This window comes from Bacillus sp. Cr_A10 (assembly GCF_029222665.1).
GTDB lineage: Bacteria > Bacillota > Bacilli > Bacillales_A > Planococcaceae > Psychrobacillus.
In genome coordinates this window covers 230,687-285,442 of the sequence record NZ_JARHXR010000002.1, presented here as the reverse complement: position 1 = coordinate 285,442, position 54,756 = coordinate 230,687, and the positions used below count along the sequence as shown (strand labels likewise).

Sequence of the window (54,756 nt, the reverse complement as noted above, 5' to 3'; positions counted from 1 at the left end):
CGAATACTAATCGATCGAGGACTTAACCAAATATGAATTTACGAGCATCAATGTCTTTTATCCAGTTTTGAAAGAATATAGAAATTTTATCAAAAAACTATTGAAATAATCTCTAGTTATGGTACAATTAATCTTGTCTTTCAAATTAATATGTCTAGTGATGATGGCGAAGAGGCCACACCCGTTCCCATACCGAACACGGAAGTTAAGCTCTTCAGCGCCGATGGTAGTTGGGGGTCTCCCCCTGTGAGAGTAGGACGTCGCTTGGCATAATAATATTCCGAAGTAGCTCAGTGGTAGAGCAATCGGCTGTTAACCGATCGGTCGTAGGTTCGAGTCCTACCTTCGGAGCCATTTCTGGAGAGCTGTCCGAGTGGCCGAAGGAGCACGATTGGAAATCGTGTAGGCGGGTAACCCTGTCTCAAGGGTTCAAATCCCTTGCTCTCCGCCAGATAATTTTCTCTCTACATAATATAATGGCCCCTTGGTCAAGCGGTTAAGACACCGCCCTTTCACGGCGGTAACACGGGTTCGAATCCCGTAGGGGTCACCATTTAAATAATTAACCAGTGTTTTTGGAGGATTAGCTCAGCTGGGAGAGCATCTGCCTTACAAGCAGAGGGTCGGCGGTTCGAGCCCGTCATCCTCCACCATTAAAAAATATAATATTGTCGCGGGGTGGAGCAGTTCGGTAGCTCGTCGGGCTCATAACCCGAAGGTCACAGGTTCAAATCCTGTCCCCGCAACCAAATGGTCCCGTGGTGTAGCGGTTAACATGCCTGCCTGTCACGCAGGAGATCGCCGGTTCGATCCCGGTCGGGACCGCCATTTATCAATTAATAAATTAGAGATTTAGGATAAGCAAGCAAATCGAGGAAGCAATCGAACGAAAGAAGGAGCGTACTAAAGTACGTGACTGAATAAGTGAGTGCAGCTGACAAAGAGTTGCGCAGCTTAGCGTAAATCGATTAGAGATTTGGAATAAGCAAGTAGGTCGAGGAAGCAATTGAGTGAAGAAAGACGCGTACTAAAGTACGTAACTGACTGAACGAATGTAGCTAACGAAGAGATACGTAGCTTAGTGCAAATCGAAGAAGGCTCAGTAGCTCAGTCGGTAGAGCAAAGGACTGAAAATCCTTGTGTCGGCGGTTCGATTCCGTCCTGAGCCACCATTTAAAATGCCGGAATAGCTCAATTGGTAGAGCAACTGACTTGTAATCAGTAGGTTGGGGGTTCAAGTCCTCTTTCCGGCACCACTAATAGTGGAGGGGTAGCGAAGTGGCTAAACGCGGCGGACTGTAAATCCGCTCCTTAGGGTTCGGCGGTTCGAATCCGTCCCCCTCCACCATTTTTTATATAGGGGCATAGTTTAACGGTAGAATAGAGGTCTCCAAAACCTTTGATGTGGGTTCGATTCCTACTGCCCCTGCCAATTTATAAGTTAACTTTGAATAATGGCGGTTGTGGCGAAGTGGTTAACGCATCGGATTGTGATTCCGACATTCGTGGGTTCAATTCCCATCAGTCGCCCCATATTCCTTTTGAGTTAGCTCTTTTTTTATTTAATAATGGCGATTGTGGCGAAGTGGTTAACGCACCGGATTGTGATTCCGGCATTCGTGGGTTCAATTCCCATCAGTCGCCCCATTGGGGTATAGCCAAGCGGTAAGGCAACGGATTTTGATTCCGTCATGCCCTGGTTCGAATCCAGGTACCCCAGTTTTTTGCGGAAGTAGTTCAGTGGTAGAACACCACCTTGCCAAGGTGGGGGTCGCGAGTTCGAACCTCGTCTTCCGCTCCAACTATAATTCGGCGGCATAGCCAAGTGGTAAGGCACAGGTCTGCAACACCTTTATCACCGGTTCAAATCCGGTTGCCGCCTCCAATTTTTAATTTAACATTTGAAACACTTTATTTGCCGGTGTGGCGGAATTGGCAGACGCGCGGGACTCAAAATCCCGTTCTTTCGAGAGTGTCGGTTCGACCCCGACCACCGGTATCATTAATTAAATTTTGATTTGTTTTAATAAAAATAAAATCCTCGTAAATGTTATTAAATTAACATTTACGAGGATTTTTTTGTTTTTGAGAAAAGCATATTTGTATTGTTGCTAGAAAGTATAAGTTCCCATTTACATGTTGTATGTAGATAGCATTATTCCTTCTTTTTTATCGATGTTGATCTACAAGAATTTGATTCCCATCTGGATCTTCAATTGTAAAATGAGCTGGTCCTTCATTTCCTGCTTCAGTCAGCATTTTCATTCCTTTTGCTTTAAGTTGCTTTTGAAGTCATCCCCTACTCACCACGTTGTTCGGAGCATAACCGAAGTATAAATTCTTTCATATCGACAATACGTGGGAATGTTGGACTTGCGGTGGTTCCTGCAATCAATAATGGTACAAGTGTTTCTTGTTTGTGTAATGAACCGTGCGCTGCCCCACTAAGGTGGAATGGTGTGGATTGGGCTTTAAAATCACAACCTGGTTTAGCGTTAACGACAATGAAACGACCCGAATGGGAGTGTAATGCACTATAAATCCTAGCTAACGCATCTGGATAATTCCCGTAAGATACCTCTTTTTCATTTTTTACATGCAAATCCAGAAGTTCGATGTTTCCCTCTATACTCCATGTTTGGTTATATTCATCCTTGTATTTACCAGTTGGACAGAAACGCAATATTCCTTGTCTCATGCCAGATGTAATGTTTATATAGTTATTATCCTTCCAGGCAATTATATCGATTCGTCTATCATTCATTAGACGTTCTGCAATAACAGATAGTGGTAGGTTCTTATCCAATATGTAAATATAAGCCATACGCTGATTTACACATAGGACAAGCTGGTCTTTTTTGCGTACGCTGCTTTCAAGTCTGGATATGCGATATTTTTTTAGTATTTTACGTAAATCAATAATAAATTTCCGGTAGTTGGAACCGGTTGGAGAATGGCCGTTATCTCCCATCACCATCCATACATTCCGATTGAGAGCTTCCTCCCAGCTTGGATACATATTCAACGTTTTTTGGATTTCTCGGTCAATTTTTGTAATTCCTTTTAAATCTTTCGGACCCTTGAAATGAAGGCGGGTGTCCATATCTTGAAATATGCAGAATGTAAATCCTGGGAGTTTGTCCTTACGTATTAAATATCTGAGCTCCCGGGCTGTAAATTTATAATTTCCAGCAGCTATTTGCGTTGTGAATCCCCACGGTCGCAATTTAGAAAAGAGACCTAAAGAGAAAATGGATGTGGCGTTGGTTGTCCATTCACCGTTCTTGAAGCGGGTCAGTGTACTGAGTAATCGAGGTACGTGTAACCGATGTGGGGTATTTCCGCGATAGACAAAAGAATTAATAGAAGCGGAAGGAATTCCCTTGTTGGCCAAATCCTCATAAATTGTAGAAACCTCACTACTTAAATGCTCATTATTCAGTCGGTAAAGCATATTATGGGCGGTACTACGCATTCCTAACCTAAACGTTTCGCGAAAACCAGTCCCGTAGTTAATAATCTCCATTCTGGAATCATCGTACCAAGTTAAGCCAGGAACATGGTGTTCATCAGCATATGTACCTGTCAAGAGAGTGCTATCAATAGTGACAGACATTGTCGGAAATGAACTGACCATATTGGGAATATAACTGCCGTTTTCCATTAGAAATTTTAAGGCAGGAGCTAGTCCGGTTTGGATGGCAATTTCTAGCGGTTCGGGCATCAAAGAATCAATGTTTAGCAAAATTACTGGTTTTAGCGTTTGTGGGTCTTGCTTCATATGGTTTCATCCTCACTACCATTTACTTTTAGAAAGTACACTATTTTATATCTTTTGATTTTTAGAATTTATTATACTACCCATTTTTTTCCTGTAGAGATGAAAAATTGTAAAATGTGCTGGTCCTTCATTTGTTTCATCTGCTTCAGACAGCATTTTGGTTCCTTTTGCTTTAAGCGTAAATGGGAACTTATACTTTCTAGCAACATGACAAATATCCTTTTCTCAAAAACAAAAAATCCTCGTAAATGTTAATTTAACAACATTTACAAGGATTTTATTTTTATTAAAGCAATTTCATAATTTAATTAATGATACCGGTGGACCGAATCCTACTTTATACACACAAACTTTTTGGAAAAGAATTATCTAAGTTAGCTTCGTTATACTAACAGTCACAATTTCATCAATAATAAATTTGATCTAAGTATAAATGAGGACCATGAAATATACCAACATAATGATAGTAGAACTTTTGAATGCCTGTGAATTTTTATAACTAAATTACATTCATTATCAATTTAAGTATAGAGTTTATATTTTCTATTTTATCGATTGAAAAACGCCATTGATAATCGCGTGTATTTAAAACTTTATGGCATCTATGGGTTTAATATTCAGCGGATCAAAAGTGATTTCATATCCTTTGTAAACTTTTTTCAGTCCGTATTTATCGACATAATAATCAATCGATTTTTTTAAGTAATCTGCAGTTATTTCGATATGAACACAAACATCCTCTAAGGTAATTTTCCTCAGCTCATAACATTCTATCAGCTTTTCGAGTGATACAACTTTTTCATATCCCCATCTTCTAGCAACGAGTTCTAATTTTTGATTTTGGACTAGATTTAAATCGGTAATGTCCCCGTATGTCGTTTCGTAATGTCCCAATTCTTCTGCAAGAATACCATGTTTTTCATAACTATTTTTTAGCTTATTTATATATATCCTTTTATCTATATATATTCCACCGAGACCTTTAGGCATTGTTGGATCTTCAATAATCTTTATATGCGGGTATTCAATTATCAATCGTTCATAATCCACACATTACACCTCATTTAATCTCGTTTGAATTTAATATAGTTAATGTAGTTTTTAATTGCTTCCATTTCTTCATCTGTAACATCATCATCGATGTGGGCAGCAAGGGTTTCAATTTTTGAATAAGACTGTTTAGTGTCTAATCCAAGTATTCTATCCATAGAGACATTAAAGGTTTCTGCAATAGCTCGTAACATCCTTGTTTTAGGTTCAGTAGTATCTGATTCCCATTTGGATACCATACCCTTTGTAATTGAAAGACCTGCTTTTCTATTTATTCTTTCTGCAAATTCTTCCTGAGATAACTTTTCTTCATCTCTAATTTTTTTTAACTCTTTGCCTATTGAATACATCGTTACTACCCCCTATTAATTAATGTAAGTATAATCTAAAGTTTCACTTATGACAACTTATTTTAAAATTTTTATTAAAAAGTTGTTGACTATGAAACTTTTACCTGTTAAAGTCATCTTATAAGTTTCACAAGTGAAACTTTAATTCTTAGATTTGAAAGGAGATTAACATTATGAAAATGAAAATAAGTTAATATTGTTATAAATTTATTATTTTTTTGTTTTGAAAGTTTCACAAATGAAACTTATTCTTTTGTTATCTATTCAAAGAAGAAATGGAAGGTGAAATTATGAAAATTAACTGGAAAGTACGTTTTAAAAACAAGCTCTGGGTGTCGAGTTTTGTTGCCCAATTATTTATTTTAATTGAGTTACTTTTAATTGGTGCCCATGCTATTGGTTGGACGAGTTTTCAGTTAACTGAAGAGATTCAAGATTGGGTATTCGCGGTAGTAAATGTCGTATTTGGATTGTTTGCTACAATCGGAAATATTCAAGATCCAACTACAGAGAATTTTGCTGATAGTCAAAGAGCTATGAACTACAACTAACTAAGTAATTCTTTAAGGAGGTGGTGGTAATGTAGGTAATGTGATAAAACAGAGGTAAGAAGTTGTACATCGTAATACAAAACTAAAATGGGGTGATTAATTATGGTAAAAGTATTTATTGATGCAGGTCATGGTGGGACGGATTCAGGCGCAGTGGGGAATGGGTTACAGGAAAAAAATCTAACATTGCAAATTTCAACTAGAATTAAAGATATTCTGCTTGCTGAGTACAACAATGTAAGTGTGTTAATGAGTCGAACAGGAGATCAATCTTTAACTTTGACGCAGCGTACAAATGCAGCTAATTCATGGGCAGCTGACTTTCTCCTTTCTGTTCACATTAATGCCGGTGGTGGAACAGGCTATGAGGATTATGTTTATCCTGGAGTAGGTGCACCTACTACTACTTATCAGAATACTATTCATGAAGAAATATTAAAGCTTGTAAACTATACTGATCGTGGAAAGAAACAGGAAAACTTCCACATGTTACGTGAATCTAATATGCCAGCTCTTTTGACTGAGAATGGATTTATTGATAATACAAATGATGCTGCTAAGTTGAAAACAGCTTCCTTCATTGAATCTTTAGCTCGAGGTCATGTGAACGGCATAGCTAAATGCTTCAATCTTCCAAAGAAAACTACAGCTGTTTATCATACAGTTGTGAGTGGGGATACTGTTTATTCATTAAGTCAAACATATGGTAGCACAGTGCAACAGATTAAAGATTGGAATGGGCTTGATGCCAATTACACTATTTATGTAGGACAAGTGTTAAGAGTGAAATAAAAAATGTCCTTTCTTTAAAAACTATCAAAAATTTGTCGAAACCTATCTAAGCCCTATTCACTTAAATGTGTGGGGCTTTTTTTTATGACTATTTCTAATAGAGCTATCCTATAAAAGTTTATTTAATAATAATGCGGGTAAATAATAATAAACAAATAATTGGATAATCTGAAGGAGGAAATAAAGAATGATAAAAAAATATAATTTTATTATTGAAGGAAAAATTATTGATGTATATGCGAAATCAAAAACAGAAGCACAAGAAAAAGCGAAGAAAATATATGATGAAATAAAAATAGAAGACAGATCCCATCAAAAGTTACATTGGGCATAAAAGGGTTTTCCATAAGTAATATTGATATTCATAATGATAAGCATATAAATGTTGAATTATTAGCATTTATAAGCTTTTTTATTTTGGTTTATATGTCTGATTTAAGAAACGGAAGTATTTTGGTAGTTAGGCATAAAAATTTACATGGAGGTTATTGAAAGTTATCGTAATACATAAGGAACGGTTGAAGTGAAAGGAAGTATTACGATGAGATTAAGCGTACTAGATCAAGCTCCTATAACAAAAGGTAATACAGCAGAGGGAGCCCTAAAAAAAGCAGAAGAGTTAGCTATATTGGCGGATAAGCTAGGATATTATCGAATGTGGATGGCAGAGCATCATGGAACAAAAGCTTTTGCTAGTTCATCACCTGAGATAACAGCCACACATCTTGCTGCCAAAACGAAAAATATACGCATTGGAACCGGTGGAGTAATGATGATGCATTATTCTCCGTTAAAACTTGCAGAAGTATTTAAAACGCTAAGTGCTTTTTCACCTGGCCGAATTGATTTTGGAGTTGGCCGAGCTCCAGGTGGGGATAACTATTCCATTTATGCTTTATCTGAGGGGCGCCAGCCAATGTTGAATAATATGTATGAGAAATTTAAAACAGCTCTAAAGCTAATGAACGATGAAGTGCCGGAAGATAGCCTATATAATAAAACAATCGCGACACCTTATAACATAATGTTACCGGAGGCATGGTTACTTGGGTCCAGTGGTAATAGTGCAATTCAGGCAGGACGTATGGGTGTTGGATATTCGTTTGCACAGTTTTTCAATGGTGGAATGAATAAGGAAATTTTAGAAGCATATAGAAAGAACTTTCAAGCTTCAGCTTTTATGGAGAAACCAGAGATTTCTGTGACTTACCTAGCGACAGTAGCTGAAACAAAAGAAGAAGCAGAGTTTCAAGCACTTCCTCAAGATATTTCTAGACTTTCTTTAATGAGAGGGTCGATAATGCAAACGATGACACCAGAAGAAGCACAAGAGTATCCATTAACTGAAATGGATCGAATGATGATTCAAGAAAATCGTAAGATACATTTAGTTGGAAGTGCAAAAGAAGTTGCAACGATTTTACAAGATGAACAAGAAATGTATGGATTTGACGAAGCAATGATCTGTAGTATCCCACATTCGCAAGAGAAGCGTTTAGATGTGTATCGATTGTTAGCGGCTGAATTGTTTTAAGACTCATTGTATTAATTGCGAGTATTTGGTATATTATTAGTAATACAGTCTAAGATGTGACCAAGTAAATGAGAATTGTGAAACAGAAAATATAGCAATTGCTGAGAGCTATATCACCGCTTCTTGTTGAAACCTACCACGGAGATGTTATGCAAACATAACCGGTTCGTTGTCGTTAACCAACGTTTGAGATAGTTCGCTAAATTTGCGAACTAATTAAAGGTGGTACCGTGTCTATCCAGTGTAAAGACGCCCTTTTATAGGGGAGTTTTTACACTTTTTTTATTTTAAAGGAGGAAAAGTAGATGTCTACACAACAGAATGATTTTACAAAATGGTATATTGAAACGATTCAGAAAGCAGATTTAATGGATTACACGCCTGTTCGCGGATGCATCGCATTCAAACCAGATGGCTTTGAAATTTGGGAGCACATTCAAGAAGAAATGAACAAACGTTTTAAAGAAACTGGACATCGTAATGCTTATTTCCCAATGCTGATTCCAGAATCGTTTTTCCAAAAAGAAAAAGATCACATCGAAGGATTTTCTCCAGAGCTTCCATGGGTAACGGAAGCTGCTGGTGAACAATTAGAAGAACGTTTAGCACTTCGTCCAACTTCAGAAACGATGATCGGACACTTATATTCCGATTGGATCAAAAGTTATCGTGATCTTCCAGTGTTAATAAACCAATGGGCAAACGTATTCCGTTGGGAAAAGAAAACTCTTCCTTTCATCCGTACGTCCGAATTTTTATGGCAAGAAGGGCACACTGCACATGTAGATGAGGAAGAAGCTCGTAAAGAAACGATGCAAATGCTAAACATTTATAAAGAGGTTGTTGAAGAACTTTTGGCTATTCCAGTATATGATGGACAAAAGACACCTTCAGAACGATTTGCAGGAGCTGTGGATACGTATTCTATCGAAGCAATGATGAAGGATGGAAAAGCAGTTCAGGCAGGTACATCTCATTACCTTGGAACAAAGTTTGCTGAAGCATTTGATATTAAATATTTAAATAAAGAAAACAAACATGAACATGTTCATACAACTTCATGGGGAACTTCTACTCGTTTAATCGGTTCTGTAATAATGGTGCATGGGGATGAGCAAGGTTTAGTCTTACCACCACGTGTTGCTCCAACCCAAGTTGTATTGATTCCAGTGGGACCTTGGAAGAAGAATCCTGCAATTATGGAAAAACTGGATGAACTATTTGTAGCATTAAAAACAAAAGGTATTCGTGTGCGCCTAGATGATTCTGATCAATCTCCAGGCTATAAATTCAATGAATGGGAACTAAAAGGTGTTCCAGTTCGTGTTGAATTAGGACCTCGTGATTTAGAAAACAATCAAGCGTTAATGAAAACACGTGATGAGGCAGATAAATTCTCAGTGGACCTTGCTAATTTAGTGGAGCGTATTGAGGAAGAACTAAATACAATGCAAACACGTTTACTAGAAAAAGCTCGTGCATTCCGTGATCAAAATTCACATACACATGTAAATTCACTGGAGGAGTTAAAACACCATCTTTCGAACTCTACTGAAAATGGGGAAATTCCTGGTTGGATTCTTGCTGGTTGGTGTGGAGATGATGCTTGTGAAGAGCATGTAAAAGAAGAAACTAAATTCACAACACGTAACATTCCATTCAATCCACCTGCTGAAAAGTCTACATGTATCAACTGTGGAAAAGAATCAAAACATACTGTATGGTTCGGTCGCGCATATTAATTTAATCTTACAATCTAAACAACCATTGCATAGACAATGGTTGTTTTTTTATTTCATAAAAAATGTGTAAGATTAAAGCAAGAGATTCGTCTAATAATTAGAGGGAGGAGGAATTCTTTGGAGAAGCATCTAATAGAAGAATGGTTTGAGTTATATGAAAAGGATGTTACTAGTTATCTAATATATTATACGGGATCAATAGACGTAGAAGATCTCGTCCAAGAAACCTATCTAAGGGCTATGAAAAAAATGACGGTATATAAGAAAAATGGGCACCCTAAAACGTGGTTAGTATCGATAGCAAGAAATATGGTGATTGACCAATATCGAAAAAGTAATGTTTGGAATAAAATAAGACATCTATTTATAAAAGAACAAGATATTCTTATAAATAATATGGAACAAAACATAATGATAAACCAAGATAATAGCGTTTTATATCATACAATAAACCAACTGCCAGCTCATTATAAAGAAATAATTATTTTAAAAGGGATTATGGAAATGTCATCCAAAGAAGTCGGTTTAGTGATCAGAAGTAACGAGAATAACGTAAATGTTCTGTACCACCGTTCCTTAAAAAAATTGAAAGAATTGCTGGAAAAGGAGGGGTTTGAACATGGAAGAATATAAGAGTCTTGAAGAAAAATTAAAAAACTTCCCCCAATATTCATTAGAAATTGATAAAAGGAATAAAATACTTTATTTATTGAAATCAAAGAGAACTACTCAAAAATATTGGACTTCTTTAAAACCAATCATGTCTTTTTTAAGCCTAGCTATCATTCTATTATTTCTTTTTTTAACTAGTAGCCTCTTTAATAACTATAATGTGCAACATGGAGCGATTTTTACATTACCTGATAGAAATCAGCAGGTTATTGGAGTAGAAGGGAAAATAGGAATACTTGTATCTAAAGAGCAATTTGTTGCGGAAGACAGAAGACGAGGGGCAAAGCTCATGCTTTACTTTTGGGGAGATGTCGAAAAGCTTGTAGGAAAGAATTATCGAGTAGAAGCGGAAGGTATGAATGGTAAAAATATTGAATTGACTAAAGGGATTCTATCTAGTGGTTTAAATAGTGAGGATGCTCATGCATTAACTAGCTTTATTCCATTCCCAACAGAGGGGGGCTGGCAGTTATCCTTTTACGTGGAGGATCGTTTGTATGAATCATTTACTATTAATGTGTTACCACCATTTCCGAAAACAAAGCATTATACATTACTGAATTCACCAAAGGAGATTCCTGTTGGTAAAGAAAGTGAATTGAATATAGAAAGTACCATTGGTGATAAAGAAAAAATAGAAGTAAAGCTAATCGATGAAAAAGGAAACGTAAAGGAAACTTCTATGTTTCAACTTGATAGTTCCGCAATAGATGCTAATACCAATCAGACAATTTATCATTATTCAGGTGAAATTACATGGGGGGAACATGGCTCATGGAGACTACTTATTGATGGGGAGGAGACGGGATTATTTGAGAACTAGACAAAGAAACTTTTTCTTTATAATGTAGTTGTCTCATTATAAATAAATAATGTCGGCCGATAAATAAGAAAATCGTTGAAACGGCTCCCTTTCCTCGGGTGTTGCCTTAGCCTCCTCGCTGCGCTGCTGGACAGAGCGTAGCGAAATTAATTTTTGCGACGAGCTTGCGCAGGAGCATCGTTTTTTTGCGACGAGCTTGCGCAGGAGCATCGTTTTTTTGCGACGAGCTTGCGCAGGAGCAAGGGAAGCGGCTGAAGCCATGCCGGCGGAACGCGTCCGCCTGAAACGGAAATTAACGGGTACAAAATCTAAAACGCTCCTACCACAATAGTGGAAGGAGCGTTTTTCATAGTAGGAAATCCAGAGAAACTAATTGAGTTAACGTTTGCGATAGTTAGTCATTAGTCACTGGTAACATGGTGAAAAGTTACAGGTCATTGGTTTGCCGGTAGGGTTAAATGATTTCCTAACTATGCCTTGGCAAGGAGTCTCACCTTACCAAGGATTATGCATACTTTTCGTCGTCGAAGTTAAGGCTTATTGCATAGTTTTTAGCATTAATGAGTCCTGAAAGTTTATTTGCCTCTTTTTCATATTGTAGAGCATTTAAACGATATTCTTCTGGATTGAATAACGCAATTTGAATATATGTAGCTCCTTCGCCTCCATATCCGTATTGCACTCTTTCTTTTTCAGCAGCCCCTAGCTGTTTATAAATTCGAGCTTGGGCTCTCATTTGTGTTGCTAATTCAATTGCCTCCACAATGGTATATGCTTTGTCTTTAAACATAACCGTGTTGTTAATATTTGCTTCATAGATGAGTCGATCAAGTGTACGGATGTCTTTACGTGTTTCGGTAATTTCATTGTCCACTACTGAAACTGTTCGTGGTCCAACTTCTGGAACAGTGTCTTTTTCTATAATTTTATAAGCAACACGCATAATTTCTTCTTCCAGTTCATGAACTCTTTTCATTAATAAACTCTTTAGTTTAACTGCTTCTGCTAATGATATATTCGGCATATCTATATTCCCCTTTCTATTTGGTCATCGTGTAAAACAGTAGAGTACGCTTCTCCTCCATGGATTTGGGTAAACATATTTCTCATGGACTCAACTAATTGAAGAGCGTCTACTTCACCCATTGATGGCCGGAGAAAAACAATTTGAATAGCATTTTTTGTGTTCTCCGTTACAGCAGTTCTTTTAGAATCAACAAATGGACTTCCGAATGGACCATATGTATCTTGTAAAGTAAGGATGTTATTCAATTTATTTTCACGTCCATTTAGCCCTTCGTAAACCGTTTCTTCATTACCAAGAGATATTGTAATATCTCCTTGAATCTTATCTACATCATAAATTCCCATCGGTATTTCATAACGCATCGAGAAAAAGTTATTTAGATCAACAGCAGAATGCATAGGTGTGATATAATTTTGTTTTGCAATCCGTCTATATAGTGCTTCAACTGATGGTCGGTATCGATTTGGGTCAGCCCCGAATTTTTTCCATAAAATACGCCATTCTTTTATTCCAGCGAATTCAGTTATCGCTTTGTCCTCCATTTCAAAAAACAGCTGTTCTTGAAATAATTGGAGGCGTCCTTTAAGCATTTGAGGGGAAGAAGTTACAACAATTTTGGTATAATGTATAATGCCTATTTTAAAGGTAGGGTCTATTTGTAATAAAGAATTATCCATTTTTACAAGCATAATAACCATCCTTACACATATTTTCTTTAGTTTACCATAAGAAAGGAGAACAATTGTGAATATAAACCAATTTCAACAAGAACTAATTGAATATGCTGCTTCTATTGGGATTGATAAGATAGGATTTACTTCTGCTTCTCCTTTCCATGAATTAAAAAATAGATTGATTCGCCAACAAGAGCTAGAATTTGCTTCTGGTTTTGAAGAGCCTGATATAGAGAAAAGAACTCAGCCAGATCTCTTGCTTCCGGAAGCAGAGAGTATTATATCTATTGCCATTGCGTATCCATCAAAAATGAAAGATGCGCCTTTAAGTGTAAAAGGGGCGAGACGTGGTATTTTTGCAAGAGCTTCATGGGGGATAGATTATCATACTGTGCTACGTGAGAAACTAGCACTTTTAGAGTTATATATATTAACGCATATACCAAATGCAAGGTTGCGTTCCATGGTAGACACAGGAGAACTTTCTGATCGCGCAGTTGCAGAGAGAGCTGGTATTGGTTGGAGCGCAAAAAATTGTTCCATTATTACGCCGGAGTTCGGCTCCTATGTTTACTTAGGTGAGATGATTACATCTATTCCATTCTCTCCGAGCGAACAAATGGAGGAACAATGTGGTGATTGTAGGCTTTGCTTAGATATTTGTCCAACTGGAGCTCTAATAGAAGGAGGACAATTAAATGCTCAGCGATGTATTGCATTTATAACCCAAACAAAAACCATGGTTCCGGATGAATTTCGTGCAAAGATTGGAAACAGAATCTATGGCTGTGACACATGCCAAACTATTTGCCCCAAAAATAAAGGAAAAGCTAATTTGCATCAACCAGCTTTTCAGCCAGATCCCGAGCTCGTGAAGCCACTACTTATGCCAATGTTAGAAATGACTAATCGAACCTTCAAAGAAACATATGGACATATGTCTGGTGCTTGGAGAGGAAAAAATCCAATACAGCGAAATGCAATTATAGCATTAGCGCATTTTAAAGAAGTAGCCGCAGTACCAAAACTGATAGAATTGCTTGAAAATGATGCACGACCTGTTATTCGAGGAACAGCTGCATGGGCAATTGGTAAAATAAACACAGAAGATGGACTAGTAGCACTGAAGAAAGCAGAACAAAAAGAAGAAAACAATGAAGTACTAGAAGAAATTCGTAAAGGGCTTCAATTCTATACTATAGAGAAATAGGAAGTGGAAATGTTGAGCATTAATGTAGTGTTATATCAACCAGAAATTCCAGCTAATACTGGAAATATCGCAAGAACATGCGCAGGAACAGGAGCGAAATTACATTTAATACGTCCTCTAGGATTTTCTACAGACGATAAAATGTTAAAGCGTGCAGGTCTTGATTATTGGGAACATGTAGATATTACGTATTATGATGGTTTAGAAGAATTTTTTGACGCGTATCCTGAAGGGCTATTTTATTTAATTACTAAATTTGGGGCAAAACCTCATACTACCTATGATTTTAGTGATGGAGAAAAGGATCATTTCTTTATTTTTGGGCGTGAAACGAAAGGGTTGCCACGAGAAATTATTGATGCCCATCCCGACCGTTGCTTACGTATTCCAATGAACGACAATATCCGTTCGTTAAATTTATCTAATACTGCAGCTATTCTTATTTATGAAGCATTAAGACAGCAAAATTATCCTGGTCTTCATTAATAGAAGCACTAGTCATAAAAAAACGGACGTAGTCTTTTGAGACTCGTCCGTTTTTAATATTTATTACTTCTCAGATGCACCTGGTTTGTCATCGTAACCTGCTTTAAAAATAGCAGTAAGGAATGATACACAAACGCCAAGAATAAGGATAAGTTTCATATCGAGTGCCTCCTCTATATATTCTGAACTAAGTATACCCTACTTTGTTTGAAAAAGAAATATTGCGAAAAAGTGTAATTATGTCTAAAATGTTTCTTTTGAAAGTTGCAACCTTCAAATTATTCATCTACCATAAAGAAAAGGAGTGATTTTTTAAATGAGTAATTTGAAAAATGGTCCAGAAAACGGTTCGATGGCAACGAATATGGAAGAAGTGAAGTTACTAGGTAAACAGATGGATAGGCTGAGAGACAATAACGAGCTGGAGCAAGATAATCGTGTATCAGACCCAGCCCAGTCGGATGATGTTAGTAAGATGAAGAAAAGAGAAAACGACTGATTCAATCAGTCGTTTTCCTTATAAGAAAGGATGAGGACAATGGAATTACATATAAACTCGACGAAACAACTTGCGAACGGTGTAGAAATGCCACGAATTGGTTTAGGTGTATATAAAATGACGGAACCGGATATCGCACTTCAAGCGATTACAACAGCACTTGATGTAGGTTATCGTCATATTGATACAGCTTCCCTTTACGCGAATGAGAAAGAAGTCGGAGAAGCTGTACGCAATTCATCTGTTTCCCGTGAAGATATTTTCGTAACAACTAAAGTTTGGAACACGGACCAAGGATATGATCAAACCTTAAAAGCATTTGAGAAGTCTTTAGAATTATTAGGACTAGATTACCTAGATTTATATTTAACACATTGGCCAGTAAAAGATACTTTTGAAGACACGTACCGTGCGATTGAACGCTTATATGAAGAAAAGCTGATTCGTGCAACAGGTGTTTCGAACCACCATCAGCACCATTTGGAAGCAATTGCAGCAAAGGCAAATGTTAAGCCAATGGTCAATCAAATCGAATGTCATCCTCGCTTGACACAATTTGATCTTCGTGAATATTGTGCGGAGCAGGGTATTGCGGTAACTTCATGGTCCCCTCTAGCAAGAGGCGGATTACTAAACGAACCTAGTCTACAAAGAATTAGTGAAAAATATGGTAAATCACCAGCTCAAACGATTATACGCTGGCACTTACAGCATGACTTAATTGTAATTCCTAAATCAGTAACACCAACTAGAATAGAAGATAATATAAATGTATTTGATTTTGAATTATCGTTTGAAGACATGAAAAACATAGATTCACTCAATCTGAATGAACGCAGAGGTGCAGACCCAGATAATTTTAATTTTAATTAAACACTAATAACACTTATTCTATTAAATACATAGAGTAAGTGTTTTTCTATTTTTTGGTTATTTTTAACTTTATTGTTGTTAAGTAAAGATTTGAAAAGGTATAGCATACGCGCTGGCAACTGTCAGTATTAAGAATGTGCGCCTTAAAAGTGACAAGTGCGAGAAGAATGAATAACAAGGTTAACATCCTAAACAAGACACAATAAATAACAGAGACTATTTTCTAAATATGAAACTAAATCGTCTATTTAATCGTATGTTGTACTAAACTAAGTGGAGTGTTGAAGCCACAAATTTAAAATGCGGATGATAAATTAAATGAATAAAAATATGATATGGTTGGATATTTTATTTTATATTATTCTCCCTTTTATCATTTGGACTTATGGACGGGAGATTCTAGGCGATTATTGGGCTATGTTATTGTCAACCTCACCTGGCTTCATATACACAGTCTTTCGATTCGTGATAGATCGTCAATTCAATATTACGGGAACTTTTATATTGATAAGTCTATTGATTGGTACGTTGGTAGATTTACTGTCTGGGTCAGCTGAACAAATGTTATGGAATCAAGTTATTGTCGGTTTAGCTTTTAGTTTAATTTATCTTGGCTCGCTTACATTAAAAAAACCACTTGCTTTGTACTTTTTCGTAGATCTAGCCTATCTACAAGGGTATGCACGAGAGAATAGCAAAAAATTATTTTTTAGAAAAGAGCTATTAATATGGTTTCAGTTATTAACCTTGCTATTCGTCGTGAGGGGGTTAGCTTTAGCCGGGGTAAAGTCTTGGCTTATCTATAAGTATGGTGTGGATGCTTATAGTTCTATGCTTCTTTATACGAGAGTTATAGGAGGGTCCTTTTCTGTTCTTATGGCAATCGGGTATGTCTTTATAGGTATTAAGATAAAACAAGTAACAACGTTAGAAGGCAAAGTGGAGGTTAAAGTATAAGAATGGATCCCGTTACCTTTGGCCAGAACAATACCCCTCATCGAAAAAAACGAGGGATATTGCTCTTATATATTCACTTCTCTTTTTCTTTCTCCATTTCTATTTTTTTCATACTTTCTTGATATTCTTCTTCTACATCTGAAGTTGACGGGATAAAGGGCTCATCGTTGTAATCAGTTCGTTTTCCATATCGGCATATCTCATAAATGATCATTCCATTATTAGGCATTCCATTTATTGTTTTCATAGGCACGATATCGAATAGAACAAAGTAAAATGTATAAAAAATAAAACGTTCCAAAAATGTTTGGTATTCCTGTAAGTATCCGTTTGCTAATAGCGCATTAATAATTAGTGCTACTAGTAGATTAATGAGAATCGGGCCAGCGTAAATGCAAATATACGCTGGCTTACTTTTTCTCTTTATTGAATCATAAGAATACCAACTGTATAGATGATAATATTTTCGCACATCAAAAATTCCTATTTTAAAAATCCGAGGACCAGATCCAATGGTAAGCCTAGGATTTTGAACTCCAAAAATTTTACTCACAATTAAGTATCCTGTTTCTCTCAAAAATACTACTACGGGCAAGATAATAAATGCTGAAATGATTAATGAAAGTAAATCTGAAAAACCAAAGATTTTATCACTTCCCTTAAATTGATATTATCAACACTATTATCTTAAATACCCTAATAAACGAAGAAGAATCTTGTAATAAACTCCTAAAAAACAGAAAAAGTATCGGTAAAAGGAACCGATACTTTTTAGAAGAGAATTATTTTATGTTTCCACGTTTGTTTTTAGGATTCTTTATCCAGTATCTAATTCCTTTACCTGCATAAGGCTCATCTTTGAAACGTGGAATAACGTGAAGGTGTGCATGCATTATATGTTGTCCAGCATCCAACCTACGTTGTATCCATCTGGACTTAGGTTTTCATCTAGTAGAGCTTTCACTTCTTTTAACAGTGAAAATGTAGCATTCCATTCATCCTCTGTTAAGTCGAATACATTTTCACGATGGCTAATTGGGACAATAAGACCTGAACCAATTAATACATCGTGGAATTTGAATGAACATACACTTTTCATTTTGTAAAATAACTTCTTGATCTTTAATCATTTCCAAGTGACAAAATGGTCAATTTTTCATTGCTTTTTATCTTCCACGACAATTACTTCGCCTGTAATTGGATGAACGAATTGAACTTTGAATGCATGAAGCTCATAAGTTTTTGTCGGTGTTTTTTTCGCTCCATATAAATCATCACCAACAATCGGATGACCTAAGTGAGCAAAATGTACACGAATTTGGTGTGTGCGTCCTGTTTCTAATATTGCGTGTACCTTGGTGAAATTCGGATGTCTACCAACTACTTCATAATGTGTAATAGCTAGTTGGCCGGAAGGTGAAACTCGTCTTCTTGTAGGATGATGACGATCACTTCCGATTGCAGCTCGAATTGTACCATGATTATTTTTCACTTGCCCCTCGACTACAGCTTCATATGTGCGAACAATTTCTTTGTTTTCAAGCATTCGATCTAGCATGCCTTTAACAATTGGATTTTTCGCTATAACGACTAACCCTTTTGTCCCCTCATCAATTCGATGAACATGTTCACCATACTTTTGGCCCTTGTTTGCTAAATAGTTCTGCACCGTATTCATGAATGTATGGTTTTGTCCTGATTCATTTGGATGAGTAGCCACTCCACGTGGTTTAGATGCAATTAGTAAATATTCGTCTTCATATGCAACATAAAGTGGGATTTGATCAGAAAGAAGATAGTTCGAAGCATCCCCCTCCCATTTGAAAACTAGGATGTCTCCTTTTGAAAGAGTAGATTTCCATTGCAGAAGCTCTCCGTTTACATCACTAACTGCCTTTTGCATGCGCAAATCATGGATAAGTTTTTTCCCAAGCTTCCACTTTTGTTGTAAAATCGTTTCAATTGTTAATCCATCTTCTAATACTGTATAACGGAATGTATGGTTCATGATCGTGTCTCCTTTTAAAAAAAGGTCATGCCTGTTGGGTCATGACCTTTCTGCTTATCAAATATAACGAATGCTTGTCTCTTTGGGAATATTCCACTTTTATTATTTCAATACTACTTGATCGAAAAAGGCTTGTATGTTTTCGTTAGGTACTGCACCTTCTACTCGCTCAACTTCTTTCCCATTATCAAAATAAACTAAAGTTGGTGTTGCTGTGATTTGATAGTCATCCCAGCCTTGCTCATATTCAAGGATATTATATTTTACAATATCTACACCGTTTTCCTCTGCAAGAGGGGTTAATCTAGGCGTCAATTCTTTACAGTGTACACATTCTGGACTAAAGAAGTAGGCAGTTACTGGTTCACCGCTTTCAATTTTTGCTTGTAACTCATCAGGATTGATAATATTTTGGTAGTTTTCATCATCAATTAAATCAATTGTGGATTGGCTTAAATCCTCTTTGTCATAGGGACTGTCAGCTAATTTCGATTTATTTGCTTGGTTTGTTAAGACGATGATTAATACAAATACAACAACGATTATTCCGCCGAAAATGGCTAATTTTTTCATCCTTTTTTTTCCTCCTTAATGCTTCTTAAAATTAATACACTGCTAATTGCGATTAAAATAAATGCAATAAGTGCTAAAAATGGTATTGTAATAAATCCTAAATAGTTTATATACTCTCCAGTACATGGAACTCTACCACACGTTGGAGCAGTTTCTTGCATAAAACTTAGTTTTTGAATGCTATAGTGATATGCTGATATACAACCGCCAATTACTGAAAAAATGAGAGAAGTAAGTGCTATTTTTGCATTTTTTTGCGCGTAAGCGACTCCTAAAATAATGACGAGTGGATACATGAGAATACGTTGATACCAACATAATTCACAGGGCTCGTACCCTCGGATTTCAGAAAAATATAAGGAACCAATTGTAGCAGTTAAAGCCACTGACCACATAAATAACAAGATATTTTCAATTTTTTTTGTCATAGGTTGCTCCTTTAAAATACTTTGAACTCAAATCAAAGTATAAGGGTTATTTTAAGGTATGTAAATTATTTTATCTGTTTAGGAAAGAGAGCTATAATATAAAATAGTTAATAAAAAGAGGAGCGTTCAGAATGTCAGAAGAATTCGATTTATCACAGTTTGAAAAAAGTATGATTATAAGACAAATGTCTTTTTCAGATATAGATTCCATCTTAGAAATCTCACGCCTATGTTTCCCTGGAATGGAGCCATGGGATGTTGCACATTTACGAAGTCATTTAACTATTTTTCCGGAAGGGCAATTGGTTGCAGAACTAGACGGAAAAGTAATTGGATCTTGCTCCAGCTTAATTATTAACTTCGATGAGTATGATGACCGACATTCCTGGTCAGACGTTACAGATTCAGGATATATAACGAATCATAATCCAGACGGATATAACTTATATGGAATTGAAGTGATGGTGCATCCGGATTATCGTAGAATGAAGGTGGGCCAGCGTTTATATGAAGGTCGAAAAGACGTTGCGAGACAGTTCAATTTAAAGTCCATTATTATTGGTGGACGGATTCCTAATTATCATAAACACGCTAATGAAATGTCACCAAGAGAATACGTTACAGCAGTATCACGACATAAAATATATGACCCAGTCCTAACATTTCAGTTAATGAACGGATTTACGCTTATGCGTATTAATCCTAATTATCTTCCTGATGATCGGGCTTCTGCAAAATACGCTACGTTGATGGAATGGAATAATGTAGATTATATTCCTTTGTCCAAGAGACATTTTAAAACGAGCTACCCAGTACGTATTTGTGCAGTACAATATATGATGCGTAAAATTAATTCCTTTGAAGAGTTTGCACATCAATGCGAGTACTTTGTGGATGTAGCATCCGATGCACAATCGGATTTTGTTGTATTTCCAGAAATATTCACAACACAATTAATGTCAATTTTAGACGAGCCTTCACCTAGCCAGGCCGTTCGCAAGTTAACTGAATATACGCCGCAGTATATGGAATTATTTGCAGATTTATCTGTTCGCTACAATATTAATATTATTGCTGGATCTCATTTTGTAGAGGAAGAAAATGAGGAAATCTATAATATTGCGTATTTATTCCACAGAGACGGCGCAATCGATAAACAGTATAAAATCCACATTACGCCGAATGAACGGAAATGGTGGGGAATTAGTTCTGGAGATACTGTTCAAGTATTTGACACTGATTGTGGTAAAATTGCCATTCAAATTTGTTATGATATCGAGTTTCCTGAGCTTGCTAGGATTGCGACAGATATGGGTGCAAATATTATTTTTGCACCGTTTTGTACAGAGGATCGTCAAGGATATTTACGTGTTCGTTATTGTGCGCAAGCTCGCGCAGTAGAAAATCAAATATATACTGTTATCTCAGGTACTGTAGGAAACTTACCTCAAACAGAAAATATGGATATCCAGTATGCCCAGTCTGCTATCTTTGCACCTTCCGATTTTGAATTTGCAAGAGATGGAATTGTAGGAGAAACAGAGCCAAATGTTGAAATGGTCTTAATCGGGGATGTCGATTTAGAAATTCTAAGACGTCAAAGACAAGATGGTACGGTAAAGCATTTAAAAGACCGCCGTCATGACGTCTATGGTATTGATTATAAAAAATGAGGAATGGGAGTTTCGCAATATGTCATATAAACAATTATTTGACCAATGGAATAGTTTTTCCGATTTAGAACCTATTTGGAAAGAAGATCTTCAGTTACTGATCAAAGATGATAAACGAATGGAAGATGCTTTTTACCGTGACCTAGAGTTTGGTACAGGTGGAATGCGTGGAGAAATTGGAGCCGGGACGAATCGTATGAATACATATACGATTCGCAAGGCTACTACTGGACTTGCTGAATATATAAAAGCGGCTGGATCAGAAGCAATGAATCGTGGAGTGGTTATTGCTTATGATAGCCGTAGATATTCTCCTGAGTTTGCACAGGAAACTGCTAATACACTAGCGTCCAATGGCATTAAAGCCTATTTATATAGTGAGCCTAGAACAACTCCTCAGCTTTCCTATTCTGTTCGCAAACTACAAGCATTTATGGGAGTCGTTATTACCGCTAGTCATAATCCACCTGAGTATAATGGTTACAAAGTATACGGGGAAGATGGGGCTCAGCTGAACTTAAGTGATGCAGATGCAGTCATTGCTTATGTGAATGAAGCAGGAGATGCACTCCAAATAAAACAAAAATCTTTAAATGAAAACCTAATTGTCCGGTTAGATGAGGAAATAGACAAAGCATATATAAATGAATTAAAAACAGTACAAGAAAATCCAACAATTGCGACCAATTCTGATTTAAAAGTAGTATTTACACCTCTTCACGGTGCATCAGGAAAAACTGTGAAGAGGATATTAAACGAAGTAGGATACAGACATATCCATTATGTAAAAGAACAAATGGAACCAAACGGTGAGTTCCCTACAGTAAAATCCCCAAATCCAGAAGAAGAGAGTGCTTTTGAATATGCTATTCAATATGGCAACGAAGTAGATGCTGATATATTAATTGCGGTAGATCCAGATGGAGATCGAGTTGGACTAGCAGTTAAAACGAGCGAAGGTTATAAATTATTAACGGGCAATCAAACAGGTGCGATATTAATAGAGTATTTATTGACACAAAGAAAAGAAAAAGGTGAGATGCCTGCTAATGGACGAGTATTTAAAACAATTGTGACCTCTGATTTTGGACGTGTTATTGCTGAATATCATGGAGCAAGTTCGGAAGATGTGTTAACAGGTTTTAAATTTATTGGTGAGAAAATTAAACAATATGAAGAAACGAAACAATTCGAGTTTTTATTTGGTTATGAAGAGAGCTATGGTTATTTAGTTAAAAGTTTTGCAAGAGATAAGGATGCCATCCAAAGTGTTCTAGCTATAGTAGAAGCAGCTGCTTACTATAAAGAGCAAGGAATGACATTAGTGGAACTTTTACATGCATTATACGATAGACATGGTTATTACTTAGAAGGTCTCATTTCAGTCACGAAAAAAGGTGTTACTGGGGCAAATTCAATTAGAAATTTACTGGAACAATTACGATTAAATACCTTGGCAGAAGTGGCTGGAATAGCAGTCCTTTCACAAGAAGATTATTTAACTTCTTTGAGAACATTTGCAGACGGTCGAGAAGAGGAGCAATTGTTATTACCAAAATCAAATGTTATTAAATATTTTCTAACGGACGGTTCTTGGGTATGTGTTAGACCGAGTGGAACAGAGCCAAAGATAAAGTATTATTTTGGTGTGACAAGCGCTTCAGAAACTGAAAGTATGGAGAAATTAGAAGCAATTAAACATGCATTTACAACAGAAATGAATAAGTTCTTGAATTAATTGAGACAATCCGAGTAAATTATATACTCGGATTTAGATTAGACAAACTCGAATTTATATAGATAATTCAGTTTTTCCGAAGCTTACCGCTCGCTTTCTGCAGGCGAGCACCGAGCCGCTTGGGCCAACACGATGTTGGTTATGAAGGCGTTGCCTCAGAACGAGGCATTCTTAGCCATCCTACTTTACGCTGAGGGCACTGAAATGTCGTCCAATAAATAAGAAAATCGTTGAAACGGCTCCCTTTCCGCGGGCGTTGCCTTAGCCTCCTCGCTGTGCTGCGGGGTCTTCGGCTAACGCTATTCCCGCAGGAGTGTCGCCTTTTTCAACGATTTTCAAAAAATACTAATTGAAAAAATTTAAGTGATAAAAACTTGCTCTATTAATAGCATGATGGTTTTCTAATTGAAAAGCGAATAATAGTTGATTGGAGTGGAAGGTGGCGACTCCAGCCGGAATAGCAAATGTTTTCTGCACCGAAAGCGAAGCGGCAGGTGCATGAGCTGAAGACCCTGGACTGAGCGCAGAGAGGGAAGCGGCTGAAGCCATGCCGGCGGAAAGCGTCCGCCTGGAACGGAAATCAACGGTGCCCAAACAAAAAGCGATTCCTTGTTATTTAGTAAAGTCAAATTCTATAGATTTTTTCACTGCCCTCTCTACGCTCCACCAGGATCTCGTCTGTCTCGCTTTCCCGCAGGTATCGAGCGGACGCTTCTTCAAACCAATAAATGTTACCTTAATATTTTCTTTATTTCTCAGGAATAATCTTGAGTATTTAAATAGTTACAACATAAAATCTAAATAATGAATGAGACCAAGTAGCCAACTGGCTTTAGTCTTCAATCTGAATCCGAGTAAATTATATACTCGGATTTTTTCATTTGAATGTAATAGTTTCAGTCAAAAGTATGATGTCTTGTTTTTACAATCATCGAACATAAAATGATAAGATGGGAATAGGAAATTACGGAATACGGAGGAGTTTACATGCAATCCAATGAACTCTCAAACATAGAATTATTGAAAGAAATAGCTGAGTTTTTAAATGAAGAAACCGAAATGGAACAGATGCTGCAAGGGGCACTACAAAAACTTTTAGAAGGAACAATTTTTGAAACCGGATGGATATTTTTTATCAATAAAAAAGGAAAGCAACAGCTCATTACTCATGAAAAGTTGCCAAGAGCACTTCAAGAAAATGAATGCAAACATTTACAAAAAGGTGGATGTTGGTGTGTTACAAGATTTCAAAAAGGTGATTTAAACAAAGCTTCTAATATTATTGAATGTAAACGAATCGTCAATGCAAGAAATATGAATCGTGAAGATCACGGTGGCATAACTCATCATGCAACGGTCCCTTTACAATCAGGACAAGAACAATTTGGGCTATTAAATGTAGCAACACCGAATACAATTCGATTTGAAGAAGGGGAGCTTGCTCTTCTTGAATCTGTTGCCTTTCAAATCGGTTCTGCTATAAAACGAATTTATTTAACGAAACAGGAGCAACAAGTTGCACTTGTACAGGAAAGAAATAGACTCGCACGTGATTTACATGATTCAGTTAACCAATTACTTTTTTCGGTGACGTTGACAGCACGTGGCGGAGTTGAAATGACCGACCAAAAAGAAATAAAAGAAACGTTTAAAGAAATTCAATATTTAACGCAAGATGCACTAACCGAAATGAGAGCACTTATCTGGCAGCTACGTCCAAAAGGCTTAGAGTCTGGCATCATTGAGGGCATAAAAGGGTATGGAGAGATTCTAGGATTAACACTTACTGTAAAAGTCAAAGGGGTTGTTAATTTGCCAGCGAGTATTGAAGAGACTCTGTTTCGAATTGCTCAGGAAGCGCTTAACAACGTTCGAAAGCATTCAGGTGTACTAAAAGCGGAGCTCTACTTAACGGTTACTCCGACAGATATTCTATTAGTTGTTAAAGATGAAGGTAGAGGATTTCATATGAATGAATTGAAAAGTTTACCTTCTATTGGTTTACAGAGTATGAGAGATCGAGCACGTGCAGTTGGTGGAACAGTAGATTGGGTGACAGAATGGAATAAAGGTACGGAAATTTTAGTACGTTTACCTTATTAGGAGGGAGTAAGCATGATACGAGTATTGATTGCAGATGACCATCATGTTGTTAGAAGAGGCTTAATGTTCTTTTTAAAAACGCAAAAGGATATGGATATTATCGGAGAAGCAACGAATGGAAGAGAAGCGATAGAGTTGACAGCTTCTTTACATCCAGACGTTATACTTATGGACCTAGTTATGCCTGAAATGGATGGAATTCAAGCAACTAAGCGAATAAAAGAAAAGTTTCCAGATATTCAAATTTTAATGCTTACTAGCTTTTCGGATAGAGATCATGTTATTCCAGCATTAAAGGCAGGAGCAGCAGGATACCAATTAAAAGATATTGAACCCGATGATCTGGCAGAAGCTATTCGAAAATTAATGCGTGGGGAACATACGATACATCCTGAAGCAACGACGCAGTTAGAAAGAGAAAATGAACCAGCCGAAATAAGTCCACATGAAGAACACCCTTTAACACCAAGAGAACAAGATGTATTGTCAGAGCTAACAAAAGGGAAAAGCAATCGAGAAATTGCTTCTTCACTGTTTGTAACGGAAAAAACAGTAAAAACACATATATCCAATATTTTCGCAAAGCTTCATGTTCAAGATCGTACACAGGCAGCATTGTATGCAGTGAAACACGGACTGACAGAGCCAAGCGGACAATAAAAAACCGATGTATCCTTGCGATACATCGGTTTTTTAGTTAAAAATCTGGGTATCGCTCAATCTTTTGGGAGAGTCGCTCAATCTTCAGACAGAATCGCTCAATAACACCAAATTATCGCTCAATCATCCCAAACAATCGCTCAATCCATTAATAACTCTTCTAAATGAGGTTCTATATGTACAAGAACGACGGAAAAGGGTTTTACTTTCATGATGCGCTGCTCAATCTCTTCTGTAATTCGATGGCTGTCCACTACGTTGAGATTAGGATCAACAGTAACTGTTAAATCAACAAACATTAAATTACCATGCATTCTTCCTTTAAAGCTTTTTAAAGTTTTAACCCCATTCACAAGCTTTACAACTGTTGAAAGGGCTTCAGCTTCATCCACATTAAAACCATCCGAGAGTGTATAAGCTGCTTCATGAAAAATAGTATACGCGGTATACATGATTATAATCCCAACAATTAAAGCTGTTATGCCATCTAATATAGGAAAACCTAAAATGGATCCAACTATACCTACTGTAGCTCCGATACTTACTAATGCATCCGAGCGATTATCATACGCCGCTGCTTTAAGGGCTGCACTATTAATACGTGTACCTAATTTTAAATTGTATCTATAGACAATATACATGACCACTGCACTGATAAAACCTACAATCGCAGTTAATGTAGAAGGAACTTCTTCTACTGGATTTGCTAGATGTTGAACAGCTTGAAGTATAACTTGAATACCTATTGCAGCCATAATGAAGGCAGCAACTAAGGATGCTATCGTTTCTGCACGTAGATGTCCATATTGATGATGATCATCAGGTGGTTTTTGAGAGATTCTAAGCCCGATAAGTATTGCAATTGATGCAATAATATCCGTAAAGTTATTTAGTCCATCCGCTTTTAATGCTTCGGAAGAACCAAGGAAACCGACAGTTAGTTTAAATGCACTTAATACTAAATAAATACAAATACTAACCCAAGCGCCTTTTTCCCCTTCGCGTAAGTTTGTGTATAGTTCCAAAGTGTTTCCTCTTTTCAACATTTTTAGGCATATGAAAACGACTCTCTTATTGGGAGAGTCGTTGCTATTATTGTTCTGTTTGAATGTCTTCTTCTATATCTTCTTTTTCTTCTTCGAAAGGAGGTGTTTTGATAATCTCTAAATATTGAATATGATGTCCGTCAATATCTTTTATCATAAACTCAAAGCCCTGTTCAAATATTTTTTCGCCTTTAACGGCATCGAAGCTTTTTGACATAAACCATCCGCCAATTGTATCGATATCTTCCTCATCAATATCAATGCCAAGTAAATCATTGACATTTTCAATCAACATTTTAGCATCAACAATATAGTGGTTATCTCCGACCTTTTGAACTTCTGGAAGTTCATCTGTATCGAATTCATCACGGATGTCTCCGACAATCTCTTCGATTATATCTTCTATTGTAACAAGTCCAGAGGTACCACCGTATTCGTCCATTAAAATAGCCATGTGAATTCGTTCTCGCTGAATTTTAAGTAATAGATCCGCGATTGGCATCGTTTCAATAACACGAATAATTGGTTGCATATAATCACTAACTGGAGTTGTGGCATTTTCAGGGTTTTTAATATATGCAGTTAATAAATTTTTCATATTCACAAGTCCGATAATATGGTCTTTGTCACCATCTGTTACGGGATATCTTGTATATTGCTCTACTCCGATTAACTCAAAGACTTCTTTTAATGTTAAATCTTTATCAATGGAAATGATTTCTGTACGAGGTACCATAATTTCTTTAGCGATACGGTCATCAAATTCAAAAATTTTGTTCACATATTTATATTCAGCTTGGTTAATTTCTCCGCCCTTAAAACTTTCGGAAAGAATCATACGAAGTTCTTCCTCTGAATGGGCAACTTCTGATTCAGAAACAGCATCTAAGCCAAATACTCGTGTAGCTAAGAATCGTGCTGAACCATTCATCCCGTGAATGACCGGGTACATAAGCTTGTCAAATATAAGTAGCGGTTTTGCAACTGCTAGTGTTATTGCTTCTGCTCTTTGAATGGCAAAAGTTTTTGGAGTTAATTCTCCAACTACTACATGTATATATGTTACAAGGGAGAATGCAATAACAAATGAAAGTAAAGAAGAAACACTTTCGGGAAGTTCAAAATAATCAAATGCCGGATGTAATATTGCCTCAATTGTCGGTTCTCCAAGCCAACCTAAACCTAATGCGGTTATCGTGATTCCGAGCTGACAGGCAGATAAATATTCATCCAAATTAGACACTATTTTTTTGGCATTTAACGCGCTCTTATTTCCTTCAGCAACGAGCTGATCAATTCTTGTCGATCTTACTTTTACTATTGCAAATTCACTTGCAACAAAAAATGCAGTGAATGCGATTAAGACAGCAAAAGCTGTCAATCGTATGGCTATGTCCAAATAATTACTTTGTCCCTAACCCAAATGAGGGGTAGAACAAAGTGTACACCTCCTGTTTTCTAAAAAATAGTTTATAGTTTTAATAATAAAATAATGTCATGTAAATTACAAATCTTTCTACTTAACAGATTAAGCCTATATCTTTTCACTCAAAGAAAATTTACATAAACTTATCATTAAAAGTGCTGAATTTATAAGATAATAATAGAAAGATAGAATGGGGGTTCTACATTGAAAAATACATATATCGAAATTTTGAAAGCATCTACAAAACTTGGATTAACATCATTTGGTGGACCTTCTGCACATATAGGATATTTTCGTGAAGAGTATGTTCAGAAAAGAAAATGGTTGGATGACAAATTATACGCTGACATTGTAGCGTTATGTCAATTTTTACCTGGTCCTGCATCTTCTCAAGTAGGAATATCTATAGGTTTACTTCGTGGAGGAATAGCTGGCGGTATTATTTCTTGGTTAGGATTTACTATGCCATCAGTTATTCTTCTAATGTTATTTGCTATGTTTGTTTCGGCTACAGGTTCTTTTGATAGTGGATGGATACATGGTTTGAAAATAGTGGCGGTAGCGGTAGTTGCTCATGCTCTTTTAGGAATGCAAAAGTCACTTGCCCCAGATCGTATAAGAATTTCTATTGCAGTAGCTTGTGCTATATTGACATTACTTATTCCAACCGCTATCGGTCAAATTTGTATAATCATTGCAGCAGGAGTTTTTGGATATATTTTATATAAAAATGAGGAAGTGGAGCATGCTCCAGAAATTTCACTTTCTTTTGGGAAAAGAATAGGATTCTTAAGTTGGACTATATTTTTTGTTTTATTGATTTTATTGCCATTATTAAAACCATTATTTAACTCTGTTTATTATTCTATGTTTGATGCTTATTATCGAGTTGGTTCCATCGTTTTTGGTGGAGGGCATGTTGTTTTACCAATGCTTCAAAGAGAAGTAGAGGTTTCACCAGATATTTTCCTTGCTGGGTATGGTGCAGCTCAAGCTGTTCCGGGGCCACTATTTACATTAGCTGGTTATTTAGGGCAGGTAACTGCAGGGATTCCAGGTGCGCTGATAGCTGTCTTTGCAATGTTTTTACCTTCTTTTTTATTAGTTATTGGGACCTTACCCTTTTGGACAGTTATTCGTTCCAAAAGAGGTATACAAGCGGCATTAAAAGGAGTAAATGCCGCAGTAGTTGGGATCCTGCTTGCTGCATTATATAATCCTGTTTTTACTAGTGCAGTGAATAGTACGATGGATTTTGTTATCGTTCTTATTACTTTTACGTTGCTTTCTGTGTATAAATGGCCGCCAATTTACGTAGTATTATTTAGTGCAATTTTTGGAGCCATTATGCATATAATTTAATTAGTCCCTTTTTTTAGAAAAGTGTTGACATTGGAAATTTTTATATGCTAATGTTAAGGGACACTAAATAAAAAAAGAGAAATGGAGGTATGAAAAATGATTCGTTTAATTGATATAAAAAACAACTTAATAATTTTTTCATGCCTACCATCGAACGATAAATGATTTTATAATAGACATTTTTTAGGTTTACTTTGTCTATTTAAAAGCACATTACCGTAATATGGGTAATGTGCTTTTTTGTGTTCATTTATTTCCATTTTTTAGTGAAAATGTAAGAAAGGAAGGGTTTGAATATGACTATTCAACGGACAAAACAAATTTTATTAAAGGAATCTCTAGAAGGTGGCTAGCTTGTTTTTATTTAAGAGAGAGAAGAAATGAGGGGATTAAATAATGTTTTCGGTTTTATTTAAATTAAAGTGGTTTTTTAGTGATCATTGGAAGCGATATACAGTCGCTGTTAGCTTGCTCATAGTAGCAAGTGCATTTGAAGTAATACCTCCGTGGTTGGTTGGAGAAGCAATAGATACCATTACAACGGGGAATATGACTCCAGATTCATTAACGATGTATGTGTTCTACTTTATCGGCATAATTATCATTGGATATGTGCTAAATTTTGTTTGGCAATATCAATTATTTGGTGGCTCTATTACGATAGAGCGTATTTTAAGAACCAAATTAAATAGAAAATTTTTAAGTATGACACCAACATTTTATGAAAAAAATCGTACGGGTGATTTAATGGCTCGTGCAACAAATGATTTAAATGCGGTTGCAACTACAGCTGGTTTTGGAATTATGACATTGATCGATTCAACGATGTATATGGCAGCACTCATCCTAGCGATGGGGTTCATTATTTCATGGAAGCTTACATTTTTTGCAATATTACCGATTCCGATTTTAGCTTTTATCATGCAATATTTAGGGAAAATAATTCATGAAAAATATATGACTGCACAAGATGCATTTGGCGATTTAAATGACCGAGTTCTTGAATCTGTTGCTGGTGTTCGTGTTATTCGTGCATATGTCCAAGAAAGAGCAGACGAAAAGAAGTTTGCAGACATGAGTGAAGAAGTATACCAAAAAAATATGGTCGTTGAACGAATTGATGCACTATTTGGTCCAATTACAAAAGTAGGTACAGGTATTAGTTATGTAGTTGCTTTAGGTTACGGTGCATATCTCGTTTCACAAAATGAAATGACAGTTGGGAATTTAATCACATTTAATGTTTACTTAGGGATGGCAATATGGCCAATGTTTGCAATTGGAGAATTAATCAATGTTATGCAACGTGGGAATGCTTCCTTAGATCGTGTGCAAGAAACGCTGGACTATGAAGCTGATGTAAAAGATCCATTGAGTCCTGTGAAACTATATGATGTGAATTCCATCGGATTTGAAGATGTTGGTTTCCAATATCCAATGTCACAGGTGAAAAATCTTCAAAATATCCGAGTAAACCTTCAAAAAGGGCAAACACTTGGTATTGTCGGAAAAACAGGATCAGGAAAAACAACCTTTATGAAACAACTTTTAAAGGAATATCCTATTGGAGCTGGACAGCTAACAATTGGAGATATAGCAATTTCTGAGCAAACAAAAGAGCAAGTTCTAGAATGGATTGGATACGTTCCGCAGGATCATGTTCTATTCTCACGGACAATTCGTCAAAACATTCTTTTTGGTAAAGAAGATGCAACGGAAGAAGAGCTAGAAGAAGCAATTCGATTAGCGCATTTCCAACGTGATTTGATGAACTTGCCGATGGGTCTTGAAACATTGGTAGGAGAAAAGGGTGTCTCTTTATCAGGTGGTCAAAAACAACGGGTATCTATTGCAAGAGCACTTATTAAAAATCCAAAGATTTTACTATTAGATGATTCGCTTTCCGCAGTGGATGCGAAAACAGAAGCGAAAATTATTGAAAATATACAAAATGAACGTAGTGGGAAGACAACAATTATTACGACGCATCGATTGTCAGGTATTCAACATGCAGACCATATTATCGTTTTAGACGAAGGAATGGTTGTAGAAGAAGGTACTCATGAGGAACTTCTTCAGCAAAATGGTTGGTATAAAGAGCAATACGATCGTCAACAGCTTGAGGGGGTGTCGTCATGAGTACAGGAAAACGACTCTACCATTATGCGTTATTTTATAAAAAGCCAATTTTACTTGGTTTAATCTTTTTAACAATTGCAGTGTTTGCAGACTTAACCGGTCCATTCATCGCAAAGAAAATTATCGACGACCATATTACAGAAGGGGCTATTGATCTTCAGCCTATATTAATGCTATTAGCTGTATTCTTTGGTTTATCGATTGTAACAGCAGTTTTTAGATACTTTATGTTTATTAATCTTCAGATTGGGGCTAACCGTGTTGTACAAAAGCTGAGAAATGATGTATTTCAGCATATACAAACGTTACCAATACAGTATTTTGATAACTTGCCTGCTGGTAAGGTAGTTGCACGTGTTACAAATGATACAGAAGCTATTCGTAATCTATATGTGCAGGTACTATCTCAGTTTGCAACAAGTATTATTTCAATCGCAGGTGTTTATGTAGCTTTATTTATCCTAAATGTAAAAATGGCTGCAATGGCACTTTTTGTTGTACCAATCGTTTATGTATGGATGATCGGATATCGAAAATATGCTTCTAAATATAATCATATTGTTCGTACGAAGATCGCCGATTTAAATGCAATGTTGAACGAATCAATTCAAGGTATGTCCATTATTCAAGCTTTTAAACGAGAGAAGCAAATGGAACGTGAATTTGAAGAGATGAATGGAGAACATTACCGCTATCAAAATAAATTGCTTACACTTGATTCGGCAACTTCATTTAACTTAGTTAGTGTTTTACGATCCTTAATGTTTATTATGTTTATTTGGTATTTTGGTAGCCAGTCCATGGAACCAAATACAATCATTTCAGCAGGTATGCTTTATGCATTTGTTGATTATACGACAAGACTATTTAATCCGATTACAGGAATTGTGAACCAATTTTCGCAATTGGAGAGATCTCTTGTTGCAGGTAATCGTGTGTTCCGTTTACTTGATGAATCAGGAGAAAAAGTGGAAGATCAACGTATGGAACGATATGAAGGAAATGTTGAGTTTCAGAATGTATCTTTTGCATATAAAGAGAAGGATTATGTATTAAAAAATTTAAACTTTGTAGCCAATAAAGGGGAAACGGTAGCACTTGTTGGGCATACTGGATCAGGAAAAAGCTCGATTATGAACTTATTGTTCCGTTTCTATGATCCATCAAAAGGAAAGATTCTCATTGATGGTGTTGATATAACATCGTTACCAAGGCAAACAATACGAGATCATATGGGTATCGTTTTGCAAGATCCTTATTTATTTTCAGGAACAATCGAGTCAAACGTAAGCTTGAATGATCCTCGTATTTCCCGTAAGACAGTGGAGGCTGCATTGGAAGCAGTTGGGGGAGAGCGAGTATTAAAGAATCTTGAAAAAGGTTTAGATGAACCTGTAATTGAAAAGGGTAGTACACTATCCTCTGGACAAAGACAGCTAGTTTCATTCGCTAGAGCACTTGCTTTCGACCCTGCCATTCTAATATTGGATGAGGCAACTTCAAATATTGATACAGAAACGGAAGAAATAATACAGCATGCAATGGATGTATTGAAAAAAGGAAGAACAACTTTTATCATTGCACACCGACTTTCTACTATTAAGAATGCAGATCGAATTTTAGTATTAGATCGTGGTGAAATTGTAGAGAGTGGAACGCATGATGAGTTGCTACAGCTACAAGGACGCTATGAACAAATGTATAAATTACAAGCAGGAGTATCTCAGCACGTATAATACGTGCGGGGATATTCCCTTTTTTATGTATTGAAGTTTTCTATCGAAAATCGTATATTTAGTGAGACGAAATAAAAAGCAAGAGAGGTATCTTATGATCCTGTGGCTAAAAGATTGGAAAACAAAAATATCTTCATTCAATAGGAATATACGGTTATTCATGATGGCAAATATTCTTATACAAGTAGGTATGGGAGTTTTTTCTGTCATGTATAATTTATATTTAAAGGAGCTGGGATTTCCTGAAACCGTAAATGGTAAAGTGATTACGATGACTTCTCTTGCATCAGCAATCATGTTAATTCCTGCTGGCTTTTTAAGCGATCGTTTTGGACGAAAATGGATGATTATTGTTGGTTCGATGGTGACAGTGTTAACATTATTTTATAGAAGTGTAATCGTGGAAGAACAATCGTTAATTTATGCCGCATTTTTAACTGGACTATTCATGGCGCTTGTCCAAGTTTCAGGTGTCCCTTTCTTAGCAGAAAACTCGAATGCTAGTGAACGTATGCATTTGTTTAGTATCCATTTCTCTTTAGTGACCATTGCAAGTGTCATTGGAAGTTTCGGTGGAGGTGTATTAGCTGATGCACTACACTTGTATGCTTCTATGCCTATTCAGGAATCGATAAAATGGGTTTTAATAGTAGGTACCATTGTATTCGCACTAGGCTTAATCCCTTTATTTAAATTAAAACCAATAGCAAGACAAGAAAATAAAACTGCTAAAACAAGTGAGAAGGAATTACCAAGTTCTTTCAAAAGAAATAGCATAATCATTGTATTGTTTGGTTTTTCCAACTTGTTAATCGGTACAGGATCAGGTTTAGTTATTCCTTATTTGAACTTATACTTTGCTAACCGTTTTGATGCATCTAATTCATATATTGGTTTGATATTATCATTAGGCTCAGGAATGACGGCTATTGCAATGCTTATTGGCCCAGCACTTGTAAAAAGAGTAGGGCAGGTTCGTGCACTTGTAATTTTTCAATTACTATCAATCCCTTTTTTATTTATCACTGGTTATACCAATTCCTTGCTAGTAGCATCAATGGGATTTTTGCTACGTCAAGCACTTATGAATGCTGGAAATCCAATACAAAGTGCTATTGCAATGGATTTAGTTCATGATAAATATAAGGGGCTTGCCAATTCAGTAAACCAGATGGTATTCAATATTGGGTGGGCTAGCACTGGAGCTATCTCTACAGGATTGGTAATGACATATGGAGCATATTGGGGGTATGCTTATACCTTCACAATAACAGGAGTTCTTTATATCATAGCTTCCACTTATTTTTATGTTTTATTTGGCCGGAAAAAAATTGGTACAATGTAAAACGAAGTGATTATCATAATCTATAAAACTATTACACGTGCCGAGTTTAAGATGAGAATGAAGTTAAGTAGAGGGAGAACCAATGAGATGTGTTTGATGAAAGACAACAGGAAAAGTGTTTCTAGGATCTGTATTTGATTATTTAGAAGACAAATAAAATACTAAACTGCATGTGTTTTTTTTAGCACATGCAGTTTTTATGTTGTTAATCGTAAACGTGAAACAGCATTAGCTCATGAATCATTTTTTTTATAGTTTCTTCATCAGCTGGTACGATTCCATTCCAATTGATTGTGCCATCCGGTTCGTATTCACCTGTATATCGTACTTGTTTATAGAAGAATGAGATAGACCAGCCCGGTAATTGCTTATTTTCATATAGTGGTTTAAAGCTAAAATGCTGTAACAAAATAATCATCCTTTCATGTGACATAATTTCCATGCATACACTAGTAGAAATGACTAGTGAAGGAGCATCTACTTGTTTATTGAAAAATTACAACTTGCGATTCAAAATGAATACGCAGATTACCATTTCTATAAAGATATGTATAAATTGACGAACGATCCATATTGGCAAGGGTTTATTCAACATGCTTATGAAGATGAAAAAAGCCACTATGAAATGTTTCAACAACTCTATTATATGCTGACAGGGACTTATGTTCAAAGTCTGAAAAAAAAGCCACCTTGCATAGACTTAAAAACTTGTGCAAAGAATGCGATTAAAGATGAGTTAGAAGGAGCTGAAATGTATAAAGAAATGCTGCTCCAAATACCTGTTCAGCAAGCATATGCGCCACTATTTGTGGCAATGCATGATGAAACGGAGCATGCTATACGTTTTTCGACAATGTTCAACGCATTGTAATTCTTTTAGTGTTTGTCCTTCCTCTGCTATAATAAATTATATGCTAGAGGAAAAAGGTGAAATAGATGGATTTATTTTGGACGATTTTATTCATGGCAGCAGTCGGAGCAGCGATAGGGGCAGTAACAAATCACTTTGCTATTCAAATGCTTTTTCGACCACATGAGGCAAAATATATTGGATCTTGGCGAATCCCGTTCACACCTGGTTTAATTCCAAAGAGACGAGATGAACTTGCCAAACAACTAGGAAATACAGTAATCAATCACTTATTGACCCCAGATATTTTCAAAAGAAAATATTTTAATGAAGAAATGCAAGACAAGACTACGAAGTTAATCGTTCGACAATTAAATGAGAAAATTCTACTTTCTGATAAAACGATTGAAGATTGGTTAAAGCTAAGTGGCATTGAAAATATTGTAACGATAGCTAATACGAAAATAGATGAGCAAGTGGATATACAATTTAATCGTTTAAAAAACCGTTTTGAAAAGGAGACGATTAGACAGTTAGCTCCGGAAGATTGGCAGTTTAAAGCAGATAGTAAAATAAGAGAAATTGTGTCATACATCCTTTTTAAAGGAGAAGAATTTTTTCAGTCTGAAGAAGGTAAACGTACTGTAAAAAATTTAATTGATGATTTCCTATCTACTAAAGGAACGCTTGGAAGCATGATTCAAATGTTTGTTGGTGAATCTTCCTCTCTTGCAGGAAAAGTGCAACCAGAAATATTAAAGTTTTTAAAAGCACCAGGTACCAAAAATATGCTAGAAAATATTGTTCGTAATGAGTGGGAAAAGCTTAAAGACCGACCAATTGTGGAAATAATGGACGGCTTTGATTTTGAACCAGTCGTAAAAAATGTAAAAAGTTATTTGAAGAAGGAACTAGCAATCGAAGAGCGTTTAAGTCATAGTTTAGTTCATTATTTCCCAGAGGCGACAGAATGGACGCAAACTACGCTTGTCCCAAAATTGACTTCCTTTGCATTCATGGAAGCGGAAGCTAAGCTAGAAGAAGTATTGCGTAAAATGAAATTAGAAGATATGGTAAAAGAGCAAGTCGATTCTTTCCCAGTAGCACGTTTAGAGGAAATCGTTTTAGGTATATCGAAACGTGAGTTTAAAATGATTACAGTACTTGGTGGAGTCTTAGGTGGTCTTATAGGGATCATACAGGGACTAATCGTCTTTATTACAAGCTAAATAAAAGGAGCTAATAAAAATGGTCAATATTTACGATGATATTAATAAATTGGAAGCAACACTACGTAAAACCGATGAATTTGCTAAGGTAAAAGCAGCGGTGGAATCTGTTAAAGCAGATCCTGAGGCACTTGCATTATTCCAAAGCTTTCGTAAGATTCAACTTTCCCTTCAAGAAAAGCAAATGAAGGGGGAAGAAATTTCTGGTGAAGAGTTAGAATATGCACAAAAAACTGCACAGCTTGCTCAAGGAAATGAAAAAATCTTTCAAATGCTCCAAGCAGAAATGAGTTTAAGTCAGTTAATTGAAGAAGTAAACAGAGTTTTAATTAAACCAGTACAAGAATTATACGAAGGTATTTAATGCTAAGGATCTCCTAAAATAGGAGATCCTTTTTTAATTTAAAGACCATTATTAAGTCAACGTGGGATATAGTATTTTATATCTTAAATATATTTTAAACAACATAGAATACTAGAAACAATGATCCGCGCTTGCCGCAAGCTAAGCATGAGCCACCGAAAGATGAGTCGCTCCTTCTTAACGCTTTTGCGGAGTGAGAGGCAAGGCGTCAATCCTGGAAACATTCGATGAAATAGAAACAATTTGATAAATAAGTAAATGAACATCCTGTATTCAGGATTGTTTATTAACAATCATATAATAGCATCTACTTACCTTATCAAGAGAGTACACTGGCATTTGCGCCTTCCCAGCCGCATGACGTGCCGTATGAGACAGATGGATGCGTCTAGCGCATACAGCGGCTCATGCGGACGTGCGGCCAGCGCGAATGCATATAGATAAGTAGACTCTATAACCTAAAGCCAAATTAATCAGCACTTTAAAGAGTAGATTATAAATCAATGCTAACGTATTTAGAATTACCAATTCTATATAAACGCATGTTAATAGAAAACCTATTATTTGTAATGGCTGACACCTTCATTTGCGCCTTCCCAGCCGCATGACGTGCCGTATGAGACAGATGGATGCGTCTAGCGCATACAGCGGCTCATGCGGACGTGCGGCCAGCGCGAATGCATATAGATAAGTAGTATTCCCTGGAAACTAAAGCCTAATTTATTTGCTATTTTAAGACTACGATATACGCTTGCCACAAGATACACATGAGTCTAGGCAGGAGCAATAACTGCCCCTGATGTTTAAACACATAAAAATGAAGTTTAACAGAGCTGAAAATAATAGAAGGAATAATTTATTAGATGTCGAATTATTAATAAATGAATAACCATTCACTTATAAAGGGGAATTGCTATGTATAAGACTTTATTGTTAGAAAAAGAAGGAAGAATTGCTACGCTAACATTAAATAGACCACAAGCCATGAATTCAATGGATGATGTGATGATGAAAGAGCTAGCGGAATGTTTAGAGTCTCTTAAAGAAGATCGCTCCGTACAAGTGTTGATTATTAAAGGAGAGGGGCGTGCTTTTTCTGCTGGAGGAGACATTAAGGCAATGCTGGATACAGAGAATCCTTTTAATATTGAAGAAGTCATGGTGTATCTTGGGAGACTCGCAAAAACATTATATACATTACCTCAAATTACAATTGCCTCTGTTCACGGTGCCGCAGCAGGTTTAGGCTTCAGTATGGTACTGGGCTGCGATATTATTATCGCGGAAGAAAATAGTAAGCTCGCTATGAACTTTATTGGCATAGGGCTAATACCAGATGGAGGCGGGCATTTCTTCTTAAAAGAAAGAGTGGGAATCCCAAAGGCGAAACAACTTATGTGGAGTGGGCAACTGTTTTCAGGAAAGGAAGCGCAAAAAATCGGCATAGTGGATGAAGTGGCTTCTGATGGTTTAGGTTATACAACAGCAAATTCCTATGCACAGAAACTTCTCCAGTCGCCAATAGCGGCTATGATTGCGTCGAAAGAAATATTACACGCTACAAAAGTAGATGAACTAGCAGCAGTAGTAGAAAAAGAAGCTATAGCTCAGACTGCTTTGCGTAAAACGGCTGACCATCTAGAAGGCATTCAAGCTTTTGTTGAAAAACGCAAGCCTACTTTCAAAGGGGAATAAAAGAATGGAAGTAAAAATAGAGGTTGTTAAATCATGGGCACATACTTTTCATGAGGATGAAGCCTGACTAACCTCGATAACCTAAAAATTGCAGAAGCTTCAATGGGTATAAAAAAAGGACATAACCCCTTTGGGGGTTATGTCCTTTTTAAATTACACGTGAAATAAAACAAGTTTTCCAGCGTTGTTCACTAAACGATGAGTCGTTTTAGTAAAGCCTTTTTCTTCAATAAATTGCTCGCCTTTTTTCTTCGCGTCTTCGTCGTTATCGAAATTCCATGTTTCTTCTACAATAAGCTTTCCTGTTGGTTCAAATGCAGTAAATTTATATGTTTTCAAGAATCAACACCCCTTTGTTCTTCTTATACCTAATATTATACAACAAAAACATTAAAAGAAAAATGTAAAGTTAGCTTGACAAATGAAAGAGAAGTAAAGTACACTTTACGTAAAGTTAGCTTTACAATAAAGGTAGGAGTATACATGGAAAATTTAGTTAGAGATAAACGAATGGCATTAGGGGTGACACAGGATGAACTATCGGAAATGCTTAATGTTTCCAGACAAACAATTATTTCGTTAGAAAAGGGAAGATATAATCCATCCATCACATTAGCTTTTAAGCTTTCAAAATTGTTCAATTGTACGATCGAAGACATATTTATTTATGAGGAGGAAGATTAGTATGTATGAGAAATTTGATTTAGTGTCATTTATGTTAGGTTTGCCTCTTGCAATTGTAGTAATGGCTATTGTTTTATTAATCAATAGAAAAATAGGTAAGAAAAAACGGTGGTTCGATGAAAGATATACGAGAATACATGAAAAGGCAAGATCCATTTCTTGGATGACAACTACTGTTGTTATATTAATCGTATGGATGATTATCCTGACTATTGAAGGTCCAGGTCTTTACTTTTTCTTAATGACTGCTATTTGGGTAATTCATATGACTTCTTACTTAATAGGTGCTGTAATAGCTAGTAAGGATAACTAAAAATCGGAGGGGATTTTTATGAAAAAAAATACTAAATTTGCTCTACTCGTTTCCTTATTTGTACTAATCGGAATCCCTCTATTTTTTCTTTTGATCTCACTACTAACAAATGAACGGAATTATTTTTTATATAGTATTTTTCCTTCCTTTGCAGCTGGATTTACCGGACTAATAATCAATGTTCAACAAATAAAAAAAGAACGAAAAAGTTTGTAAACTTTTATTAAAGATTGTACACATTTCACTGTATACAATCTTTTCTTTATGATAAAATAAGAACAAATATTCGATTTTGTGAGGTGTGGTAAATGACTGGAGTTCGTTTTCTACATATAGCTGATTTACACTTAGATAGTCCATTTAAAGGGCTTACCTCTATACCGCAAAATAAATTGCAGGATATACGTGAAAGTACATTTAAAGCTTTTACAAATATTATTAATTATGCAAAAGCAAGTAAGCCTGATTTTATTTTAATTGTTGGTGATATTTATGATGGAGAAAATAGAAGTTTACGTGCTCAGCATCTATTTCAAAAAGGGATGGAAGAGCTTTCTTCTGTAGGTATCCCTGTTTTTATTTGCTATGGAAACCATGATCATTTGAGTGGCAATTGGGTGAGATTCCAACTACCTGACAATGTAGACGTGTTTGGGGAAGAAGTAGACACAAAAACACTTGAAGTGGAAGGTAATAAAGTCCATATATCAGGATTTAGTTATAAGGAGAGGCATATTCGTGATGCCATGCATGTCCATTATCCAATAGCGAATGGATTAGATTTCCACATTGGAATGCTACATGGAAGTATCGAAGGAAACGAAGAACATGATGTATATGCGCCTTTTCGACAAGCGGATTTAATAAGTAAAGGATATGATTATTGGGCACTAGGTCATATTCACAAGCGGCAAATTTTATCTGATGACCCTCCTATCGTCTACCCTGGTAATACACAAAGTAGACACCGAAACGAAAAGGGTTTGAAAGGATTCTATGAGGTTTCCTTAACAAAAGGACAAGCTAACCTTCAATTTATCCATTCTTCTGCATTTATTTATGACGAGGTAGCAGTGTCTTGTGATGGAATAATTCATGCAAATGAATTGATTGCCCTCATAGAAGTAACCCTTCGTGATTATATAGAATCAAATGGAAGTGCAATTGTTGATGTAATGTTAACTGATATTACGGAAGATACGGAAGAACTTTTACAATCTTCTACAAATGAAGAATGGCTCCAAATAATACAAGAAAGTATACGTGGAGAGGAAAATTTTATCGTTGTTCAAAAGCTCCGAATACAAATGCCTAAGGAGATATGGAGTGAATCCTCTGCTATTGTTCAGTCTATAGAACAATGGAACAATGCCGACTGGAAATATGCATTAAAGGAATTATATCAGCACCCAAAAGGTAGTAGATATCTGGAGACAATTAGTTCAGAGTTTGTGAAGGAAACGATAAATGAAGTTGAACAGCTGCTTTCAAACGTTTTAGCAAAGAGGAGTGAATAACGATGAAAATTGAAAAACTCCATATTTATGGCTTTGGAAAGCACGAAAATGTACAAATAAACTTTCAATCTGGATTAAACGTACTATATGGTGAAAATGAAGCTGGAAAATCGTCCATTCAGCAATTCATTTTGCATATACTTTTTGGCTTTCCACAAAAAAATGCACAACTATTAAGATATGAACCGAAAAGTGGCGCAATGTATGGTGGAAAGATTCAATTTTACGATGAACAAAAGGGAAGTGTGGTAATTGAAAGGATTAAAGGAAAAGCAAGCGGTGACGTCATAGTTTACTTTGAGAATGGAGACCGTGGAGGAGAAAAAGAATTAGCATCCCTCTTACATTCATATAATCGTTCTGATTTTGAGGCGATTTTTTCATTTTCACTTCTTCAATTACAGGGCTTTGAAAAATTGACTGAAGAAGAGTTAACCCGAACTTTGCTTGCTTCCGGAACGACTGGTATGGACACATTATCAAAGGTGGAAGCTCAATTTGTCAAAGAAATGGGTGAGTTATTTAAACCAAGTGGCAAAAAACCTCTCATAAATCAAAAAATAGATGAACTACGTGTATTAGAAGAAGAGTGGAAGCTATATCTAGAAAAAGTAAATGAGTACGAGCCATCTATTAATCGTTTGAGGGAAATAGACTCCCTTCTAGTCCAATCATCTGAACAAGAAAAACAAGCCCAATCGCAATTACAACTTTATATGCAATGGAAGCAATTAAAACCATTAAAAGAAAAGCAGTTGGAGCTTGAAGAATCTTTTGAAAAAGTCAAAGATCAGATTTTTCCTGCAGATGGTATTAGACGATATGAAATCATAAAAGACAAAAGAATGAGCCTTAATATTGCGAATGAACAGTTAAGAGACAATCTCAAAGAGTTAAAGAATAATAATGAAATATTGTCAGTAGAAGAATTGGAAAGATTGAAATCCTTCTTAGCATACGAAACAGAATGGCATCAGCTCAAAGCAAAACGAATACAAATAGAAGAAGAACAAACGAAAACCTTACAAAATCAAATGCAGCAATTATCTCTTGTAGGAATAGATTGGGAGAAGAACTTAAGCAACATTACAGAAGCAGATGTATCTATTCAACAAGAAGAAAAGCTAATAACTCTTTTAAAAGAACGAGAAAAGTTAGAAAGTGAACTGCTTCAGGAAAAACGTATTTTACAAATGAAAAAGGAAGATCTTCACCATCAGAAAACACGTATTTCAGAAGTGAGGCATACTAAAAAAGAGGAAAGTAAAGCAGATGGAATTAGCTTAACACTTAGCGGTGCCATCCTTCTTTTGGGAATTATTTTTAGTTTTGTCCTATCCAATTGGATGTTTGGATTAGCTTCACTAATAGTCAGTGTCATTGTTTTTGTTGGTTTTAATTATTTGAAAAAAATGATGACGCAAACAGAAGATGTACAAACATATGAAAAACTATTATTAAAAGAAGAGGACGCTCTATTTCAGCAAATTAATCAGCTGGAGAATAAAATAAATGATTTAGAGCAACGTGAGCATTCTATTAATCAGCATGTACAATTATTTCTAAATAATTATTATTTAAATAACCAACTTTCACCGAGTTTATTAAAAGAGCTATTTAATAGATTACGTTTAATTCAAGAGCAACAAATCCACCTCGATCAAATGGAAATAAAATTAAATGAAATAAACATAAGAATGAAAGAACTATTGGAGCAGTCCAAAATAGTAGCAGATATTTTCTTAATTGATGACATGTTATTCCATCAGCTTCGTGAGCACTATCTTTCAGAGAAAAAGAAATTTGAAGAAAATGAATCTATTCGAGATAAAATAACTGAGATTGTAACTAAGCAAAAAGAAAATACTTCATTGCTTGATGTGTATGCAGAAAGCATTCAAACGCTATTTCAAGAAGCAAATGCAAAGTCCGAAAGTGATTTTTATGAGGCTCATCGATTATTTGAACAAAAAGTATTTTTAGAAAAAGAATTACATCAGTTACAAATGCAATTAGGGAATCTAGAAATAGACATAGAAGACTTTGAAGAAGAGTTTGAACGGGAAACCAAGGAACAATTAACTAATATCCAGAAGAATCGTAATGAATTGATTCAAGAGAGAGCATCTTTAGATTATAAGACTAACATACTGCTCCACGATGAAAAGCAAAGTGATATGTTACAAAAACTAGAACAAAAAAAAGCAGAGCTGCAAGAATATGTGAAGCAATGGGCAGCATTAAAAGCTGTTGTTGTAGCTATAAAACAAATGATGGTGCAACTAAAAGAGGAACGTCTACCCGAAGTGCTAGACTTGGCTCAAAGCTATTTTCAAAGGCTTACTAGTCAATCATACGAACAATTGATATTAACACCAGAAGGAATCTTTGAGGCTGTGAAATATAACGGACAGCGTTTTAAAATTGCAGAACTAAGTCAAGCAACAAAAGAGCAGGCGTATATCTCACTACGTATTGCATTAGCTATATCATTAAAAACGAAAGCACCTTTTCCAATTATTATGGATGATCCTTTTGTACATTTCGATCGTTTCCGATTACAACAAGTGGTACAATTAATGGAGGAGCTACAAAAAGAGCATCAACTACTGTATTTTACATGTCATGAAAATATGCAATATGTCTGGAAGGATGTAAATGTCATACGAGTAGCGACATTATTAGCTGGAAGTGGAGGGATTGTGAAATGAAAGGTATTACACAATTACGAGTAGGGGATCCAGTAGATCATTTCTTACTAATCAAACAATCGACAAAAGGAATTACAACTGTTGGGAAACCATTTATGTCGCTTTTATTGCAAGATAAAAGTGGCGATATAGAAGCTAAATTATGGGATACAAACGAAGAGCATGAAAAGCTATTTGCAGCAAGTCAAATAGTTCGTGTCGGTGGTGAAATACAAGATTACCGTGGGAAATTTCAACTTCGTGTAAAAAGTATTCGACCTGCAAAAGCAGATGAACCGATTACAATAAATGATTTGGTTCCATCTGCTGCAAAATCTAAAGAAGAATTGATGGAAGAGCTCATGCAATTTTTCTTTGAGATGAAAAATCCGTTAATACAGAGAATTACTCGACATTTATTAAAAAAGCATCAAAATGAGTTTATGACATTTCCAGCAGCTACAAAAAATCATCATGATTATGCATCTGGTTTGATTGATCATATCGTATCCATGTTGAAGCTAGGAAAAGCTTTATGTGATCTTTATCCAACACTTAACAAAGACTTACTATTCGCGGGAATTATTTTGCACGATATAGGAAAGGTACTAGAGCTGTCTGGACCTGTAGCAACTACGTATACAATTGAAGGTAATTTACTTGGTCACATTACAATTATGGTGAACGAGATATCGAAGGCTGCAGAAGAGCTTCAAATTGAAGGAGAAGAGGTAATGCTCCTTCAACATATGGTACTTAGTCATCACGGTAAAGAAGAATGGGGAAGCCCAAAACGTCCAATGGTTCGCGAAGCCGAAATCTTGCATTATATTGACAATATTGATGCGAAGATGAACATGTTAAATCGGGCTTTAGATAAAACGAATCCAGGTGAATTTACAGAGCGCTTATTCCCACTTGAAAACCGTTCATTCTATAAACCTACATTTGAATAATAAAAAAACGTAAAAGCTCTATGCTTTTACGTTTTTTTCTGATCAGATGAGAAAAAAAGGGGAGAGTGACTCAGTCACTTTCCCCTTTTCAATAATATTCTAGATAATAGTGTAGACGAGGTTTAGTCCAAAGTGTCCATAAAAAGACATTGGGCTTATCTAATTATTTTTCACTATCAGTAGTTGTATCTGCTTCTTCTTCAGTTGTACCTTCTTCAGCAGGTGCGTCTGAAGCATTTAAAAATTGATCTAACGCAGTTTTTAAGTCTTCATCTTTAATTTTGATATCAGCGTCTTTCATCATCTTCGAAACTTTAGTCAACAATGTAGAAGTATCTGCTTTTTCAAGCTTTAATTGTTTCTCAAGTTCTGCTTTTTTATCTTCATATGATTCTTCGATTGTACGCTTGTCCGTTACTTCAATAATGTGGAAACCATGTTGTGATTGAACTGGATCACTAATTACATTTTTTTCTAATGCAAAAGCAGCTTCTTCAAATTCTGGTACCATTGCACCTTTACCAAACCAACCTAATTCTCCACCAGATTGTTGAGCTGCCGGTTCAGTAGAATATTCTTTTGCTACTTCAGCAAAGTCTTTGCCTGATTCTAGTTCACTTTTTACTTTTTTAGCAGTTGCTTCATCTGCAACTAAAACGTGGCGAGCGTTAATTTCGTTTTTAATATTTTCATATTTTGCCTTAACTTCTTCTTCTGTAACGTCTACATCTTCAATTAAAGCTTTTTCTTGCAGTAAGTTAAGTTCTAAGTACTTTTTATATGATTCTTCTGTATAACCTTGTTGTGCGATCATAGCTTCGAAGTTTTCGCCTAATTGCTCTTTGTCAGCTTTCAATTGAGCGTCTACTTCTTTTTTAGTCACATCATACTTAGAATCAAGTACTTTTTCAATCATAAGAAGTTGAAATGCTTGGTCTCCAATAGATGATTTCATTTCTTCATATAGATCGTTTTGCGTGATATCTCCAACTTTTGAAGTAGCAATTACTTCACTGTTATCTGCAGAATCATTGCTACATGCTCCTAATGCAAGGACTGATGCTGCAAGTGTAAATGACAATACTGTTTTTTTCATTGTTTTCTCTCCTAACTTCTTCGTGTTGCAGTAGTTACTATAACATAAACGAAATAAAAACAAAAATAGTTCCCATTCATTTGCCTACCGATTTTTTTCAAAATCGCATAGGATACATTGAAAAGGAGGTGTTCAAAATGGGAGGACAATATAATGGTGGTTACAACAATGGCTCTGGCTTTGCTTTGATTGTTGTGTTATTTATTCTTTTAATCATTGTAGGCGCAGCGTTCATCTACTAATGAAAGGGCGGACTAAGATCGTTTAAAACGATCTTGGTTCTTCTTTTCATCCTTTTTTTTTTATTAAAAGAAATGACCCAGCATCATTTACATGATTTGGGTCAATTTTTTCTTTTTCAAATAAGAAAGTATTAAATGTTTTACAAAGTAAATGTCCAGTTGCAGTCGCCGTTAGCTCGATGTCAAATGCCAGTTTGCTCCTGCAGAAAGCTCGTCGCAGAAAACAGTCATTTGATTGTCGCTGGCTTCTTTCACTTTTCTTATACTGTATAAACTAATTCCACATAGAAGCTTACAAGAAGTATCGTAATCAATATATTAATGGTACGAAAAATCTTTGGGTGTTTTTCTTCTGGAATTTCTTTTGACATTACTAAAGCGAATGTCATTCGATTGATTTGTATTAAGTAAAATGCTGAGAATAGAATCAACGTAAATATAATCATGTCTAGTCTCCCTTCATATACTAGTAAGCATATCAAAGAAGGAACATAGTTTACAAGTAGTAGATATTGTTAAGGTTGGGCTGGAGCCACTAATATCTCATAACCAGCATCTGTTTCTTCAATAAGTGCTGTTTTAGGTGACTTACTTAAATTTTTTACATAAATTAAATCTATTAAACAAATTCCACAGTGATAAGCTAATAACATAGTAAAGTAATGAGCAAACATAGGAACTAATAAAGCAGCGATGACTAAGGATAGATTAAGAAATATAAACGGTGCTAACAATGAAAAAATAAATCTATTCTTATTAATTGGTTCAATCACACGCAAATTAACGATTGGCAAAAAGCCATATTGCTTAATAATTAAAAATTTTACTTTTTCTCTATAACGAAAAAGAGGAATATAGTGTAAAAGTTTATGAATTGGATAGATACTTAAAAATGTAAGTAAGAATATCCAAAAGTAATCATCGGATTTGGTGGAATCATTAATAATTCCTAACAAAACATATGCGACAGAAAAAACAGTTATAACGAGCAAAGAAGATAAAAGAAAAAGACGATCTAAGCCGTATTGTTTTTTCACATTAATTGTTTTCCAGCAATGCAAGTGTATGCATCTCCTATACGTAAGTGAATATCTTTCAGATACATACAATACGATGTTTCCTTGTAAAAAGCAATAGGGAATATATTAAAATTTATATAGCGCTTTCATCCCTTGATGCAATTACATTGTTTGTGAATGTTTCATCAATATTTTTAATAGAACGCTCGAATATTTCCATAAAGTCATCCCCATATATATTACGAATGACAGCCATCACATCCATAAATTCAGGGAATTTGCCATACAGCTCCTTCATCGGTATAGAACCTTCGATTACAGAGTGGGGTGTATCATGATAATTGTGATACATTTCTTCTAATAATGTTTTTCCTTTTGGAGTCACATCTACATATGTGTTTCGTTTGTCTGTATCTCTCTTAGAAAAGGAAAGAAGTCCTCGTTCTTCTAGTTTTTTTGAGAAGTTAAAAGCGGTAGAAACATGCATTACTCCAAATTTTGCTACGTCCGAAATAGTCGCTCCTTCTAAATGATACGATATCCATAGAATATGATGTTCATTAATGTTTAAGTCATAGGGTTTTATCCATATTTGCCAATCTTTTTCTACAGCTTTCCAAAGTGCTTTGGAAAGCTGAGCAATTCGTTGACTATAAAGCATTGCTTCTTTCATCGTATAAAACTGTTCTGTCATGTCCAACCCTTCTTTCTCGATTCTTTTCTTTCGAACATTATAGCAAGAAAGTATGTATGTGGAAATATAATATTATTCAAAATATAATAATTTTATAAAAAAAGAGAAATGCGTTTAATCATGAAGTTGACTAAATGCATTCCTCTTTTTTTAATTTACTACCTTCTCTTTCGGTTTTGGAAGTGTTCTTTCTAGTTCTTCGATTGCTTGTTGGATGGAACTAATTTCTGCTTGGAGTTGATGCTGAAGTGGAGTGGTTTCGCGCTTCCATTCAGTGATATCCTTTTTAAGCCCTTGGATTGTTTCAGGCACTACTTCCTTTGACTCTTTACTTAACCGGCTTATTGAACTTTTTAAATCTTGTAATTTTATTTTAACTTCCGCAAGCTTGTCCTTATAATCCAGTGAAGTTGTTTTAATGGAAGATCGAAGCTGACTACCTGATTGTGGAGTCGAAAGAAGCACGGAAACCGAACCTGCGATTGCACCAGTAGCAATCCCTATTAAAAATTGTGAAACTTTCATTTCATCACCCCTTTATATGTATTATTCCTCTCCTTACAATAATTAAAACATAATTTACTGTACAAAAAAAGCTTTCCTATGAAAAGGAAAGCTAGTAATTTAAGCTGTTAAGGCAGTTTCAAATTTTGAGCGTTTTATTAACTTTCCAATTATCGGATAAATAATGAAGAATGCAACCGCATTTATAGCCACTGCAGGGAGTACAACTAATACAAATAATTCTCCAAATAATGCACTAGCTCCAAAAACGAAAATTGCACTTGATAAAAATACTGTTCCAGATACTAGCGTTCCTACACATGTTAGCACAATTGCAACAGGTAATTTTTTTGCATATTTACTAAGTAATAGTACTAAACCGAAGAAAACAAACGCTGTTACGCTTTTATCAATCACGTTTGGAATAAATCCTCCTGGGAATGTAGAAAACAATCCCGAAATGATTCCAGTAGAAATTCCAAGTAAGAAAACGCTTTTAACCTCTGGAAATAATAATATACTGATAAACATCATTGTTAACATGAAATCTGGTTTCATCCCACCATTAAATCCTGGGATAACAATATAAAGAACTGCACCTACACCTACTAATAGGGACATTAATACTAAATTTTTTGTATTCAATTCTCATCTCTCCTCAGCTTTTCTAAGCTCTATTTGTAAGATTCCTCTAACGTATCCTCTTGACCGCTAGCAAGAAACTTACCTAGATTGTAATTCTTTTCGAATCTAAATGCAACAACTAATTGTTTAGCTTTTCATATACCTCTTTCGCTAAATCTTGGATAATTTCAGGTGAATATGTTTTTTCTTTTGTATTCCATGTTGCACGGAACCCGTCTGTTTGGTCGTATCTAGGAATGAAGTGTAAATGGAAATGAAATACACTTTGTCCTGCAGGTGCACCGTTATTGTTTAGTAGGTTCATTCCTACTGGGCCATATGCATCTTTTAAAGCAGAAGCGATTTTAGGAACTACTTTAAATAGATTACTTGCTTCTTCTTCTGATAAATCATACACATTTTCTTTATGGTTTTTTGGTATTACAAGTGCATGGCCTTTTGTCAAAGGCATAATATCCATAAAGGCGTAAACATGCTCATCTTCATAAATTTTTGCGCTAGGAATAGAACCATCAATTATTTTGCAAAAAATACATTCACTCATGAAAAAACCTCCTATTCATTCTTACGATGAGTTTACCATATAATATATAGATTGGGGTGGATGAAAGAAGATTTTTCCTATTAGCTTTGGTAAACTATTTATTAGAGATGAGGTGCAGAAATGACAGTATTAGAAGTAAATAATGTGACAGGCGGCTATACAAGGAAGCCGGTTTTACATGATCTAACTTTTTCGATTGGTAAAGGAGAATTAGTTGGATTAATTGGATTGAATGGAGCAGGGAAGAGTACAACTATTAAGCATATCATTGGAACAATGAACGCTGCACAAGGTGAGATTCGATTAAACGGAAAAATGATGAAAGAAGACCCAGAAATATACCGTTCTTCTTTTTCTTATATTCCAGAAACACCTGTGCTATACGATGAACTAACATTAATGGAGCATTTGCAATTGACAGCTATGGCTTACAACTTAGAACCATCTGTATTTGAGGCACGAAAGGAATCTTTGTTAAAAGAGTTTCGTATGGAAAAAAGGCTTAACTGGTTTCCTTCCCATTTCTCTAAAGGAATGCGTCAAAAAGTTATGATAATGTGTGCTTTTTTAGTGAGTCCATCATTATATATTATCGATGAACCATTTGTGGGACTAGACCCATTAGGAATACAATCACTCCTAGATCAAATGAAAGCAAGAAAAGATGAGGGAGCATCCGTACTTATGTCGACGCATATATTATCTACTGCAGAAAGATATTGTGATCGAATTTTACTTTTACACAACGGGAAAATTAGAGCACAGGGGACAATGGATGATTTGCGGGCTGTTTTTAATATGCCATATGCGACATTAGATGATTTATATATCGAAATGACGAAGGAACAAAACGATGAAAAACTTGCGTGAAGTATGGAATAAACGGTTTGTTTTTTATATAAATGAGTTGCAGAAATACTTAAAGTTTATAGCAACTGGTCATATTGCGGTTGTCTTTGTTTTTGCAATTGGAGCAGCAGGATATGCCTATAGTGAATGGTTAAAAACAGCCCCAACCGATTTCCCGGCTTTTTTACTCGTAGCTTTTGTATTGAGTTTGTTTTTAGTGATAAGTCCCCCTGTCACATTAATGAAACATGCCGATGGTGTTTATTTTCTTCCTTTGGAGACAAAACTACCCGATTATTTAAAGCTTGCTTTAAGATGGACATACTTTTCAAGTGTCTTTGTTTCTATCGCAATTTATGTTGTTTCAATTCCTTTGCTAACTAAAATAGGCGGTTTATCTAAAAATGAGATTTTCATTTTATTTTTAATTTTACTTGTACTAAAAAACTGGAGCATTCAAGTGGAATTTAATTACCGATGGGCTTCAAATGGTAAGTACGTTTGGATAGATCGTTTTGTAAGATTTCTTTTAATATTCTCCGTATTTTACTTTCTCATGAGTGGTTATTATATAGTTTCTATTGGAGCAGTTGTAATTGGGGTGATATACCTCATAGTTTGGCAAAAGAAAAAGAAAGAGATTGCATATCCATTTGATCATTTTATAGAAGTGGAACAATCCCGAATGATGCGTTTTTATCGATTTGCCAATATGTTTACTGATGTCCCACATATTAGAGGTAAAAAGAAAAGAAGAAAATGGCTGGATGGCTTTTATAAACTTGCACCATTTGCACAAAAAAATGCTCAGTTATATTTAGTGTTGCGTACGTTTATTCGAACAGATGATTATTTTTATTTATGGGTTCGATTGACCTTTTTATCTGTAGTAGGCGCTATTTTTATTCCTTTCCCAATCGTTGCGATTATTTTCACTGGTGCTTTAGCATTTGCCTCGGTCATTCAGTTAAAACATGCACTTCTTTCAGGACATGAATTTCGAATGGATTTACTATTTCCAATAGATTCGAATGCTAGAAAAATAGCTGTAAATAAGTTGCTTCGCATTATACAATTTGTACAGGCATTATTTGTCTTGTTAGCGATCTTAATTTTTTCAGAATACACTAACCTCATGCTATTAGTGCCACTAGCGATATATGTAATATCTGAAATAACACTTCGAATGAGTAAGCAATAAAAAGAAGGCTGTCGTCACGGACAGCCTTCTTTTTATTTTTGATAATTTATTGCAGCGGTTCCTAACGTTTTAGCTGCGATTAGCATGGCACGTTCATCAAAGTCAAACTTTGGACTATGGTGTGGGAAGACTTCACCTTGAGGCATAGCCCCCGTGAAGAAAAATGTTCCAGGAATGTTTTCTAAATAATAGCCAAAATCTTCGCCAATCATGAGGAGTTCAGATTCTTGAACCTTTTCAACTCCGGGAATTTCATTTGCTACAGATGCTAGAAATTCTGTTTCTGATTTATGGTTAATAACTGGCGGATACCCTCTATCGAAGTTAAATGAGTATGTACAGTCGGCTGTCAGACATGTTCCCTTAATAACACGTTCTAGTTCATTTTCCATCAAATCACGAACTTCTGCATTAAAAGTACGCACTGTACCAGCAAGTTTAACAGAATCTGCAATAATATTGAATGCATTTTCGGCTACAAAAGAACCAACTGATAGAACAGCAGCTTCTGTTGGATTTACTCTTCTAGAAACTAGCTGTTGCAAGTTTACAACTAATTGAGAAGCAACTAAGATTGCATCCTTCGCTTGATGAGGATTGGCACCATGACCACCTCTACCTTGAATAGTTATATGAAAACGGTCGGCAGCTGCCATAATAGGTCCGGATTTATATTCAATTGTGCCAAGGGGGGTTAATGACCACAAATGCGTACCGAAAATAACGTCGACACCTTCTAAACAGCCTGCATCAATCATCGGTTTAGCTCCACCAGGCGCATATTCTTCCGCATGTTGATGAATAAAAACATATTCACCAGATAATTGGTCCTTCAATTCATTGATTGATCGAGCGAGAATAAGTAGTGTGGCAGTATGTCCATCATGCCCGCAAGCATGCATAACTCCGGCAACTATTGATTTGTATGGGACATCCTTTTCATCTTGTATTGGAAGTGCATCAAAGTCAGCGCGTAGTGCAACTGTTTTACCAGGAAGTGCACATTTAACTCTTGCTACAACTCCATTCCCACCAACATTTGCTTGAAAAGGAATTCCTAATTCTGTGTAAAAGTCTTGAATATATTTTGCTGTTTTTGTTTCTTGAAAGGATACCTCAGGATGCATATGTAAGTAACGGCGAATTGAAACCATATCGTTAAAAGAGTTCTCTAATTTGTTTAATAATTCTTCTGTCAAAATCCTCGCCCCCGTTAATTTCTTTTAGTTATATTATAACAGAAAAAAAGAAGCTTTCATCTCAAGCTTCTTTAGGCAATGATTTATAAGTAGATACATAAGGGGCACTTGTGAAAATCTTTTGCTTATCTGCTACATGGTCAAAATTTAATGGATTTGATTTTTTCCATACTTCAAAACTATTTGATCCAGACCATTCTGTTAAAATAATATACGTGTCAGACTTCAAGGGCTTCAGTACACGAAGAGCGATAAAACCAGGCTCTTTTTCAACTGTTTCAGTTAATTTGGTATACTGATATTCAAATATAGGACGTCCTTCATCGGAAAGAGGTATGTGTTGCAAAACGAAATACCCTTTTTCGGAAAACCTACCATAAGACTCTAGAATTTCATATTTACGTGGTACTTGGAAAACAGACTTGCCAGAAGTTTCATGAATCAGAACAGAGTTACCGACACCATGTAAAAGAAACAAATCTTCTTTTGGATGCTTCTTTTTAATTGAATCCATAAATTCGGGTGTTCCAGATGTTATATAAAAGTTCATATAATTAACCTCCACTTTCTTTATTGGTAATACTTTTCCCCTTAAAGTCAAATTAAAAACTCTATTTCAAAATAAAGACTGGAAATGCAGGACAAATTTATGACAATTACATTATATTTATATACAATAAGCAAGAGAACGTCTATAGTTGAGACGTATATTGAACAGGGTACAGTTATATAGAAGAAAGGTAGGAAAAGGGAATGTCAACTTTTAATGATACAATACTACGTGCAGCTCGTGGAGAAGCAGTAGATCACACACCAGTATGGTATATGAGGCAGGCTGGCCGTTCACAACCAGAGTATAGAAAAATTAAAGAAAAATACTCGTTAGAACAGATTACGCATGAGCCTGAGTTATGTGCCTATGTAACACGTCTTCCAGTAGAAAATTACAATGTGGATGCAGCTATACTATATAAAGATATCGTAACTCCTCTAACTGGAATTGGAGTAGATGTAAAAATAAAAGCGGGTGTTGGCCCTGTCATTTCGAATCCGATTCGAACTGTGCAAGATGTGTATAATCTTGGGGACCTATCACCAGAAGATGATGTACCTTTTGTTTTAGAAACGATTAAACTTCTAACAACGGAACAATTGAATGTTCCACTAATCGGATTTGCAGGTGCACCTTTTACATTGGCAAGTTACA

Annotated in this window: 57 protein-coding genes, 16 tRNA genes, 1 rRNA gene and 1 other annotated feature (1 of these 75 running past the window's edge); of the genes, 51 read left to right on the top strand and 23 right to left on the bottom strand. The window is 35.8% G+C overall.

The window, feature by feature from the left end; translation table 11 throughout:
• The first annotated feature begins 153 nt into the window (after positions 1–153).
• The 17 genes from rrf to P2Q73_RS02170 all read left to right on the top strand — a co-directional run bounded on the left by rrf (position 154) and on the right by P2Q73_RS02170 (position 1,999).
• Positions 154–269, top strand: a 5S ribosomal RNA gene (gene rrf, locus P2Q73_RS02250).
• 10 nt (positions 270–279) lie between these two features.
• Positions 280–354 (top strand) — tRNA-Asn (locus P2Q73_RS02245).
• A 5-nt stretch (positions 355–359) separates the two neighbouring features.
• Positions 360–451 (top strand) — tRNA-Ser (locus P2Q73_RS02240).
• Positions 452–478: 27 nt separating this feature from the next.
• Positions 479–553: transfer RNA gene (locus P2Q73_RS02235), tRNA-Glu, on the top strand.
• A gap of 24 nt (positions 554–577) precedes the next feature.
• A tRNA-Val gene (locus P2Q73_RS02230) sits at positions 578–653 on the top strand.
• A gap of 19 nt (positions 654–672) precedes the next feature.
• Positions 673–749 (top strand) — tRNA-Met (locus P2Q73_RS02225).
• A 3-nt stretch (positions 750–752) separates the two neighbouring features.
• Positions 753–828 (top strand) — tRNA-Asp (locus P2Q73_RS02220).
• A 268-nt stretch (positions 829–1,096) separates the two neighbouring features.
• A tRNA-Phe gene (locus tag P2Q73_RS02215) sits at positions 1,097–1,172 on the top strand.
• 8 nt (positions 1,173–1,180) lie between these two features.
• Positions 1,181–1,256, top strand: a tRNA-Thr gene (locus tag P2Q73_RS02210).
• Between the two features lie 8 nt (positions 1,257–1,264).
• Positions 1,265–1,348, top strand: a tRNA-Tyr gene (locus P2Q73_RS02205).
• A gap of 10 nt (positions 1,349–1,358) precedes the next feature.
• A tRNA-Trp gene (locus P2Q73_RS02200) sits at positions 1,359–1,432 on the top strand.
• A gap of 25 nt (positions 1,433–1,457) precedes the next feature.
• Positions 1,458–1,533: transfer RNA gene (locus tag P2Q73_RS02195), tRNA-His, on the top strand.
• Between the two features lie 38 nt (positions 1,534–1,571).
• Positions 1,572–1,647, top strand: a tRNA-His gene (locus tag P2Q73_RS02190).
• A gap of 1 nt (position 1,648) precedes the next feature.
• Positions 1,649–1,720: transfer RNA gene (locus tag P2Q73_RS02185), tRNA-Gln, on the top strand.
• Positions 1,721–1,726: 6 nt separating this feature from the next.
• Positions 1,727–1,801 (top strand) — tRNA-Gly (locus P2Q73_RS02180).
• A gap of 10 nt (positions 1,802–1,811) precedes the next feature.
• Positions 1,812–1,885, top strand: a tRNA-Cys gene (locus tag P2Q73_RS02175).
• 32 nt (positions 1,886–1,917) lie between these two features.
• A tRNA-Leu gene (locus tag P2Q73_RS02170) sits at positions 1,918–1,999 on the top strand.
• Positions 2,000–2,299: 300 nt separating this feature from the next.
• Here the strand turns inward: P2Q73_RS02170 and P2Q73_RS02160 are convergent.
• The 3 genes from P2Q73_RS02160 to P2Q73_RS02150 all read right to left on the bottom strand — a co-directional run bounded on the left by P2Q73_RS02160 (position 2,300) and on the right by P2Q73_RS02150 (position 5,181).
• Positions 2,300–3,781 (bottom strand): alkaline phosphatase family protein, encoded by a 1,482-nt coding sequence (locus tag P2Q73_RS02160; RefSeq protein WP_275783437.1) that lies wholly within the window; start codon positions 3,779–3,781, stop codon positions 2,300–2,302.
• A gap of 585 nt (positions 3,782–4,366) precedes the next feature.
• Positions 4,367–4,831 (bottom strand): ImmA/IrrE family metallo-endopeptidase, encoded by a 465-nt coding sequence (locus tag P2Q73_RS02155; RefSeq protein WP_275783434.1) that lies wholly within the window; start codon positions 4,829–4,831, stop codon positions 4,367–4,369.
• A gap of 14 nt (positions 4,832–4,845) precedes the next feature.
• Positions 4,846–5,181, bottom strand: coding sequence for a helix-turn-helix domain-containing protein (locus tag P2Q73_RS02150; RefSeq protein ID WP_275783431.1), 336 nt, complete (start codon positions 5,179–5,181; stop codon positions 4,846–4,848).
• A 290-nt stretch (positions 5,182–5,471) separates the two neighbouring features.
• On the opposite strand from P2Q73_RS02150, the gene P2Q73_RS02145 reads away from it, so the two are divergent.
• From P2Q73_RS02145 to P2Q73_RS02115, 7 genes are all read left to right on the top strand, one after another.
• On the top strand, positions 5,472–5,732 hold the full coding sequence (locus tag P2Q73_RS02145) for a phage holin (RefSeq protein ID WP_275783428.1): 261 nt from the start codon (positions 5,472–5,474) through the stop codon (positions 5,730–5,732).
• 102 nt (positions 5,733–5,834) lie between these two features.
• Positions 5,835–6,524 carry an N-acetylmuramoyl-L-alanine amidase family protein gene (locus tag P2Q73_RS02140; RefSeq protein WP_056833464.1) on the top strand — a complete coding sequence of 230 codons (690 nt, stop codon included), beginning with the start codon at positions 5,835–5,837 and terminating at the stop codon, positions 6,522–6,524.
• 187 nt (positions 6,525–6,711) lie between these two features.
• Positions 6,712–6,858, top strand: a complete 147-nt coding sequence (locus tag P2Q73_RS02135; protein WP_275783420.1) for a hypothetical protein — start codon at positions 6,712–6,714, stop codon at positions 6,856–6,858.
• A gap of 207 nt (positions 6,859–7,065) precedes the next feature.
• Positions 7,066–8,058, top strand: a complete 993-nt coding sequence (locus P2Q73_RS02130) for an LLM class flavin-dependent oxidoreductase (RefSeq protein WP_275783416.1) — start codon at positions 7,066–7,068, stop codon at positions 8,056–8,058.
• Between the two features lie 42 nt (positions 8,059–8,100).
• Positions 8,101–8,318: a binding site (T-box leader), on the top strand.
• A gap of 45 nt (positions 8,319–8,363) precedes the next feature.
• Positions 8,364–9,800 carry a proline--tRNA ligase gene (gene proS, locus P2Q73_RS02125; protein ID WP_275783414.1) on the top strand — a complete coding sequence of 479 codons (1,437 nt, stop codon included), beginning with the start codon at positions 8,364–8,366 and terminating at the stop codon, positions 9,798–9,800.
• Positions 9,801–9,917: 117 nt separating this feature from the next.
• A complete protein-coding gene (locus P2Q73_RS02120) occupies positions 9,918–10,433 on the top strand; it encodes an RNA polymerase sigma factor (RefSeq protein WP_275783411.1) in 516 nt (171 codons plus the stop codon).
• The gene (locus P2Q73_RS02115) at positions 10,420–11,295 is read left to right on the top strand and encodes a hypothetical protein (RefSeq protein ID WP_275783408.1); all 876 of its coding nucleotides are present in this window, start codon (positions 10,420–10,422) and stop codon (positions 11,293–11,295) included. The genes P2Q73_RS02120 and P2Q73_RS02115 overlap by 14 nt, the downstream gene beginning before the upstream one ends.
• Positions 11,296–11,800: 505 nt before the next feature.
• Here P2Q73_RS02115 and P2Q73_RS02110 read toward each other — a convergent pair.
• Positions 11,801–12,319: a hypothetical protein gene (locus P2Q73_RS02110; protein WP_053588301.1), complete on the bottom strand. Its 519-nt coding sequence runs from the start codon at positions 12,317–12,319 to the stop codon at positions 11,801–11,803.
• 2 nt (positions 12,320–12,321) lie between these two features.
• On the bottom strand, positions 12,322–13,011 hold the full coding sequence (locus tag P2Q73_RS02105; protein WP_275783404.1) for a B3/B4 domain-containing protein: 690 nt from the start codon (positions 13,009–13,011) through the stop codon (positions 12,322–12,324).
• Between the two features lie 55 nt (positions 13,012–13,066).
• Between P2Q73_RS02105 and queG the strand changes: the two genes are divergently transcribed.
• The 5 genes from queG to P2Q73_RS02080 all read left to right on the top strand — a co-directional run bounded on the left by queG (position 13,067) and on the right by P2Q73_RS02080 (position 17,021).
• Entirely contained in the window at positions 13,067–14,206 is a 1,140-nt protein-coding gene (gene queG / locus P2Q73_RS02100; protein WP_056832409.1) for a tRNA epoxyqueuosine(34) reductase QueG, read from the top strand.
• A gap of 12 nt (positions 14,207–14,218) precedes the next feature.
• Positions 14,219–14,692 carry a tRNA (uridine(34)/cytosine(34)/5-carboxymethylaminomethyluridine(34)-2'-O)-methyltransferase TrmL gene (gene trmL / locus P2Q73_RS02095; protein ID WP_275783464.1) on the top strand — a complete coding sequence of 158 codons (474 nt, stop codon included), beginning with the start codon at positions 14,219–14,221 and terminating at the stop codon, positions 14,690–14,692.
• A 316-nt stretch (positions 14,693–15,008) separates the two neighbouring features.
• Positions 15,009–15,191 carry a hypothetical protein gene (locus tag P2Q73_RS02090; RefSeq protein WP_053588305.1) on the top strand — a complete coding sequence of 61 codons (183 nt, stop codon included), beginning with the start codon at positions 15,009–15,011 and terminating at the stop codon, positions 15,189–15,191.
• Between the two features lie 39 nt (positions 15,192–15,230).
• Positions 15,231–16,064 (top strand): aldo/keto reductase, encoded by an 834-nt coding sequence (locus tag P2Q73_RS02085; RefSeq protein WP_275783398.1) that lies wholly within the window; start codon positions 15,231–15,233, stop codon positions 16,062–16,064.
• A gap of 318 nt (positions 16,065–16,382) precedes the next feature.
• Positions 16,383–17,021, top strand: coding sequence for a VC0807 family protein (locus P2Q73_RS02080; protein ID WP_275783395.1), 639 nt, complete (start codon positions 16,383–16,385; stop codon positions 17,019–17,021).
• 73 nt (positions 17,022–17,094) lie between these two features.
• Here P2Q73_RS02080 and P2Q73_RS02075 read toward each other — a convergent pair whose 3' ends face one another.
• The 5 genes from P2Q73_RS02075 to P2Q73_RS02055 form a co-directional block, all read right to left on the bottom strand.
• On the bottom strand, positions 17,095–17,574 hold the full coding sequence (locus P2Q73_RS02075) for a hypothetical protein (protein WP_253278940.1): 480 nt from the start codon (positions 17,572–17,574) through the stop codon (positions 17,095–17,097).
• Positions 17,575–17,913: 339 nt separating this feature from the next.
• Positions 17,914–18,120 carry an HIT family protein gene (locus P2Q73_RS20320; protein WP_345798824.1) on the bottom strand — a complete coding sequence of 69 codons (207 nt, stop codon included), beginning with the start codon at positions 18,118–18,120 and terminating at the stop codon, positions 17,914–17,916.
• 57 nt (positions 18,121–18,177) lie between these two features.
• Positions 18,178–19,029 carry an RluA family pseudouridine synthase gene (locus P2Q73_RS02065; protein ID WP_275783391.1) on the bottom strand — a complete coding sequence of 284 codons (852 nt, stop codon included), beginning with the start codon at positions 19,027–19,029 and terminating at the stop codon, positions 18,178–18,180.
• Positions 19,030–19,131: 102 nt separating this feature from the next.
• Positions 19,132–19,602 (bottom strand): thioredoxin family protein, encoded by a 471-nt coding sequence (locus P2Q73_RS02060; protein ID WP_056832417.1) that lies wholly within the window; start codon positions 19,600–19,602, stop codon positions 19,132–19,134.
• The gene (locus P2Q73_RS02055; protein ID WP_056832419.1) at positions 19,599–20,030 is read right to left on the bottom strand and encodes a disulfide oxidoreductase; all 432 of its coding nucleotides are present in this window, start codon (positions 20,028–20,030) and stop codon (positions 19,599–19,601) included. Before P2Q73_RS02055 ends, P2Q73_RS02060 begins: the two co-directional genes overlap by 4 nt.
• A 131-nt stretch (positions 20,031–20,161) precedes the next feature.
• On the opposite strand from P2Q73_RS02055, the gene P2Q73_RS02050 reads away from it, so the two are divergent.
• The 4 genes from P2Q73_RS02050 (at position 20,162) to P2Q73_RS02035 (ending at position 26,204) form a co-directional block, all read left to right on the top strand.
• A complete protein-coding gene (locus P2Q73_RS02050) occupies positions 20,162–21,703 on the top strand; it encodes a carbon-nitrogen hydrolase family protein (RefSeq protein WP_053588312.1) in 1,542 nt (513 codons plus the stop codon).
• Positions 21,704–21,722: 19 nt separating this feature from the next.
• A complete protein-coding gene (locus P2Q73_RS02045; RefSeq protein WP_275783387.1) occupies positions 21,723–23,441 on the top strand; it encodes a phospho-sugar mutase in 1,719 nt (572 codons plus the stop codon).
• 987 nt (positions 23,442–24,428) lie between these two features.
• On the top strand, positions 24,429–25,544 hold the full coding sequence (locus tag P2Q73_RS02040; protein WP_053588314.1) for a GAF domain-containing sensor histidine kinase: 1,116 nt from the start codon (positions 24,429–24,431) through the stop codon (positions 25,542–25,544).
• A 12-nt stretch (positions 25,545–25,556) separates the two neighbouring features.
• Positions 25,557–26,204, top strand: a complete 648-nt coding sequence (locus P2Q73_RS02035) for a response regulator (protein ID WP_053588315.1) — start codon at positions 25,557–25,559, stop codon at positions 26,202–26,204.
• 140 nt (positions 26,205–26,344) lie between these two features.
• Here the strand turns inward: P2Q73_RS02035 and P2Q73_RS02030 are convergent, their stop codons facing one another.
• The gene (locus P2Q73_RS02030) at positions 26,345–27,229 is read right to left on the bottom strand and encodes a cation diffusion facilitator family transporter (protein ID WP_275783382.1); all 885 of its coding nucleotides are present in this window, start codon (positions 27,227–27,229) and stop codon (positions 26,345–26,347) included.
• Positions 27,230–27,296: 67 nt separating this feature from the next.
• Positions 27,297–28,649: a hemolysin family protein gene (locus P2Q73_RS02025; protein WP_231687510.1), complete on the bottom strand. Its 1,353-nt coding sequence runs from the start codon at positions 28,647–28,649 to the stop codon at positions 27,297–27,299.
• 231 nt (positions 28,650–28,880) lie between these two features.
• Between P2Q73_RS02025 and chrA the strand changes: the two genes are divergently transcribed.
• From chrA to P2Q73_RS02005, 4 genes are all read left to right on the top strand, one after another.
• Positions 28,881–30,038 carry a chromate efflux transporter gene (gene chrA / locus P2Q73_RS02020; protein ID WP_275783378.1) on the top strand — a complete coding sequence of 386 codons (1,158 nt, stop codon included), beginning with the start codon at positions 28,881–28,883 and terminating at the stop codon, positions 30,036–30,038.
• A 396-nt stretch (positions 30,039–30,434) separates the two neighbouring features.
• Positions 30,435–32,177, top strand: coding sequence for an ABC transporter ATP-binding protein (locus P2Q73_RS02015; protein ID WP_275783375.1), 1,743 nt, complete (start codon positions 30,435–30,437; stop codon positions 32,175–32,177).
• Positions 32,174–33,913 (top strand): ABC transporter ATP-binding protein, encoded by a 1,740-nt coding sequence (locus tag P2Q73_RS02010; RefSeq protein ID WP_275783372.1) that lies wholly within the window; start codon positions 32,174–32,176, stop codon positions 33,911–33,913. Before P2Q73_RS02015 ends, P2Q73_RS02010 begins: the two co-directional genes overlap by 4 nt.
• A 94-nt stretch (positions 33,914–34,007) precedes the next feature.
• Entirely contained in the window at positions 34,008–35,258 is a 1,251-nt protein-coding gene (locus P2Q73_RS02005; protein ID WP_275783369.1) for an MFS transporter, read from the top strand.
• Positions 35,259–35,463: 205 nt separating this feature from the next.
• Here the strand turns inward: P2Q73_RS02005 and P2Q73_RS02000 are convergent, their stop codons facing one another.
• Positions 35,464–35,667 carry a YheE family protein gene (locus P2Q73_RS02000; RefSeq protein WP_053588321.1) on the bottom strand — a complete coding sequence of 68 codons (204 nt, stop codon included), beginning with the start codon at positions 35,665–35,667 and terminating at the stop codon, positions 35,464–35,466.
• A gap of 72 nt (positions 35,668–35,739) precedes the next feature.
• Between P2Q73_RS02000 and P2Q73_RS01995 the strand changes: the two genes are divergently transcribed.
• The 4 genes from P2Q73_RS01995 to P2Q73_RS01980 all read left to right on the top strand — a co-directional run bounded on the left by P2Q73_RS01995 (position 35,740) and on the right by P2Q73_RS01980 (position 39,396).
• The gene (locus P2Q73_RS01995; protein WP_275783364.1) at positions 35,740–36,129 is read left to right on the top strand and encodes a ferritin-like domain-containing protein; all 390 of its coding nucleotides are present in this window, start codon (positions 35,740–35,742) and stop codon (positions 36,127–36,129) included.
• Between the two features lie 65 nt (positions 36,130–36,194).
• Positions 36,195–37,337: a DUF445 family protein gene (locus P2Q73_RS01990; protein ID WP_275783362.1), complete on the top strand. Its 1,143-nt coding sequence runs from the start codon at positions 36,195–36,197 to the stop codon at positions 37,335–37,337.
• Between the two features lie 19 nt (positions 37,338–37,356).
• The gene (locus P2Q73_RS01985) at positions 37,357–37,701 is read left to right on the top strand and encodes a YlbF/YmcA family competence regulator (RefSeq protein WP_053588324.1); all 345 of its coding nucleotides are present in this window, start codon (positions 37,357–37,359) and stop codon (positions 37,699–37,701) included.
• A gap of 915 nt (positions 37,702–38,616) precedes the next feature.
• Positions 38,617–39,396, top strand: coding sequence for an enoyl-CoA hydratase (locus tag P2Q73_RS01980; protein WP_056832432.1), 780 nt, complete (start codon positions 38,617–38,619; stop codon positions 39,394–39,396).
• 153 nt (positions 39,397–39,549) lie between these two features.
• On the opposite strand, the gene P2Q73_RS01975 is transcribed toward P2Q73_RS01980, so the two are convergent.
• Positions 39,550–39,735, bottom strand: coding sequence for a YhzD family protein (locus P2Q73_RS01975; protein ID WP_053588328.1), 186 nt, complete (start codon positions 39,733–39,735; stop codon positions 39,550–39,552).
• Positions 39,736–39,879: 144 nt separating this feature from the next.
• Here P2Q73_RS01975 and P2Q73_RS01970 point away from each other — a divergent pair, with 144 nt between their 5' ends.
• The 6 genes from P2Q73_RS01970 to yhaM all read left to right on the top strand — a co-directional run bounded on the left by P2Q73_RS01970 (position 39,880) and on the right by yhaM (position 45,556).
• Positions 39,880–40,080, top strand: a complete 201-nt coding sequence (locus P2Q73_RS01970) for a helix-turn-helix transcriptional regulator (protein WP_275783355.1) — start codon at positions 39,880–39,882, stop codon at positions 40,078–40,080.
• 1 nt (position 40,081) lies between these two features.
• Entirely contained in the window at positions 40,082–40,393 is a 312-nt protein-coding gene (locus P2Q73_RS01965; RefSeq protein ID WP_056832434.1) for a DUF2178 domain-containing protein, read from the top strand.
• 18 nt (positions 40,394–40,411) lie between these two features.
• Positions 40,412–40,609 carry a hypothetical protein gene (locus tag P2Q73_RS01960; protein ID WP_275783351.1) on the top strand — a complete coding sequence of 66 codons (198 nt, stop codon included), beginning with the start codon at positions 40,412–40,414 and terminating at the stop codon, positions 40,607–40,609.
• A gap of 92 nt (positions 40,610–40,701) precedes the next feature.
• The gene (locus P2Q73_RS01955) at positions 40,702–41,910 is read left to right on the top strand and encodes a metallophosphoesterase family protein (protein ID WP_275783349.1); all 1,209 of its coding nucleotides are present in this window, start codon (positions 40,702–40,704) and stop codon (positions 41,908–41,910) included.
• A gap of 2 nt (positions 41,911–41,912) precedes the next feature.
• Positions 41,913–44,621 carry an ATP-binding protein gene (locus P2Q73_RS01950; protein ID WP_275783347.1) on the top strand — a complete coding sequence of 903 codons (2,709 nt, stop codon included), beginning with the start codon at positions 41,913–41,915 and terminating at the stop codon, positions 44,619–44,621.
• Positions 44,618–45,556, top strand: a complete 939-nt coding sequence (gene yhaM, locus P2Q73_RS01945) for a 3'-5' exoribonuclease YhaM (RefSeq protein ID WP_275783345.1) — start codon at positions 44,618–44,620, stop codon at positions 45,554–45,556. Before P2Q73_RS01950 ends, yhaM begins: the two co-directional genes overlap by 4 nt.
• A 163-nt stretch (positions 45,557–45,719) precedes the next feature.
• Here the strand turns inward: yhaM and P2Q73_RS01940 are convergent, their stop codons facing one another.
• Complete coding sequence (locus P2Q73_RS01940; protein ID WP_056832439.1) at positions 45,720–46,652, bottom strand: peptidylprolyl isomerase; 933 nt, start codon at positions 46,650–46,652, stop codon at positions 45,720–45,722.
• 137 nt (positions 46,653–46,789) lie between these two features.
• Here P2Q73_RS01940 and P2Q73_RS01935 point away from each other — a divergent pair, with 137 nt between their 5' ends.
• Positions 46,790–46,894: a YjcZ family sporulation protein gene (locus P2Q73_RS01935; protein WP_275783341.1), complete on the top strand. Its 105-nt coding sequence runs from the start codon at positions 46,790–46,792 to the stop codon at positions 46,892–46,894.
• A gap of 260 nt (positions 46,895–47,154) precedes the next feature.
• On the opposite strand, the gene P2Q73_RS01930 is transcribed toward P2Q73_RS01935, so the two are convergent.
• The 6 genes from P2Q73_RS01930 to P2Q73_RS01905 form a co-directional block, all read right to left on the bottom strand.
• A complete protein-coding gene (locus P2Q73_RS01930) occupies positions 47,155–47,340 on the bottom strand; it encodes a hypothetical protein (RefSeq protein ID WP_053588336.1) in 186 nt (61 codons plus the stop codon).
• A gap of 69 nt (positions 47,341–47,409) precedes the next feature.
• On the bottom strand, positions 47,410–47,955 hold the full coding sequence (locus P2Q73_RS01925) for a DUF3267 domain-containing protein (protein ID WP_275783337.1): 546 nt from the start codon (positions 47,953–47,955) through the stop codon (positions 47,410–47,412).
• Between the two features lie 91 nt (positions 47,956–48,046).
• Positions 48,047–48,607: an HTH-type transcriptional regulator Hpr gene (locus P2Q73_RS01920; protein WP_056832441.1), complete on the bottom strand. Its 561-nt coding sequence runs from the start codon at positions 48,605–48,607 to the stop codon at positions 48,047–48,049.
• Positions 48,608–48,757: 150 nt separating this feature from the next.
• Positions 48,758–49,132 carry a YtxH domain-containing protein gene (locus P2Q73_RS01915; RefSeq protein WP_056832444.1) on the bottom strand — a complete coding sequence of 125 codons (375 nt, stop codon included), beginning with the start codon at positions 49,130–49,132 and terminating at the stop codon, positions 48,758–48,760.
• Between the two features lie 99 nt (positions 49,133–49,231).
• Positions 49,232–49,756 (bottom strand): tryptophan transporter, encoded by a 525-nt coding sequence (locus P2Q73_RS01910; RefSeq protein ID WP_056832446.1) that lies wholly within the window; start codon positions 49,754–49,756, stop codon positions 49,232–49,234.
• Between the two features lie 118 nt (positions 49,757–49,874).
• Complete coding sequence (locus tag P2Q73_RS01905) at positions 49,875–50,300, bottom strand: HIT family protein (protein WP_056832448.1); 426 nt, start codon at positions 50,298–50,300, stop codon at positions 49,875–49,877.
• A gap of 120 nt (positions 50,301–50,420) precedes the next feature.
• Here P2Q73_RS01905 and P2Q73_RS01900 point away from each other — a divergent pair, with 120 nt between their 5' ends.
• Positions 50,421–51,170 (top strand): ABC transporter ATP-binding protein, encoded by a 750-nt coding sequence (locus tag P2Q73_RS01900; protein WP_275783330.1) that lies wholly within the window; start codon positions 50,421–50,423, stop codon positions 51,168–51,170.
• Positions 51,154–52,350, top strand: coding sequence for an ABC transporter permease (locus P2Q73_RS01895; protein ID WP_275783328.1), 1,197 nt, complete (start codon positions 51,154–51,156; stop codon positions 52,348–52,350). Before P2Q73_RS01900 ends, P2Q73_RS01895 begins: the two co-directional genes overlap by 17 nt.
• A gap of 32 nt (positions 52,351–52,382) precedes the next feature.
• Here P2Q73_RS01895 and P2Q73_RS01890 read toward each other — a convergent pair whose 3' ends face one another.
• Together P2Q73_RS01890 and P2Q73_RS01885 are read right to left on the bottom strand one after the other, a co-directional pair.
• Positions 52,383–53,549 carry a M20 metallopeptidase family protein gene (locus tag P2Q73_RS01890; RefSeq protein ID WP_275783325.1) on the bottom strand — a complete coding sequence of 389 codons (1,167 nt, stop codon included), beginning with the start codon at positions 53,547–53,549 and terminating at the stop codon, positions 52,383–52,385.
• Between the two features lie 61 nt (positions 53,550–53,610).
• On the bottom strand, positions 53,611–54,099 hold the full coding sequence (locus P2Q73_RS01885) for an antibiotic biosynthesis monooxygenase family protein (RefSeq protein WP_275783322.1): 489 nt from the start codon (positions 54,097–54,099) through the stop codon (positions 53,611–53,613).
• Positions 54,100–54,302: 203 nt separating this feature from the next.
• Here P2Q73_RS01885 and hemE point away from each other — a divergent pair, with 203 nt between their 5' ends.
• Positions 54,303–54,756, top strand: partial view of a uroporphyrinogen decarboxylase gene (gene hemE, locus P2Q73_RS01880; RefSeq protein ID WP_053588347.1) — the start only. It continues 599 nt past the right edge of the window; only the first 454 of its 1,053 coding nucleotides appear in the window; the start codon lies at positions 54,303–54,305; its stop codon lies beyond the right edge, outside the window.

Bases quoted from the DNA above. Each gene is read 5' to 3' on its own strand.
- P2Q73_RS02160 (WP_275783437.1), bottom strand. From the start codon at position 3,781: ATGAAGCAAGACCCACAAACGCTAAAACCAGTAATTTTGCTAAACATT.
- P2Q73_RS02150 (WP_275783431.1), bottom strand. From the start codon at position 5,181: ATGTATTCAATAGGCAAAGAGTTAAAAAAAATTAGAGATGAAGAAAAG.
- P2Q73_RS02145 (WP_275783428.1), top strand. From the start codon at position 5,472: ATGAAAATTAACTGGAAAGTACGTTTTAAAAACAAGCTCTGGGTGTCG.
- P2Q73_RS02140 (WP_056833464.1), top strand. From the start codon at position 5,835: ATGGTAAAAGTATTTATTGATGCAGGTCATGGTGGGACGGATTCAGGC.
- P2Q73_RS02135 (WP_275783420.1), top strand. From the start codon at position 6,712: ATGATAAAAAAATATAATTTTATTATTGAAGGAAAAATTATTGATGTA.
- P2Q73_RS02130 (WP_275783416.1), top strand. From the start codon at position 7,066: ATGAGATTAAGCGTACTAGATCAAGCTCCTATAACAAAAGGTAATACA.
- proS (WP_275783414.1), top strand. From the start codon at position 8,364: ATGTCTACACAACAGAATGATTTTACAAAATGGTATATTGAAACGATT.
- P2Q73_RS02115 (WP_275783408.1), top strand. From the start codon at position 10,420: ATGGAAGAATATAAGAGTCTTGAAGAAAAATTAAAAAACTTCCCCCAA.
- P2Q73_RS02110 (WP_053588301.1), bottom strand. From the start codon at position 12,319: ATGCCGAATATATCATTAGCAGAAGCAGTTAAACTAAAGAGTTTATTA.
- P2Q73_RS02105 (WP_275783404.1), bottom strand. From the start codon at position 13,011: ATGCTTGTAAAAATGGATAATTCTTTATTACAAATAGACCCTACCTTT.
- P2Q73_RS02090 (WP_053588305.1), top strand. From the start codon at position 15,009: ATGAGTAATTTGAAAAATGGTCCAGAAAACGGTTCGATGGCAACGAAT.
- P2Q73_RS02085 (WP_275783398.1), top strand. From the start codon at position 15,231: ATGGAATTACATATAAACTCGACGAAACAACTTGCGAACGGTGTAGAA.
- P2Q73_RS02080 (WP_275783395.1), top strand. From the start codon at position 16,383: ATGAATAAAAATATGATATGGTTGGATATTTTATTTTATATTATTCTC.
- P2Q73_RS20320 (WP_345798824.1), bottom strand. From the start codon at position 18,120: ATGAAAAGTGTATGTTCATTCAAATTCCACGATGTATTAATTGGTTCA.
- P2Q73_RS02065 (WP_275783391.1), bottom strand. From the start codon at position 19,029: ATGAACCATACATTCCGTTATACAGTATTAGAAGATGGATTAACAATT.
- P2Q73_RS02060 (WP_056832417.1), bottom strand. From the start codon at position 19,602: ATGAAAAAATTAGCCATTTTCGGCGGAATAATCGTTGTTGTATTTGTA.
- P2Q73_RS02055 (WP_056832419.1), bottom strand. From the start codon at position 20,030: ATGACAAAAAAAATTGAAAATATCTTGTTATTTATGTGGTCAGTGGCT.
- P2Q73_RS02050 (WP_053588312.1), top strand. From the start codon at position 20,162: ATGTCAGAAGAATTCGATTTATCACAGTTTGAAAAAAGTATGATTATA.
- P2Q73_RS02045 (WP_275783387.1), top strand. From the start codon at position 21,723: ATGTCATATAAACAATTATTTGACCAATGGAATAGTTTTTCCGATTTA.
- P2Q73_RS02040 (WP_053588314.1), top strand. From the start codon at position 24,429: ATGCAATCCAATGAACTCTCAAACATAGAATTATTGAAAGAAATAGCT.
- P2Q73_RS02035 (WP_053588315.1), top strand. From the start codon at position 25,557: ATGATACGAGTATTGATTGCAGATGACCATCATGTTGTTAGAAGAGGC.
- P2Q73_RS02015 (WP_275783375.1), top strand. From the start codon at position 30,435: ATGTTTTCGGTTTTATTTAAATTAAAGTGGTTTTTTAGTGATCATTGG.
- P2Q73_RS02010 (WP_275783372.1), top strand. From the start codon at position 32,174: ATGAGTACAGGAAAACGACTCTACCATTATGCGTTATTTTATAAAAAG.
- P2Q73_RS02005 (WP_275783369.1), top strand. From the start codon at position 34,008: ATGATCCTGTGGCTAAAAGATTGGAAAACAAAAATATCTTCATTCAAT.
- P2Q73_RS01990 (WP_275783362.1), top strand. From the start codon at position 36,195: ATGGATTTATTTTGGACGATTTTATTCATGGCAGCAGTCGGAGCAGCG.
- P2Q73_RS01985 (WP_053588324.1), top strand. From the start codon at position 37,357: ATGGTCAATATTTACGATGATATTAATAAATTGGAAGCAACACTACGT.
- P2Q73_RS01980 (WP_056832432.1), top strand. From the start codon at position 38,617: ATGTATAAGACTTTATTGTTAGAAAAAGAAGGAAGAATTGCTACGCTA.
- P2Q73_RS01970 (WP_275783355.1), top strand. From the start codon at position 39,880: ATGGAAAATTTAGTTAGAGATAAACGAATGGCATTAGGGGTGACACAG.
- P2Q73_RS01965 (WP_056832434.1), top strand. From the start codon at position 40,082: ATGTATGAGAAATTTGATTTAGTGTCATTTATGTTAGGTTTGCCTCTT.
- P2Q73_RS01960 (WP_275783351.1), top strand. From the start codon at position 40,412: ATGAAAAAAAATACTAAATTTGCTCTACTCGTTTCCTTATTTGTACTA.
- P2Q73_RS01955 (WP_275783349.1), top strand. From the start codon at position 40,702: ATGACTGGAGTTCGTTTTCTACATATAGCTGATTTACACTTAGATAGT.
- P2Q73_RS01950 (WP_275783347.1), top strand. From the start codon at position 41,913: ATGAAAATTGAAAAACTCCATATTTATGGCTTTGGAAAGCACGAAAAT.
- yhaM (WP_275783345.1), top strand. From the start codon at position 44,618: ATGAAAGGTATTACACAATTACGAGTAGGGGATCCAGTAGATCATTTC.
- P2Q73_RS01940 (WP_056832439.1), bottom strand. From the start codon at position 46,652: ATGAAAAAAACAGTATTGTCATTTACACTTGCAGCATCAGTCCTTGCA.
- P2Q73_RS01935 (WP_275783341.1), top strand. From the start codon at position 46,790: ATGGGAGGACAATATAATGGTGGTTACAACAATGGCTCTGGCTTTGCT.
- P2Q73_RS01930 (WP_053588336.1), bottom strand. From the start codon at position 47,340: ATGATTATATTTACGTTGATTCTATTCTCAGCATTTTACTTAATACAA.
- P2Q73_RS01920 (WP_056832441.1), bottom strand. From the start codon at position 48,607: ATGACAGAACAGTTTTATACGATGAAAGAAGCAATGCTTTATAGTCAA.
- P2Q73_RS01915 (WP_056832444.1), bottom strand. From the start codon at position 49,132: ATGAAAGTTTCACAATTTTTAATAGGGATTGCTACTGGTGCAATCGCA.
- P2Q73_RS01905 (WP_056832448.1), bottom strand. From the start codon at position 50,300: ATGAGTGAATGTATTTTTTGCAAAATAATTGATGGTTCTATTCCTAGC.
- P2Q73_RS01900 (WP_275783330.1), top strand. From the start codon at position 50,421: ATGACAGTATTAGAAGTAAATAATGTGACAGGCGGCTATACAAGGAAG.
- P2Q73_RS01895 (WP_275783328.1), top strand. From the start codon at position 51,154: ATGAAAAACTTGCGTGAAGTATGGAATAAACGGTTTGTTTTTTATATA.
- P2Q73_RS01885 (WP_275783322.1), bottom strand. From the start codon at position 54,099: ATGAACTTTTATATAACATCTGGAACACCCGAATTTATGGATTCAATT.